Annotated in this window: 44 protein-coding genes (1 of these 44 running past the window's edge); 24 read left to right on the top strand and 20 right to left on the bottom strand. The window is 40.1% G+C overall.

What is annotated here, in order from left to right:
• On the bottom strand, positions 1 to 327 hold the beginning of the coding sequence (locus tag ACHWSC_RS01715) for a prolyl oligopeptidase family serine peptidase (protein WP_394675582.1). Its footprint begins 2,076 nt before the window's first position; only the first 327 of its 2,403 coding nucleotides appear in the window; its start codon is at positions 325 to 327; the stop codon falls past the left edge of the window.
• 461 nt (positions 328 to 788) lie between these two features.
• Between ACHWSC_RS01715 and ACHWSC_RS01710 the strand changes: the two genes are divergently transcribed.
• The 4 genes from ACHWSC_RS01710 to nrdF all read left to right on the top strand — a co-directional run bounded on the left by ACHWSC_RS01710 (position 789) and on the right by nrdF (position 4,648).
• Positions 789 to 1,022: a co-chaperone YbbN gene (locus ACHWSC_RS01710; RefSeq protein ID WP_046673718.1), complete on the top strand. Its 234-nt coding sequence runs from the start codon at positions 789 to 791 to the stop codon at positions 1,020 to 1,022.
• Positions 1,023 to 1,056: 34 nt separating this feature from the next.
• Complete coding sequence (gene nrdI / locus ACHWSC_RS01705; RefSeq protein ID WP_083296125.1) at positions 1,057 to 1,464, top strand: class Ib ribonucleoside-diphosphate reductase assembly flavoprotein NrdI; 408 nt, start codon at positions 1,057 to 1,059, stop codon at positions 1,462 to 1,464.
• Entirely contained in the window at positions 1,424 to 3,529 is a 2,106-nt protein-coding gene (nrdE, locus tag ACHWSC_RS01700; protein ID WP_070570178.1) for a class 1b ribonucleoside-diphosphate reductase subunit alpha, read from the top strand. The genes nrdI and nrdE overlap by 41 nt, the downstream gene beginning before the upstream one ends.
• A gap of 132 nt (positions 3,530 to 3,661) precedes the next feature.
• The gene (nrdF, locus tag ACHWSC_RS01695; RefSeq protein ID WP_070570180.1) at positions 3,662 to 4,648 is read left to right on the top strand and encodes a class 1b ribonucleoside-diphosphate reductase subunit beta; all 987 of its coding nucleotides are present in this window, start codon (positions 3,662 to 3,664) and stop codon (positions 4,646 to 4,648) included.
• Positions 4,649 to 4,717: 69 nt separating this feature from the next.
• On the opposite strand, the gene ACHWSC_RS01690 is transcribed toward nrdF, so the two are convergent.
• The 8 genes from ACHWSC_RS01690 to ACHWSC_RS01655 form a co-directional block, all read right to left on the bottom strand.
• On the bottom strand, positions 4,718 to 5,611 hold the full coding sequence (locus tag ACHWSC_RS01690) for an alkaline phosphatase (RefSeq protein WP_394675581.1): 894 nt from the start codon (positions 5,609 to 5,611) through the stop codon (positions 4,718 to 4,720).
• Between the two features lie 390 nt (positions 5,612 to 6,001).
• Positions 6,002 to 7,183, bottom strand: coding sequence for a glycoside hydrolase family 76 protein (locus ACHWSC_RS01685; RefSeq protein ID WP_394675580.1), 1,182 nt, complete (start codon positions 7,181 to 7,183; stop codon positions 6,002 to 6,004).
• Between the two features lie 135 nt (positions 7,184 to 7,318).
• On the bottom strand, positions 7,319 to 8,881 hold the full coding sequence (locus ACHWSC_RS01680; RefSeq protein WP_394675579.1) for a RagB/SusD family nutrient uptake outer membrane protein: 1,563 nt from the start codon (positions 8,879 to 8,881) through the stop codon (positions 7,319 to 7,321).
• An 18-nt stretch (positions 8,882 to 8,899) separates the two neighbouring features.
• Positions 8,900 to 12,046 (bottom strand): SusC/RagA family TonB-linked outer membrane protein, encoded by a 3,147-nt coding sequence (locus tag ACHWSC_RS01675; protein ID WP_394675578.1) that lies wholly within the window; start codon positions 12,044 to 12,046, stop codon positions 8,900 to 8,902.
• Positions 12,047 to 12,470: 424 nt separating this feature from the next.
• Positions 12,471 to 14,186, bottom strand: coding sequence for a GMC oxidoreductase (locus ACHWSC_RS01670; RefSeq protein WP_088163121.1), 1,716 nt, complete (start codon positions 14,184 to 14,186; stop codon positions 12,471 to 12,473).
• Positions 14,187 to 14,193: 7 nt separating this feature from the next.
• Positions 14,194 to 14,682 (bottom strand): gluconate 2-dehydrogenase subunit 3 family protein, encoded by a 489-nt coding sequence (locus ACHWSC_RS01665; protein WP_201667123.1) that lies wholly within the window; start codon positions 14,680 to 14,682, stop codon positions 14,194 to 14,196.
• A gap of 87 nt (positions 14,683 to 14,769) precedes the next feature.
• Positions 14,770 to 15,429: an HAD family phosphatase gene (locus ACHWSC_RS01660; RefSeq protein WP_288066501.1), complete on the bottom strand. Its 660-nt coding sequence runs from the start codon at positions 15,427 to 15,429 to the stop codon at positions 14,770 to 14,772.
• Positions 15,430 to 15,465: 36 nt separating this feature from the next.
• Complete coding sequence (locus tag ACHWSC_RS01655; protein ID WP_394675577.1) at positions 15,466 to 16,101, bottom strand: DUF6266 family protein; 636 nt, start codon at positions 16,099 to 16,101, stop codon at positions 15,466 to 15,468.
• A gap of 482 nt (positions 16,102 to 16,583) precedes the next feature.
• Between ACHWSC_RS01655 and ACHWSC_RS01650 the strand changes: the two genes are divergently transcribed.
• The 4 genes from ACHWSC_RS01650 (at position 16,584) to ACHWSC_RS01635 (ending at position 21,002) form a co-directional block, all read left to right on the top strand.
• Positions 16,584 to 17,195 carry a fumarylacetoacetate hydrolase family protein gene (locus ACHWSC_RS01650; protein WP_293901171.1) on the top strand — a complete coding sequence of 204 codons (612 nt, stop codon included), beginning with the start codon at positions 16,584 to 16,586 and terminating at the stop codon, positions 17,193 to 17,195.
• Between the two features lie 13 nt (positions 17,196 to 17,208).
• The gene (locus ACHWSC_RS01645; protein WP_394675576.1) at positions 17,209 to 18,933 is read left to right on the top strand and encodes a M23 family metallopeptidase; all 1,725 of its coding nucleotides are present in this window, start codon (positions 17,209 to 17,211) and stop codon (positions 18,931 to 18,933) included.
• A 74-nt stretch (positions 18,934 to 19,007) separates the two neighbouring features.
• Positions 19,008 to 19,469 carry a thioredoxin-dependent thiol peroxidase gene (gene bcp, locus ACHWSC_RS01640; RefSeq protein WP_145327507.1) on the top strand — a complete coding sequence of 154 codons (462 nt, stop codon included), beginning with the start codon at positions 19,008 to 19,010 and terminating at the stop codon, positions 19,467 to 19,469.
• Positions 19,470 to 19,532: 63 nt separating this feature from the next.
• Complete coding sequence (locus ACHWSC_RS01635; protein WP_075994392.1) at positions 19,533 to 21,002, top strand: glycine--tRNA ligase; 1,470 nt, start codon at positions 19,533 to 19,535, stop codon at positions 21,000 to 21,002.
• Between the two features lie 92 nt (positions 21,003 to 21,094).
• Here ACHWSC_RS01635 and ACHWSC_RS01630 read toward each other — a convergent pair whose 3' ends face one another.
• The 6 genes from ACHWSC_RS01630 to ACHWSC_RS01605 all read right to left on the bottom strand — a co-directional run bounded on the left by ACHWSC_RS01630 (position 21,095) and on the right by ACHWSC_RS01605 (position 30,873).
• Entirely contained in the window at positions 21,095 to 22,534 is a 1,440-nt protein-coding gene (locus ACHWSC_RS01630) for a hypothetical protein (protein ID WP_394675575.1), read from the bottom strand.
• Between the two features lie 76 nt (positions 22,535 to 22,610).
• Positions 22,611 to 24,329 (bottom strand): M64 family metallopeptidase, encoded by a 1,719-nt coding sequence (locus ACHWSC_RS01625; RefSeq protein WP_394675574.1) that lies wholly within the window; start codon positions 24,327 to 24,329, stop codon positions 22,611 to 22,613.
• Between the two features lie 216 nt (positions 24,330 to 24,545).
• Positions 24,546 to 25,406 (bottom strand): AraC family transcriptional regulator, encoded by an 861-nt coding sequence (locus ACHWSC_RS01620; protein WP_070570223.1) that lies wholly within the window; start codon positions 25,404 to 25,406, stop codon positions 24,546 to 24,548.
• A 65-nt stretch (positions 25,407 to 25,471) separates the two neighbouring features.
• The gene (locus ACHWSC_RS01615) at positions 25,472 to 26,674 is read right to left on the bottom strand and encodes a DUF4369 domain-containing protein (RefSeq protein WP_394675573.1); all 1,203 of its coding nucleotides are present in this window, start codon (positions 26,672 to 26,674) and stop codon (positions 25,472 to 25,474) included.
• Positions 26,661 to 29,000: a glycosyl hydrolase family 95 catalytic domain-containing protein gene (locus ACHWSC_RS01610; protein ID WP_394675572.1), complete on the bottom strand. Its 2,340-nt coding sequence runs from the start codon at positions 28,998 to 29,000 to the stop codon at positions 26,661 to 26,663. The genes ACHWSC_RS01615 and ACHWSC_RS01610 overlap by 14 nt, the downstream gene beginning before the upstream one ends.
• A complete protein-coding gene (locus tag ACHWSC_RS01605; RefSeq protein ID WP_394675571.1) occupies positions 28,990 to 30,873 on the bottom strand; it encodes an alpha-L-fucosidase in 1,884 nt (627 codons plus the stop codon). Before ACHWSC_RS01605 ends, ACHWSC_RS01610 begins: the two co-directional genes overlap by 11 nt.
• A 593-nt stretch (positions 30,874 to 31,466) precedes the next feature.
• On the opposite strand from ACHWSC_RS01605, the gene ACHWSC_RS01600 reads away from it, so the two are divergent.
• Positions 31,467 to 31,955 (top strand): META domain-containing protein, encoded by a 489-nt coding sequence (locus ACHWSC_RS01600; protein ID WP_394675570.1) that lies wholly within the window; start codon positions 31,467 to 31,469, stop codon positions 31,953 to 31,955.
• 134 nt (positions 31,956 to 32,089) lie between these two features.
• Here the strand turns inward: ACHWSC_RS01600 and ACHWSC_RS01595 are convergent, their stop codons facing one another.
• Positions 32,090 to 32,836, bottom strand: a complete 747-nt coding sequence (locus ACHWSC_RS01595; protein ID WP_394675569.1) for a hypothetical protein — start codon at positions 32,834 to 32,836, stop codon at positions 32,090 to 32,092.
• Positions 32,837 to 32,900: 64 nt separating this feature from the next.
• On the opposite strand from ACHWSC_RS01595, the gene ACHWSC_RS01590 reads away from it, so the two are divergent.
• Entirely contained in the window at positions 32,901 to 34,073 is a 1,173-nt protein-coding gene (locus ACHWSC_RS01590; RefSeq protein ID WP_394675568.1) for a trans-sulfuration enzyme family protein, read from the top strand.
• Between the two features lie 70 nt (positions 34,074 to 34,143).
• On the opposite strand, the gene tpx is transcribed toward ACHWSC_RS01590, so the two are convergent.
• Positions 34,144 to 34,644, bottom strand: a complete 501-nt coding sequence (gene tpx / locus ACHWSC_RS01585) for a thiol peroxidase (RefSeq protein WP_394675567.1) — start codon at positions 34,642 to 34,644, stop codon at positions 34,144 to 34,146.
• 148 nt (positions 34,645 to 34,792) lie between these two features.
• Between tpx and ACHWSC_RS01580 the strand changes: the two genes are divergently transcribed.
• The 3 genes from ACHWSC_RS01580 (at position 34,793) to ACHWSC_RS01570 (ending at position 37,930) form a co-directional block, all read left to right on the top strand.
• A complete protein-coding gene (locus ACHWSC_RS01580) occupies positions 34,793 to 36,016 on the top strand; it encodes an OmpP1/FadL family transporter (RefSeq protein ID WP_286734479.1) in 1,224 nt (407 codons plus the stop codon).
• 25 nt (positions 36,017 to 36,041) lie between these two features.
• A complete protein-coding gene (locus ACHWSC_RS01575) occupies positions 36,042 to 37,346 on the top strand; it encodes an SGNH/GDSL hydrolase family protein (RefSeq protein ID WP_394675566.1) in 1,305 nt (434 codons plus the stop codon).
• Between the two features lie 167 nt (positions 37,347 to 37,513).
• On the top strand, positions 37,514 to 37,930 hold the full coding sequence (locus tag ACHWSC_RS01570; RefSeq protein WP_070570243.1) for an OsmC family protein: 417 nt from the start codon (positions 37,514 to 37,516) through the stop codon (positions 37,928 to 37,930).
• Between the two features lie 153 nt (positions 37,931 to 38,083).
• Here the strand turns inward: ACHWSC_RS01570 and ACHWSC_RS01565 are convergent, their stop codons facing one another.
• On the bottom strand, positions 38,084 to 40,456 hold the full coding sequence (locus ACHWSC_RS01565; protein ID WP_394675565.1) for an outer membrane beta-barrel family protein: 2,373 nt from the start codon (positions 40,454 to 40,456) through the stop codon (positions 38,084 to 38,086).
• A gap of 239 nt (positions 40,457 to 40,695) precedes the next feature.
• Between ACHWSC_RS01565 and ACHWSC_RS01560 the strand changes: the two genes are divergently transcribed.
• Together ACHWSC_RS01560 and ACHWSC_RS01555 are read left to right on the top strand one after the other, a co-directional pair.
• Positions 40,696 to 42,039 carry a sensor histidine kinase gene (locus ACHWSC_RS01560; protein ID WP_394675564.1) on the top strand — a complete coding sequence of 448 codons (1,344 nt, stop codon included), beginning with the start codon at positions 40,696 to 40,698 and terminating at the stop codon, positions 42,037 to 42,039.
• A gap of 83 nt (positions 42,040 to 42,122) precedes the next feature.
• Positions 42,123 to 42,797 carry a response regulator transcription factor gene (locus ACHWSC_RS01555; RefSeq protein WP_394675563.1) on the top strand — a complete coding sequence of 225 codons (675 nt, stop codon included), beginning with the start codon at positions 42,123 to 42,125 and terminating at the stop codon, positions 42,795 to 42,797.
• Positions 42,798 to 42,800: 3 nt separating this feature from the next.
• On the opposite strand, the gene ACHWSC_RS01550 is transcribed toward ACHWSC_RS01555, so the two are convergent.
• Positions 42,801 to 43,856 carry a DUF2157 domain-containing protein gene (locus ACHWSC_RS01550; protein ID WP_394675562.1) on the bottom strand — a complete coding sequence of 352 codons (1,056 nt, stop codon included), beginning with the start codon at positions 43,854 to 43,856 and terminating at the stop codon, positions 42,801 to 42,803.
• 157 nt (positions 43,857 to 44,013) lie between these two features.
• Between ACHWSC_RS01550 and uvrA the strand changes: the two genes are divergently transcribed.
• The 5 genes from uvrA to ACHWSC_RS01525 all read left to right on the top strand — a co-directional run bounded on the left by uvrA (position 44,014) and on the right by ACHWSC_RS01525 (position 51,740).
• Positions 44,014 to 46,854, top strand: a complete 2,841-nt coding sequence (gene uvrA, locus ACHWSC_RS01545; protein WP_394675561.1) for an excinuclease ABC subunit UvrA — start codon at positions 44,014 to 44,016, stop codon at positions 46,852 to 46,854.
• Between the two features lie 302 nt (positions 46,855 to 47,156).
• Positions 47,157 to 49,043, top strand: a complete 1,887-nt coding sequence (gene mutL / locus ACHWSC_RS01540) for a DNA mismatch repair endonuclease MutL (RefSeq protein ID WP_394675560.1) — start codon at positions 47,157 to 47,159, stop codon at positions 49,041 to 49,043.
• 12 nt (positions 49,044 to 49,055) lie between these two features.
• A complete protein-coding gene (locus ACHWSC_RS01535; RefSeq protein ID WP_394675559.1) occupies positions 49,056 to 49,742 on the top strand; it encodes a rhomboid family intramembrane serine protease in 687 nt (228 codons plus the stop codon).
• Positions 49,743 to 49,753: 11 nt separating this feature from the next.
• Positions 49,754 to 50,632, top strand: coding sequence for a rhomboid family intramembrane serine protease (locus tag ACHWSC_RS01530; RefSeq protein ID WP_394675558.1), 879 nt, complete (start codon positions 49,754 to 49,756; stop codon positions 50,630 to 50,632).
• The gene (locus tag ACHWSC_RS01525; protein WP_394675557.1) at positions 50,577 to 51,740 is read left to right on the top strand and encodes an endonuclease/exonuclease/phosphatase family protein; all 1,164 of its coding nucleotides are present in this window, start codon (positions 50,577 to 50,579) and stop codon (positions 51,738 to 51,740) included. Before ACHWSC_RS01530 ends, ACHWSC_RS01525 begins: the two co-directional genes overlap by 56 nt.
• Here ACHWSC_RS01525 and ACHWSC_RS01520 read toward each other — a convergent pair.
• The gene (locus tag ACHWSC_RS01520) at positions 51,730 to 53,340 is read right to left on the bottom strand and encodes a S41 family peptidase (protein ID WP_075994410.1); all 1,611 of its coding nucleotides are present in this window, start codon (positions 53,338 to 53,340) and stop codon (positions 51,730 to 51,732) included. The genes ACHWSC_RS01525 and ACHWSC_RS01520 overlap by 11 nt on opposite strands.
• Before the next feature lie 311 nt (positions 53,341 to 53,651).
• Between ACHWSC_RS01520 and ACHWSC_RS01515 the strand changes: the two genes are divergently transcribed.
• From ACHWSC_RS01515 to ACHWSC_RS01500, 4 genes are all read left to right on the top strand, one after another.
• Positions 53,652 to 54,221: a hypothetical protein gene (locus ACHWSC_RS01515; protein WP_075994411.1), complete on the top strand. Its 570-nt coding sequence runs from the start codon at positions 53,652 to 53,654 to the stop codon at positions 54,219 to 54,221.
• A gap of 130 nt (positions 54,222 to 54,351) precedes the next feature.
• Complete coding sequence (gene fumC, locus ACHWSC_RS01510) at positions 54,352 to 55,749, top strand: class II fumarate hydratase (RefSeq protein ID WP_088163154.1); 1,398 nt, start codon at positions 54,352 to 54,354, stop codon at positions 55,747 to 55,749.
• A 48-nt stretch (positions 55,750 to 55,797) separates the two neighbouring features.
• Entirely contained in the window at positions 55,798 to 56,286 is a 489-nt protein-coding gene (locus tag ACHWSC_RS01505; RefSeq protein ID WP_220801574.1) for a fumarate hydratase, read from the top strand.
• Between the two features lie 63 nt (positions 56,287 to 56,349).
• Complete coding sequence (locus ACHWSC_RS01500; protein WP_120335055.1) at positions 56,350 to 57,504, top strand: MFS transporter; 1,155 nt, start codon at positions 56,350 to 56,352, stop codon at positions 57,502 to 57,504.
• The last annotated feature ends 167 nt before the right edge of the window (positions 57,505 to 57,671 follow it).

The raw sequence follows: 57,671 nt of genomic DNA, 5'->3' as shown, positions 1-57,671 counted from the left end.
CGTGAAGTCGGAAAATTCCATATTTTGCCCTATTTTTTTCAAGGCAATCTTATCGAAAAAGATTGTCGAACTTTCCATGTTCGTCTTCGGATTAATCCGCAATCCAGCCAGTTTCATTTCTTCCTGGCCTAAGTCTGCCAGGCTTTTATACGTAGGCCGGAACGTAAATAACATCCAATTTCTATCGCTTGAAATCTTTATCTGAGGTGGGCGCACATAATCGGCTAAGGCTAAAATTTCAGTAGAGGGTTTTTGAAAGGTAATGTTTTCCTGCGCTTGCGTCTGTAGCGACGCTAGAAGCAAGAGACCATAGAATAGTTTCTTCATAAATTTATTTTTCAAATTAGGGCAAAATAAGGTAATAAAATTTTCATAAAAAAGCAAGCTTTGTAGCTTTTTTATGACAGTAAAATTAAACTTAAATCATTTGTAAAATAGTGGTAAAATTTACTAATTTAAAGTTATCCACATTTACAAAATTAAGATAATCAACAACTTACAAACACTAACCTGCAGCAAACGCATTCTCTAACAAACTTTTACCCAAAATGTGGAAAAGTCAAACTACCGCATCGAAAGAAAATATAAGATATTTGTTAAGCTAATGAAAGAATTGGCAACTCAACGAAGTTTTTAAGTATCGAAACACAGACTTTTCTTTTTGATGAATTGTCTATTTTAAATGGCCAGATGCACCTTAAATCTGGTCTCCCCGATTAAAATTGATACCATTAACTCCGTACCGAGTTTTTCTATAAAGATTGGAATAAAAAAATAAACAAGTAAACATGGCAAGAATTATCAAATTTGAGAAAAACGATTGTGCTCCTTGTGCACAAGTATCGGCTTATTTGGATCAAAAAGGTATCCAATATGAAACGGTTAATCCTTTTGATGAACCAGACTTGGCCGCAAGATTCAAAATCCGCACAGTTCCTACGGTAATTGTGTTGGAAAATGAAGAGATTCAACACCGTATCATTGGCTTTAAACCAGAGGAATTGGCTGCCATTGCACTTTAATAAATTCAGCGTATCATTAAAATGAAACAGTGACATGATACACATTTATTATGATTCTAGAACGGGCAACGTACAACGTTTTATGGATAAAGTAGCTCAGATAACGGGTTGGCAAATCCATAAGATTACCGCCGATTTAACGGTAAAAGCCCCTGGTCATTTGGTCACTTTCACCACAAATTTTGGACAGGTGCCCGAAAACACAAAAGAATTCATGAAACGCGAAGCTAAAAATATCTATTCTGTTACTTCCAGTGGCAACCGCAACTGGGGACCGAATTTTGGTCTAGCAGCTGATCGCATTTCACAGGATTTCGACATTCCACTGGCGTTCAAATTTGAACTGTCCGGAACAATGGAAGATATTAATCAATTTATTGACATCTTAAAGAACTTTTGCGATGGTAGCAAACGAAGTAGCAAAAAACTGGATATTGCTTAATAATGAAATCATGATTAAGCATGATGACGAATTCAGCTTACATAAAGATAAGGAAGCGGTTCGTGCATATTTCTTGGAATATGTAAATAAGAACACAGTGTTCTTTTATACATTAAAAGAAAAAATAGACTATTTGGTAGAAAACAACTATTATATTGACTTTTACCAATGGTTTACATTTGAAGAAATGGAAACGGTATTCAACTATGTCTATGCGAAGAAATTTCGTTTCGAATCTTTTATGGCGGCATTCAAATTCTTCCAGAGCTACGCTTTACGTGATGACTCTGGCGAGAAATTTTTAGAGCGTTATGAAGACCGTGTAGTTGCTGTTTCCTTGTTCTTAGCAAGAGAAGAGGGTGTTCAAAAAGCAATTGAGTACGCAGAAATCATGATCAATCAAGAATATCAGCCAGCGACCCCTACATTCTTGAATGCAGGAAAGAAACGCTCGGGTGAATTGGTATCTTGTTTCTTGGATGAAATCGGCGACAACTTAAATGGTATCGGTTACGCTGTTGATTCCGCAATGAAGTTGTCTTCTATCGGCGGTGGTGTATCGTTCAATATCTCTAAAATCCGTGCTCGCGGAGAAGCGATCAAAGGTGTTGAAGGCCGTGCCGGCGGTGTACTTCCAATCATGAAGATTATGGAAGATACATTCTCATATGCGAACCAGTTGGGACAACGTCCGGGTGCTGGTGCAGTATATCTCAATATTTTCCACTCTGACATCGAAGAATTTTTAGATTGTAAAAAAATCAACGTTGACGAGAAAGTACGGATCAAATCATTGTCGATCGGTATCATCGTTCCCGATAAATTCATGGAATTGGCAGAAAAAGATGAACCATGCTATTTGATCTACCCACATACGGTGATGCAAGAGTATGGACAATTCTTGGATGAGATGGATATGGACAAGATGTACGACGAATTGATCACGAATCCAAACGTGAAAAAGAAAAAAATCAATGCTCGTCACCTTTTAGTTAAAATTGCTCAGACACAAAAAGAATCAGGATATCCTTATATTTTCTTCAAAGAGAACACCAACCGTGTCCATGCATTGAATGAAATCGGTCAAGTGAAATTCTCGAACTTGTGTACTGAAATCATGCAAGTATCTCAAGTATCCGATATTGAGATCTATGGCAAACAGGACACGATCCGTTATGGTATTTCCTGTAACTTAGGCTCCTTAAATATTGCTACTGTAATGGACAACAAACGTATCAAAGAAACCGTAAAAACGGCTATGCGTGCTTTGACTGTCGTTACAGACGTAACCAATATCGACATGGTTCCTTCTATTGCAAAAGCAAACCGTGAGTTGCATTCTGTAGGGCTAGGTGCAATGAACCTCCATGGTTACCTTGCAAAAAGCTTCATCATGTATGAATCTAACGAAGCACTGGATTTTGCCAATACTTTCTTTATGATGATGAACTATTATTCATTGGAAGCATCGATGGAAATTGCCAAAGAACGTGGTAAAACATTTGTTGGATTTGAAAAATCAGCCTATGCCGATGGTACGTATTTCAACAATTACATAAACCGCGATTACATGCCTAAAACAGCTAAGGTAACGGAGTTATTTGAAGGAATACATATTCCAACAGTCGAAGATTGGTTGGAATTAAAAGCGAAAATCAAAGAACATGGTATTTATCATGCTTACCGCTTGGCTATTGCTCCAAATCAATCGACTTCGTATATCATGAATGCAACTGCATCAGTTATGCCAATCGTAGATATCATTGAAGTACGTGAGTATGGAGATAGTACAACTTACTATCCAATGCCATACTTGACAAACGATAATTATTTCTATTTCAAATCGGCTTATGATATGGATCAATTCAAGGTCTTAAAATTGATCTCGGTTATCCAACGCCATATTGATCAGGGTGTATCTACAATTTTGCATACAAACTCAAAGGATTCGACAAGAGATTTGTCTAGATATTATATCTATGCACATAAATTGGGATTGAAATCCCTTTATTATACACGGACAAGAAAATCGACCATCGACGAATGTGTCTCTTGTTCAGCTTAATTTTGAGATTTTAGTATTTGGATATATAATGGGAGAAAGTCAAAAGTTGCCTACGCCATTGGCGGCTTTTGGCTTATCTAAAATCAACAATCCAAATACGTGATAATAAATGCCTAATACTTTAAACTAAAAATGAGTAAAACATATAAAGCTGTCAATTGGAATACCCCTGAGAACGATTATGTATTGATGTTCTGGGAACAAAATATCCGTCAATTCTGGATCGATACGGAATACATTCCTTCAAAAGATATCGATAGCTGGAAACGTATCAGCCCAGAAATGAAAGATGCGTATAAAAAAGCTTTAGGAGGATTAACCCTATTGGATACCCTTCAAAGCCATACTGGTATGCCTAAAATCATCGATCATATCGATACATTACAGAATAAAGCTGTATTGTCTTATATGTGTATGATGGAAGCTATCCACGCAAAATCGTATTCCACTATTTTCACGACAGTTTCTACAACCGCAGAAATAAACGACATTTTCGAATGGGTTCAACAAAATAAATATCTTCAATACAAAGCAGAAACGATTGATGGCTACTACCGCGCAATCGATAAAGAAGATGCTTCGGACGAGGAGATTTATATGGCGATGGCTGCCTCCGTATTATTGGAGTCATTCTTATTTTATTCTGGATTCTTCTTGCCATTATGGTTATGTGGACAAGGTGAAATGGTTGCTTCTGCCGATATCATTAAGAAAATTATCGCAGACGAATCCATTCACGGTGTATTCGTTGGATTAATAGCCCAAGATCAATTCAAAAAATTAAAAAATCAAGATCAGGTAAAAGCTCGTTTCTTGGCCTTGCTTTACAATTTGTATGAAAATGAGCTGAAATATACAGAAGAGATCTATACTGAAGTTGGCTTAACTGCAGAGGTAAAAGAATATGTTCGTTACAATGCCAACAAAGCATTGATGAATTTGGGCTTTGATCCGATCTTCGAAGTAAAACAAGTCAACCCAATCGTATTGAATGGTTTGAATACTGAAACGACACAACATGACTTCTTCTCCAAGAAATCAACTAACTACGAAAAAGCCACGGAAATTGTCCATCTAAAAGATGATGACTTCAAAATGGATGTGGTCGTAGATATATAATATTGACGATTCGTCAAACAAAAAGCCCCAAAGAAAATTCTTTGGGGCTTTTTGTTTGACGGGCAACAACTATTGTTGGAATGCTTTGATCGCCTGTCCACGCCAAGCGGCATCAAGCGGTGCACCAAGCAACCATGTTAATGTAGGTGCGATATCATAAATCATCAAAGTTTCCTTGATTTCTTTTCCTTTTGGCACACCTGGTCCGGTCATTACCCAGGGAATCTCCACCTCGGCCAGCGATTTACCACCGTGTCCTTTTCCTGTACCGCCGTGATCCGCAGCAATAACAAAAATTGTTTCATCTGCAATTCCCGCATCTTTTACAGCTTGCTGTAAGGTACCAATACGTCTGTCGACCTGTTTTAGTTCGGCATAGTATTCTGGTGTATTGTGCCCGATATTATGGCCTACACCATCAGGTTGGTCGAAATGCACAAAAGTAATCGTCGGTTTCTCCTTTTTTATGATATCCACGGTGGTATTCAAAGCCGCTTCATCATCATCCTTGGTGTTAATGACCTTTTGCACGACTTTGTTGTCGATCAAATAGCCTATACCCGGCCAACTATGTACCACAGCAAACTGTGCCTTGGGATTTTTGCTGGCAACAGCATTAAATAAAGAAGGAAACATTCCGTTTGCTGTTTTGGTTGTAGAAGGGATCTCGGGTGTCTTGCTATCCCATTCTGTATATCCATGCGCCGTAGGACCAGCGCCCATAATCATGGAAGCCCAGTTTACAGCACTAGAGGAAGGTAATACGGTACGTACATGTGTACTATATGTCCCCTCCTGCATCATCTTTTTAAGATATGGCATTTCCGCTTTTGGTAAAGCATACGCTCCAAAACCGTCAAAACCAACTAAAACAACGTGTTTGATCTTTTTGCTCTGTGCCGACACAGCACTTGTGGATAGCCCCAGTACGATCAATGGTAATAATAGATTTTTAATTTTCATCTGTATAAATTTGTTTTTCAATTGCGATGAAGCTATCAGATTTATTTATTCATTCCCTAATGTGATTGAATAACTCATGATGGTTTCATAATAAAATAACTTGGTATTCAATCAGTACGCAACCTCCTCAAGCTTTCTTGTATCCAGAATAGATAACCTTATGCCCCGCCTATCCAATGAATCGCTCACATGCTAGATCAAAGTTTATCGATCATATTTTACAAGTCACGCTTGTAATAAGTTGACCTATCTCAAAAATAGAAATTTTACAGCATTTATTATGTTAAGTAAACATTATTTAATCTCTCTAACCAATATGTTACAGAACAAAAAAAAAGACGCTGAAAAATTATTTTCAGCGTCTTAAACTTATACCGTTTTACATCGATTTTAATACCCCGCTTTTGCCAACCGTGCGTACATTTCGACAAAAGCACATTGATCGAGCAGCCATTTCGGTTTATGCTGATCTTTCAGGGTCCAGTCTGCACTAAATAATCCTTCTTTATCGCGCATATGCTGCCAGGCAAATTCAAGATTCTTTGCAAACACGGTGAGGTACTTTTGGTCGCCATTCACTACAGCGAGCTCTATGTAACCTCGCATCATAACAGCATGAAACCACAAATTGCTATTTTTCAATTTTGGAAAGTCCAATTTCTCCTTCGTTTCGAAAAAATAGCCGAAACATGCCTCAGCCAGCTGTTGTGCATCCGCGAGGTACCGTTTATTTTTCGTTAACTTATAAAGCAATGCAGCCGCCTGCAACATTTGTCCGGCGTTGTACGAAAACTTAGCTTTTCCAATCTTTCCATTGAGCTGCATATTGTCCCAATATAACTTATCTTCGGGATCCTGAAGATTTCTTTTTGTCCATTCATAAAGACGTTCCCCTTCTTCCAGATAGTACCTATCATTGGTTGCCATAAATAACTTAAGTGCAAATACACTTGCTGGTGCATTCGAACACGTATTTTTAGATTCCTTTTTCTGTTCACACCAATAAACGCCACCACCTAATTTATCATCCTCCCCACTCTTTACAAAATTCCAGATCTCTTTGGCCGAAGTCAGGTAGTTTATTTTTTTTGTATGGATATAGCTATCTGTAAAATCGATACCCAACCAGATATTATCGTCATAAAAACGATCCGAGGGAGGAGCTGTATTTAAATAAGAAGCATAGCCTATAGGCGACCTACTTTCATCTCTATATTCCTGTAACCCCATCAGGACTTTTTTGTCAAGTATGAACTGAAATGCCTTTTTTGTTTTTGGCAATTCCATCAAGGCATTTACAGCCGAGAAACTACCCGAGAAAGGCCATAGATAAGCATATTTCTTTTGCTGCGCTGCCTGTTGATTATTATCCAGATAATCAGCTTTGAAGTTTTCATCAAAGGGATATTTTTCAGCCAAGAGCTGATTCTTGTTATTTCCAAACTTGCTATAGATGCTATCTAAAGTTTGGATAGCATAGTTTTGAAAAGTGCTAAAACCCTGTGCATAAGCGACTGATACCGAAAAGTGCAAAACTGTTATCAACTTTAAAATAGCACTATATTTTTTCATAAGAAATCGATTTTTGTTTCATGAACAGGCTATCCCTAGGAATTTAACAAGTGTTCTGTAGGAAACCTTAGTGTATTGTCATACCATGATATGATAATGGCTATCAAATTGATAGCCATTATATGAAAGGAAGATCTATTGATATCCTGGATTCTGAGTCAGTTTGTTATTACGCTGTATCTCATCAGGAGAAATAGGCCATAATAAATCAGATTCTTTAAATATTGCTCCAGAGCCATTCTTTGCACCAATCAATGGAACAAAATCTACTTTTCCAGCTTCTGTTGTAGAAATAACAGGGAACATTTTAGTTCTAACAATATCGTCCCACATTTTAAATTCCAATGGGAACTCGCGGAGACGCTCTTTCCAGCATTCTTTCACAAAATCTTCTGCTGATAATGTTTGCAATTCGGCCGTATAAGCAGAAACTGATTTTCCTTCTGTATTAGCACGAGCTTTGACCTTCGCTAAATAACCCGCTGCTTCCGCACTTACACCCGTTGATTTAGCAATACTCTCAGCGGCAGTCAATAATGCCTCGGGATAGCGGTAAAAATTCCAGTCTTTTGTACCCCTCCCTGTTGTCAGCAATGCCTGTTCATCCACATAATACCATATTCCTGCATCTGTTGATGTCCATGTTTTACCGTTAATCGGATTTGTATATGACCAATGGTAGAACTGATTTGGTTTAATCCTCAAATCTTTTTTATCATAAACATTCAAAAACTGCTTAGTAGGGCCAAAAACACGCTCAAATATCGAATAAGTAGTAAATACAGAAACTGCCGAAGAACTAAAAGCAGTCGCTGTTCGCGCACCGCTATTATTAATAGTTTCATCAAACTCCTGTGCATATATAACCTCATCTAAGTCATCCGTCTTACGCAGTAAGTTATATGCACTACTCTGCTCAAGATCAATATTTTCAGTCATCTTATGCGGAGAATTCACCACAATTTTAGCTGCTGTTGCCGCATCTGCGTATTTTCCCTCTTGCAAATAAACATCAGCTAAGAGCATTGCTGCTGCATATTTAGTAATGCGATGCCCATTCTCTGCGAATTTTTTTGCAGGCAATACTTCAACAGCACTCTTCAAATCTTGCTCGATCAACTCATATATTTTCGCAGCATCTGTACGCTCAATGTAAAGTGGATCAGTCAAGTTTTCGTTAGGAAGTGTATACAACGGGAGTGCTCCGAATGTTTTGACAAGATAAAAATAGTTATAAGCTCTAAAGAATTTCGCCTCTGCCAACAACGTATTTTTCTTTGCCTCATTTGGCATACTTATTTCTGGAATGTACTTTATACCTGCATTGGCAATATTAATCGCTTTAAAACCTTCATCCCAGATCGTATTCATCGTTGGCGAGATGATATTTGTATTTTGTTGTCGCGTCAATTCACGAGCGAATAAACTAACACGTTCTTGTCCTTCGTAGCTATTTGTAAAATATCCAGTCAAAATAGTATTGATCGAGGCTGTAGATCCAAGATAAGAACCGGTAGAAGAATAGCGTATTGGCGCTCCACGACGGTAAAGTGAATTTACAGTTGCTTCGGCCTGTCCTTCATTTTGATAATAACTTATTAACGATAAGTTTGAACCCGGATTTTCTTCCAAAAATTTATTACAGGATGTTGTCAATGCCATTCCGGCTAATAACAACATGATTAATTTAGTCTTCATCTTTTTAAATTCTATGAATTAAAATGTAACATTAACACCTAAAGAGAAAGTCTTCGCTCTAGGATAAGAGAAAAAGGTCATATTTTGTCCAAATTTACTCTCCCCTTGTGAGGTACTTTCTGGATCATAACCTTTAAAATCTTTTGATGTGAACAAAAATGGATTATTTGCATTTGCATAAACACGTAATCTCGATAATCCTATTCGCTTCAACGCATCAGCTTTGAATGTATATCCCAATTGCATCAAGTTTACACGAAGATAAGATCCGTCCGCAACCCAAGCATCATCCACATTGGTATCCTGTCCCGCATGCCCACCATTGGTCAGATAGATGGCCTGTTGCATTGTATTCGGATTGGAACCATTGTATGCATCTGTCAAAATTTCCTTCAGACCATTAGTAATTCCAAAACGATCATAAGTAGAATGGAAAAATTGTTGCATGACATCCACTCCTTTGACAAATTGCAGATCTAGGGTGAAATCGAAATTCTTGTAACGGAGGTTGTTAATAAAACTACCTGTCCAATCAGGCAGTCCTTTTCCTATGATTTCCTTTTCTTTTGAACGTTTTGCACGTCCTATATCTTTTATTTCTGCATTTCCTGCGTCAACATCCGCCTGTGTATATACACCTAACCTTCTATATCCATAGAAACTATTTAGATTTTCACCGACACGAATAATGCTATTGGCCCCGCCGACCCAATCGTTTTGTAAGATATCAGCATTGTTCTCACCTAATTTCAAGACTTTATTCTTGTTATAGTTTCCGTTCAACGATGCTTTCCACTCAAAATTCTCATTGGTCACAATTGTACCTGTAATCATCATGTCTAAACCTTGATTCTGAACAGATCCTATATTCTTATAAACGGAATTGAAGCCGGTTGCCCTTGGAAGAGGAGCCTCCAACAAAAGATCTGTAGTTTTCCGACGATAATAAGAAATATCAAAGTTTAATCGATTTTGTAGTAATCCCAATTCCACCCCAAAATCAAACTGAGCCGTTTTTTCCCATTTTAAATCTGGGTTCGAAATCGTGTTCACAAATGAATATGGAGCCCTAGCATTATTCAGCAAGATTGTTCCAGCGTCGACGATTGACAACGACTTATAGGGGTCGATTTCGGAGTTACCTGTCAAACCGTAACTTGTATGTAATTTCAAATTACTGATTGTTTGGTTGCCCTGTAAAAATTCCTCATTGGACACATTCCATGCCAAACCTAGTGAAGGGAAAAATGCATATTTATTGTTCTTGCCAAATTTAGATGAACCATCATAACGGCTGGTTACCGTTGCTGAATAGCGATTATCATACGAGTAGGCAGCTCTTAAGAAATATGAATTCATCGCCCATTCATTGACATTAGACTCGAGTCCAGAAGGAGTGATGCCCAATCCCATGTTATTATACTCGTAAAAATCATCCGGAAATCCCTCTGATCTCATTTTATCGTAATCATACGTTTTCTTTTGCCAAGAGAGACCCGCCATTGCATTGATCCGATGTTTATCGAATTGCTTATTATAGGTTAGATAAGTTTCTTCCTGCCAATACAATGTATTTGTATGGGTACGTTCTGCCCAGCCATTCGGCCTAGAAATATTATTTAACAGCTTTGAAGAATATCCCTTATAATCTTTTCTATGGTGGTCAATTCCTAGTTGTGTTTTCAAATCCAAACCATCAGCTAGATGAAATGTTAATGCCGCATTTCCAAAAATTTGTGTATTGTAGCGCATTCGTTTTTGCAAATCTAGAATGGCGACGGGATTGGACATACCTTCAAAACCCAATTGTTCGGCCACAGTCGATGAGGACGAATTCGTATAGAGACCGTCCTTATCATAAACTGGATACCAAGGAATCATCTCAATCATGGTACGACGAGCTTCCTGTCCACCACCATCTTCTGGGGTATAACGTCCCCAAGTGTGATTAACGGTTAAATTAATTGCTGTAGATAACCAGGATGTAGGCTTTGCATCATAAGCCATTTTTGCATTTATCCGCTTGTTCCAGGTATTATTCATGATCCCTTGTTGGTCGGTATAATTCAAAAATGCACCAACAGAAGATTTTTCATCACCTTGCTGTACATTCAGTTGATGATTATGTGAGATAGCTGTACGTGTTGCCTCTTTCTGCCAATCCGTATCATAAAGTGGATTACCATTTCCATCAAAATAGTTTGCATCGTTAAACCAGGTCTTTTTATCCAAAGACCAAGATTTTCCTTGGTATTTATTTTCATTCTCCAATCCGATCATAAAGGCATCCACCCATTCCTGTGCATTCAGCACATCCATGTATCGTTGAGCAGAACTCACTCCAGCTGATCCTTGATAACTAATTGTTCTAGATCCGTCTTTATTTCCACGTTTTGTTGTTACCAAGATAACGCCATTTGCACCACGTGCACCATAAATAGCTGCAGAAGAAGCATCTTTTAAGACCTCAATATTTTCGATATCATTCGGATTCAACAAATTAAAATCTTCCATCACGACTCCGTCGACAACGTAAAGAGGATTGGAAGAAGAGTTGATCGTAGCCACACCACGGATAACGACTCTATTTCCATATGCTCCAGGTTGACTGGAATTAGAAAAGATATTCACCCCCGAAGCTTTCCCTCTCAAGGCATCTAAAGGGCTAAAACTCTGATCTTTGATCATGTCGGCTCCTTTGACCATGGCGATAGAACCTGTTACATCAGATTTACGCATTGTACCGTAACCAACAACGACAACCTCGTCCAATTGACTCTGATCATCGTCCAATTGTACAGAAACAGTTGCACCGGAAACAGTGACTTCTTTGGCTTTGTAACCAATGGAAGAAACCACCAATACATCCCCCGCTTTAGCATCCAATGTAAAGTTACCCAAGGCATCAGATTGTGTGCCCTTCGAAGTTCCTTTTACAGCGATGTTAACTCCTGAAATTGGTTTTCCAGCAGCATCCAATACTTTTCCTTTAACTTGCTGCTGCACATGGTGTACTTCTTTTACGAAGGATTTGCCATCGTAATTGGCTGAAGTTCCGACTGCGGCATTGACTTGTTGGAAAGTACCAGCAATGACAGCCAATGAGAAAAATAACTTTGATTTTTTCCCAAGCTGCGCAAGTGATTTTACGTCAACTTTGCTCATATTAATAGTGATTTGGTTTATAAAAACGTTTTAGCAAAAAGATACTTAAAACGCCTAGTTTAATTTAGTTTCCCTTAATTGATAATTTTAAAATCGATCAGCTTTCTTATAATTGCATGTTATACTCCCCTTACTTTCATTTAACAGAAAACATCAGGTCTCAAAATGTCTATGGGATTATTGCCACATAACACTTGCAATAAAATAAGCTAAATCGCTTTTGCATTTGTTGTAAAATTTTTTGGTTTCCCTATTTTGGTTTTTTAATTGTCTTTTTTTATTACTTATTGGTTCTTTAATTGTTTATTCGTTGTTATTTTCCCTTTTGGTTATTATTTCTTGGTTTAGGGTGCTATTAAGTTGGAAAGATAGCACTTTAATTTTACTGGGGAAAGATTTATTTTCAAAACCTTTCCCCAGCGCATTAGATATTTCCTTTCTTCATCTCGCTAATCGCATAATCGACAGATCGAGCCGAAAATGCCATATAGGTCAATGAAGGATTTTGTGTTGATGTCGAGGTCATACTTGCACCATCCGTGACAAAAACGTTTTTCACAGCATGCATCTGATTCCATTTATTCAATACCGAAGTTTTCGGATCGTGCCCCATACGCGCACCGCCCATTTCATGGATATCCAAACCTGGAGCCTGCCAGTGTGTATCCGGGCGAATATTTGTGAAGCCAGCATCCGTAAACATCTCCGTCATGACAGCAATGTAATCCTTTTTCATTTTTTCATCATTCTCATCATAATCGACAGCAATTTTTAGCAACGGAATACCCCAGTCATCTTTCTTACTGCTATCCAATGAAACCATTCCTGATTCTTTTGGTATCGTTTCACCCATCATGTGAGATCCAACCTGCCAAACACCTAATTTAGGATTCAACAAATTGTTTTTCAGATCTAGCCCTAAACCCGAACGATCAGACTCTTTGCTACGTGAAGCTCCGAAACCGGCGGCATAGCCTCTTAAAAAGTCCGTTTCCTGTTTGTGCAAGTTTCTGAAACGTGGAATATACCCTCCACCAGCGGGATTCCGCCCTTCGGCCGTAAAATCCAACATCCCTTCATACTCTGCATAAATGCGGGCACTATAGTTGTGAAAGGCCACATATTTTCCGAGCACACCGCTATCATTACCCAAACCATTTGGAAAACGGTTGGATTTAGAATTCAATAAGATTAAATTAGTATTGATTGCAGCCGCATTGACAAAAATCAGTTTGGCATAAAAATCAATTTCCTCTTTTGTATTGGTATCTATAACACGTACACCGACTGCTTTTCCTTTTTGTTCATCATAGAGAATCGAATGAACAACCGAAAATGGGCGTAGCGTCATATTTCCGGTTTTGGCCGCCCAAGGAATTGTCGTTGCATTGGAACTGAAATATCCACCAAAAGGACATCCTCGCTGACAAAGTACGCGATTCTGACACTGTACACGTCCTTGTTCGATGTGAATCTGATTTGGTTTTGATAGGTGTGCACAACGTGCTGAAATAACTTTGCGCTCCGGAAATTTCTTTTGGACGCTTTCTTTAAAATACTTCTCGACAATATTTAAGGGGTACCCTGGCAAAAACTCGCCGTCGGGCAATTCAGGAAGTCCATCGTGATTACCGGCAATACCGGCAAATTTTTCGACATAAGCGTACCAAGGCGCCAAATCAGCATAACGTATCGGCCAATCTACTGCAAAACCATCCCGCGCTGGCCCTTCGAAATCAAAGTCAGACCAACGTTGCGTCTGTCTCGCCCATAATAACGACTTGCCGCCAACTTGATAGCCTCTGATCCAGTCAAAAGGTTTCTCTTGAATATAAGGGTGTTCCTTGTCTTTTACAAAAAAATGGGCCGCATCTTCATGGAATGCATAACATTTGCTGACAATCGGATTTTCTTCTTTTACTTTGAAAGGCATTTCATTCCGATGTTCAAACTCCCAAGGCATCATATTGGTGGTTGGGTAATCCTTGATATGTTGTACATCACGTCCGCGTTCCAAAACCAATGTTTTCAAGCCCTTCTCGCACAACTCTTTTGCGGACCAACCGCCACTAATTCCCGAACCGATCACGATCGCATCGTAGGTTCTGTTTTTTTCACTGTCAATATTTAGATTTGCCATCTGCTATTTATGCCTTAACTTTTACCGCACCATTGTACGGACCCGGAATAAGTTTATAGATCACCTTATTCTTCATCACGTATTCTGAGTTCATATACCCCTGAATTGCACGCGATTTGAAGGTCTCAAAAAAAGCCTTCTCGTCGGTTTGGTCTTTTAACCCCGCCAAAGTGGTCTCAGTCTCTTTGCTATTTTTTAAATTCAACTGTTTTCGCAACTTGTTGAAACCAGCGACAAATTTAGCCTGACTCTCAGGCGACTCACAATCATCTACCATTTTAATAACGAAAAGATGCAGGTTCAGCTCCTTCCCTCCTGGTGTATCCGATTTCGGAATCAAGATGTTAGCCAGATCGCCCAAAAATTGCTCATCTTCCGCCGAAATCTTCAGCTTATTTAATACAATTGATGCACCTCCATCATTCAGACAGGATGACAAAATTGTCAGTCCGCCAGCTATAATGAAAAATTGCTTTATTGCGGTTCTACGGTTCATAATCAGAGTTCCCTTTACAATTCGGTAATATTACATATATCCGAATAAAAATACAAATGCTAAAACGATTAAATTATTCTACAACCCTCAAATCCATTGCGCCAACAGGGCTTTTGCCTCAGATAAGTTTTCCACAATGTTATCAACAGCTGTTAGTCTAGCACGTTCTACCTCCTGTTTCGTAACTGCAATCAACTGCGTCCCTGCTCCCAACGCTGATGTACTTCCTGTTGATGTATCCTCAATAGCCACACAGCGGTCGGCTGGTAGACCCAGATTTGTCAATGCCAAACGATAGGGTTCCGGATTGGGTTTTGGCAACTCCACACACTCACGCGTGACAAAAAACTCAAAATAATCCAAAAGCTCATGCTTGCCCAAAACAGTATCGACTGTGCTTCTATAACTCGAGGTCACAAGCCCAATACGGATATCTTCTGCTTTCAAAAAAGCTAAAATTTCTCGTGCTCCAGGCATCAATTCAATATCGCTCATGTTAGAATCGGCATAAGCCGCACGTGTACGCTTCCACATATGTTCTTCCGTCACGTCGTAGCCATAGTCCTCGGTAAGACGCTTGACATTATGTGCTAAAGTATGTCCAGCAAAATCGCGAATCCAATCTTCATAGTTGATCTGAAGGTTAAATTCCTGTTTTAATATAGGTGCCCAGTTTTTGAAATAGAAATATTCCGAATCAATTAACGTACCGTCCAGATCGAACAATACCGCCTGTATTTTATTCATAGTGTTAAAGATACACAAGTAGGTGGAAAAATCCTATTAAATGACACCACAATAGGTAGAATTTGAGAATGCACCATGATAGGTATCCCAAAAACCGATGTAGACATGATAATCAAATTTATCCTTTCTAAATGTCGCGATGTCAACCGTACATTCTCCCTGCGCCGCATCCGCGATGGCCATTTTGAGGTCGCCCTCCCGATCTAAACTGACTAAGGCCAGATTTAACTTAAACATGCTATCCCCGTATTTCGGATTCGGTATCCACGATAATTTCAACAGATCATCTTCCCAACGAGCCTGAACACCTTCGGGTGAGACGAGCTCCCCGACAAATACCTGCACTTTTTCCATATTAATAACTGGTTTATTTTCGACATCCACATCAAGCGCATTTTTGAAAATATGCTGCTGTGCAAGTTGAAATTTCCCTCGTCCGGAGTTTTTAGTTTCTTCAAATTGATACCCAAAGTTGACAATAGGCTTTATCCAGCCACAAAACTTACTTACCAATTTTATTTTCTGACGATGAGCCAATTGCGCGGCAGTTGGTGGTTTCGTACTTTTCTTTCTCGCCCCCCGTATAACACATTTTCCATTGAGATTGTAGCCATATACTGAACCTACTTTACCTCGAAAACCACCATTTGGACCATCTTCTAATATTGCCATTTTCTAACCTTTTTATTGTAATTGCGGGATCTATTTTACACCCTAACAAATAATAGTTATCAATGTTTGATTTAGTTTAGCAATAAATTAGAATTTAGCTAGGTTTAAGTTAGGGTTTATTTAGCTTATACCTAAACAAACCCTAACTAAACCCTAAGCTAACCCTAACTAAACCCTATGTAAATAGTTACTTTGATAGTATGTACAAAAGCAATTGTTCTCCTTCATTTTTGGATAAGCTTTGGACATTTATTAAGTTTGTTGTGGTAAACGAAAACTAATGTATACCGAGTATGAATGCACGACAAGCTTTTAGAAGATAGCCATTACGTTCGTTAGCATAGCGCATTCCGGCCAAGTGTAGGTAGTTCACAAATAGCATATAGTACTTTCTAATACCGCCTCAAACGTACACGCGATGAAAACCGAGCTCATGAGTTCGCAAGAAATCTGAAAGCTTCATTGCCTTAAAAATTTATATCATGAAAATAATTGCTATCGGTCGCAATTACATCGACCACGCGAAAGAGCTCAATAATCCAGTCCCAGAGAATCCCATTATATTTTTAAAACCTGATACTGCGGTATTAAAGGATAACAAAGATTTCTATTACCCGGAATTCTCCAAAAATATTCAGTTCGAAACCGAAGTTGTCCTCCGGATCTGTAAAGAAGGAAAACATGTCACCCCAAAATTTGCATCAACATACTTCGATGCTGTCGGTCTAGGAATTGACTTCACCGCAAGGGATGTACAGCAAGAACTAAAAGCAAAAAGCCTTCCCTGGGAATTGGCAAAAGCATTTGACCATTCTGCAGTGATCAGCAACTTGATTCCTAAAGAGGAGCTTGCAGACGTGAATTCGATTGATTTCTCCCTGCAGCAAAATGGGCAAACAGTCCAGCAGGGAAATACCAAGGACATGATTTTCTCCTACGAGGATCTGATTGTGTATACCTCCAAATTTATTACCCTCCGCAAAGGGGACCTCATTTACACGGGTACGCCTGTTGGTGTCGGTTCGGTAGCCATCGGCGATTTATTGGAAGGTTTCATCGGCGAACAGAAGATGTTCAGCTGTAAAATTAAATAAGCTGGGACATCTTATGACAAAAAAAAGAATAGCATTACTGGCCTTCCTCACTTGTACGGCAGGCCTAAGCCAAGGGCAAGATATTATCAAAAGTCGCAATTATCCACAAAACTATTTTGTACGGCCCATGGACATTGCGCCGCAGGCTTCAGGATCGTTCGGCGAATTGCGCGCAACGCATTTCCATGGTGGAGACGATTACCGGACACAACAACGCATCAATATTCCTGTGCATGCAGCGGCGGAAGGTTTTGTGTCCCGCGTCAGGGTACAGATAGGTGGTGGTGGTAATTATGTTTATATTGATCACCCCAATGGTTACACCTCGGTATACATGCACCTAGAAAGTTTCAATTCGGATCTTGCTAAAATCATCAAAGATGAGCAGTACAAGCAGAAACGTTTTGATGTCGATGTATTCCTCAAACCAAATCAGGTCCCGGTGAAAAAAGGCGAGTTTATTGCAAATTCGGGCAATACAGGTGGGTCTGCAGGTCCACATCTTCATTTTGAAATCCGTGACACAAAAGCGCAGCTACCACTCAATCCACAATTGTTCGGACTGCTCTTCCCGGATGGTGTAAAACCGATCATCCGCGGCATGACGGTCTATGATTTAGGCTCAGAACTGTTTGATGAAAATACGCCCCGTAGACATCAAACGATCAAATCCGTTGGTAGCGGCAATTATAGTTTAGCAACAAACGCCCCTATCTCTGTGAATGGCACCTTTGGGCTAGGCATTAATACGGTTGATAAACGCAGTGGTATCTCATTTACGTATGGTGTCTACTCGATCGAACTTTTTTTGGACAACAAAAACATCAGTACGGTGCTGTTTGAATCAATCCCTTTTGATCAGACCCGTGCAATCCAGTCTTACGTCGACTACCCCTACTTAAAAAAATCCGGTGTACGCGTTCAAAAAAGTTTTAAAGATCCAAACAATCCGATCAACATCTATAAACACCTGGACAACCTGGGAAAAATCGAATTGAAAGACAATGAGGTCCATGATGTCAAATATGTTGTCAAGGATGTTCAAGGGAATACGAGCGAATTGAATTTTAAGGTGCAGAATAACCCTTCACTTTCCATCAGTCGTACAGGTGCTACAGGCCTCAAAATGTTCCACTATGCTGACGAGAACAAATATGAAGCGGAGAATGCCCGGGTTTATATGAGCAAAAATATATTGTATGACGACCTTTACTTCAATTATTCGCAGGGAGCAAAACCTGCAAAGGGCTACTCGGCAATACACTATATCCACAACGCTTATACACCGGTCTTTGGATATTACAAGCTCATGATCAAACCAGACTACAGCTTGTCTGAAAATCTTTATGACAAGGCTTTGATTGTTTCTTCCGACGGTGGAGCACAGGGAGGTAAATATGAGAACGGTTGGGTCGTGGCCAATGTACGCGAGTTTGGCGGTTTTTATGTTGCTGTTGACACCATTGCACCGAATATTGTGGCACGTAACCTGACCGACGGAAAGAATGTGAGTGGACAGCAATCGATCGACTTTACAATCAGCGACAATCTCTCTGGAATAGATACTTTTGACGCTTATATTGATGGAAAATGGGCCTTGATGAAATATGACCCTAAAACGAGACATATCTGGCACGACTTCGAACCCGACTTAAGCAGTGGCCGACATGCGTTTAAACTCGAAGTGAAAGACAACAAAGGGAATTTAAAGACATACGAAGATTCTTTTATAAGGTAGACCCCTAATTTTTAGCAATAAATCAGGGGGTTCAAGAGATTAATCGTATCTTAATCGACTAAATACAATGTAATATGGCAACACTAGAAATAGGACAGAAAGCACCGGATTTCAGTGCAAAAAATCAACATGGTGAAACAGTCCATCTTTCAGATTTTAAAGGGAAAAAAGTTATTTTATATTTTTATCCAAAAGACAATACACCAGGTTGCACCACGGAAGCCTGTAATTTCAGAGACAATTATCAGTCTTTGAAAAAAGATGGTTTTGAAATCATAGGCGTAAGTGTGGACAGCGAAGCATCGCACCAAAAATTCATCAGCAAACATGAGCTTCCTTTTCAGCTGCTTGTAGATGAAGACAAGAGCCTTGTAGAGGCCTATGGTGTATGGGTCGAAAAGAACATGTATGGCAAAAAGTATATGGGCACAGCGCGTACTACTTTTGTGATTGATGCAGATGGCATTATCCAGCATATCATCAAAAAAGTAGATAACAAAAATGCGTCCCAGCAGATCCGTGATTTAGGCATTTAAAGAATACCTCTTATCAAGAATCTTATATCTAAAATCTAAAACTAATATCTATATTTGCCACTTATGAGCAAACAGACAGACGACTTTTTCAAAAGTGTAGTATCACACGCGAAGGAATACGGTTTTGTATTTCAATCGAGCGAAATATATGACGGATTAAGTGCCGTCTACGATTACGGTCAATTAGGTTCGGAATTAAAAAACAACCTAAAGACATATTGGTGGAAATCCATGGTGCAATTGCACGAAAACATTGTTGGTATTGATGCCGCAATTTTCATGCACCCTACGACATGGAAAGCCTCTGGTCACGTTGATGGCTTTAACGACCCGATGATCGACAATAAGGATTCAAAAAAACGTTACCGTGCTGATCAATTGATCGAAGATAAGATTGCACGGTATGAGGCAGATGGTAAGACAGCTGAAGCGGCTGCATTATTAGACGCTTTGAATACCGCATTGAATGCAGACGATTTAGCTGGGCTAAAAACCATCATTGAAGAACATAACATCGTATGTCCGGTTTCAGGCACCAAAAATTGGACTGAAGTACGTCAATTTAATTTGATGTTTGCAACTCAAATGGGTGCTATGGCCGATGGAGCAGATCAAGTTTATCTTCGCCCTGAAACTGCACAAGGTATTTTCGTCAACTTCCTGAACGTTCAAAAGACAGGACGTATGAAAATTCCTTTTGGTATTGCACAAATTGGTAAAGCTTTCCGTAACGAAGTAATTGCACGTCAGTTTATCATGCGTATGCGTGAATTCGAGCAAATGGAAATGCAATTTTTCTGCCGCCCGGGTACTGAATTGGAATGGTATAACAAATGGAAAGAGACACGCTTGAAATGGCACTTGGCACTGGGCTTCGATCCATCAAACTACCGTTACCACGACCACGATAAATTAGCGCATTACGCAAATGCTGCAGTTGATATTGAATTCAACTTCCCATTCGGATTCAAAGAAGTTGAAGGTATCCACTCGCGTACAGATTTTGACTTGAAACAACATCAGGAATTTTCTAAAAAGAAAATGCAATATTTTGATCCTGAAATCAATCAAAACTACATTCCATATGTAATTGAAACTTCAATTGGATTGGATCGCCTTTTCTTAACTGTATTATGTAACTCTTTGGTAACAGAAGATCTTTCTACAGCAGAAAAACAAGATTCTCGTGTTGTATTGAAATTTCCACCAGCATTGGCACCGGTAAAAGCTGCAATTTTACCATTGACCAAAAAAGATGGTTTACCAGAAAAAGCACGTGAGATCCTAAATACGTTAAAATTGGATTACAACGTTCAATATGACGAAAAAGATGCCATTGGAAAACGTTACCGTCGTCAAGATGCAATCGGAACACCAATCTGTATCACAGTCGATTACGATTCACTGGAAGACAATACCGTAACCATCCGTCACCGCGATACGATGGCACAGGAACGTGTTGCCATTGCCGATCTTGAAAAAATATTGAATGACTTGGCTGGTTGGAATACCTTGCTTAAAAAATTGATATAGCCAATCCGCTATCACAGAAAAGGTGTCCATTGCTGGACACCTTTTTGTTTTAATAGATGTAGGGCGGCTAGATGCTAAGTACAATAACTGTGCTAGTATTCTATCACAATATGATCGTCCCAATGTTCATTCTTCACGATCTGAAAACCCAAATTCCCATTGGCAGTCTCCAGCAATTTGCCCTTAAACTGTATTTGAACATTATTTCGAATTTCGCTTCCCAGTTCAAATGTACGCAGTAATTGGCCGTCTTTGAAAACTCGAAATTGATACCGAATAGCCTTGTTATCGAGATAATAGCCCATAAATTGGTTGAACGAAAAACTTTGATCAGCTACCGTAAAATGTGGGACAACCGTCAATACACTTTTATCGAACTGATCGCTACTTCGCGTCATAAAAGGATAATAATGAAATACAGGATGAAGTTGCTCCACCTGAATACTATCAATTGCGCTCAGATCTTCGCTGTCTGTAAAGGTCAACTTGACCTCACTGTAGATCCGGTTTAACTTCAGTACCCGCTCTAGCGCCCCCTTAACCTCAAAGGTATCCCGACCTGCAAACAACTCCGCAGATTGTTCAGAAAAAGCATTCGTAGCATAAAAGTGTTCAAAATCCACAGCCTCTGCCATAATCAGTGGCAATGTTGAATTTTTAGCAATCAGACTCAGGTAATAGGTTCCATTCGGCAATTCAACATCGAAAGTTTCCTGCGAATTAAGTACGCCCGATTTGATCATGGCCTTCGATTTTGCATCGAACACATGGTAGTAAAATTTGCTTGGTAAAGCGGCCGGGTTGACTTGTCCGTAAACCATCAAGTTATCCATCTTAAAGGTACCTGTCGTTGGACTGAAACCCGCTCCTCCATCCCTGCTACCCGCAAATAATGAAATTTTCAGCCAGAGCTCTTTGCTATTACCAAGAGGAATATTCGCCAACGATGCACTCACAGGGATTTTGGCTGAAAGTGACACATTCGATGGATACTTGATTGTGTCCGAGAGCGCCAAAAAACTATTCCCCATATCCAGGGAATAGCTCAACATGAGCGCTCTTGGTCCTGTACTCGAACTATTGCATTCAAAGGTCCAAGTACCCAGCGAGTGAATACCTGTGGTAGGGATTTTGACCAGGATTTCTTTACCACCTTTGAAACTAATGGCTTTTCCCGTTGCGGGCCAACCGCCTAAAAAATCATAGTCTGTCTTTTCATTGTTGTAATCGATCGAAACAGCGGCATCGAGTGCGACTTCTGGAACAGTGTTGCTATTATCAAACGTCCAGTGGTACAGCAATTCGTTTTCGGAAGCAGCTCCGCTCAGCGCAGCTCGTTTTGCCGTGGTTGATTGTTTTTTTAGAGGAGTAACAATCGCTTCAAAATCCTTGACTTTGAATTTTACCGCATGAATTGTTTCATTGTTTTCATCAGGAAGTTTTGCATGCTTTTTGCACGAAGGCATTGCGGCTAAAACCAGGATGAATACACATGAAAGAATTCCCCAAGTTGACTTGGATTTTCTTTTCATAAATATAAATGATTTATAAGTTAATTAACCGGCAGATTAAAATTAACTTATAAATCATTTCACTCCAATAGTATAACTAAAAAGTTACAATCGTTTTCTCACTTTTGCAAGTGGTCTCTTTATCTATTTTTTGAACGTATATCTTTCCAGAAGAGGTTGTTAATTTCATTTTGAGCACATTATTCACCCCTGTTGGACGTACATACTCACCATTAAATTCGTCCCATTCATAGATCGGATTCCCCTCTTCATTCAACCAGATATAGTTATAACGCGCATCGACTTTATCCTTTACTGTCAATTGTACTGTGTTTTTCTTCTTGTCGATTTTAACCTGAATATTCTTTGGCTTATCAATTTTGTCCAATGTGTTGATGTAAACTTTTGTTTTCCCGGAAACCCGGTCATTCCAAATACCACGGACGAGGTATACTTTTGACTCCACAATATTTTGTAAAAAAATATTATTGCCCGTCTCTTCCCAAAATCCTGTGGCGGCATCATACCAGCGATATTCAAGTCCGGCAATAGGATGCTTTACTGTAAGCACCTGAGCACCACCATAACAGGTTTCCAATGTATCGCCCCATGTGATCGATGCCTTCGCTAAATCAATCAATTTTACCTGATTAAATGTCCACACAACCGAGTCTCGATGGTTGACATAGGATGGATTACGTAATAGATTTGTCGTATCTTGAATCATCACCTTCAACGTATTCGCTCCAACGCTTAGCATTCCTGGATCAAGGTAAATCGAATCAATGTCGGTCGCAATTGTTTGATCATTCAACAACCAGGACATTTTAAAGGTGTTCGGGGAAGGTTTTGCCAGACGTAGCGAAAACTTCTGAACACTATCTAAGGTAATCGGCTTATCGAGGGCAGGTTTTACCTGAATAAATGGACTTGACTTCTTCTTGATGGAAGCAACAAATTGCTCTTGACAAACGGGACAAAATGGAGCTACCAGGTATTGCATTTTACAATATTCATGTGGTCTAAACCAGTTAGAGGGCGAACCTTTACCACCATAAGAGTAAATACCAACTCCGTCTTTTCCAAGCCAGTATTTCCAGGGGACCTGCTTTGCATCTGCCGATTGCGAGCGGTTTACAGACTCAATAGCATATTGATTACCAGCCCAATACTCATCCGCAAGCTGGGCAAAGGAATGTCCAATTTCGTGCACCGCGATGTCATTGCTCTTAAAATTAACAGTAGAAGTTGCCCATTTTCCTCCTGAACCACCATAAAATGGGGAATTGACCAGCACAACGACCTGTGTATAATTTGGGGTATGCATTTTCAATACCTCTTCAATACGATCATTTTTCTGCGGTACAACCAAACGATGCAAACCACCATTGTCAAAACTGCTTCCAAAAATCGTGTTCGGATGAGCAATCGGAACAGCATGATCCCGTGTAAACTTATTGTAACGTGGGGGATATTTACTCAGATCGGTTTCACCATGTACACAGTCACCGGCTTTGCAGTCGTGCACTGCACCAGATTCCTCGGAGATCGTACGAATAGCAAACACATTAAAAAAACTGCTGTATTGCTTGAAGGGTTCGATCGAGAAAAAATAGTTGGTAAACTGCTTGGCATCGGCAGCGTAGTCATCCAGCTGCGATTTGGTGTAACCGTCCCCCAAAATGACCAAATTGACAATATGCTTATCCGTTCCTTGGTATTGCAGCGTATCGATCTTAAAAAGAGAAGATTGGGCCCGGAGCTGCAGCGCAGATATACATAAAACTAGGAGTGCAATAAATAGATTTTTATTCATCGGAATGGTTATCGTTAGAACTCAAAAATACCATTTTAGCACCTGCTATTTTTAAATTTTATTGACGAGTCTTTCTCCGATATTGTCAACAAAACCATTCTTCCGATTTCCGTAGAGGGGAGCCTACCAAAAATCAACGGCATGAGGATCCAGCTATAGCTCGGAAATCCCCATAGACTATTCCATTAAACGGCATAGTAACATCCGCCAAACAGCCTAGTCGCGCATACGATGTTCCTGTACATATTCACTCGGCGAAAGTTTGGTTATTTTCTTGAACACCCGATTGAAATTGACAACATTGTTAAACCCTGTTTTAAAAGCGATATTAGAAACACTTTCCGAAGATTCGTCAATCAACATTTTACAGGCGCGTTCAATCCGGATTTCATTGAGGAAGGTAACATAGGTTTTCCGGGTATGTTTCTTAAAATACTTGCAAAATGCGTGTGGAGTCATGTGTGCTACCGCTGCTATATCTTCCAAGGAAATCTTGTCTCCAAAATGCTGGAAAGTATATTGGAATATTTCATTGATTCGCAATCCTTCGGCATCTGAGAACTTCTTTTGTGGAATACCCGTATACAGCGAAGTCCATTGATCTACTTTTTTACTTAAAAAATTAATCAGCTTCACAAATGAGAGGAGACGATCTATGCCTGCACTCACGTTAATCTGCACAAATTTCTCTTTCAACGCGACGGAATGCTCCGCATCCAATTTTTTACTGACGTTGATGTGTTCCAGGAAATACTTGACATCATCGAATTCAGGAAAATCCAGAAAGGGTTTAAAATGTTCGTAGTCGAAAAAAATATGGATGGCATGAATGCCATCCCTTATATCTTCCCCCGTTTTGAACATATGCGGTTCATCCGCATCAACGATATAGATCTCGTCCTCTTCAAAACTATGTGTAAAGTTGCCAATCATAAAGGTTCCCCGCCCTTTCAGGATGTAGGTCAGCTGGATTTCCTTGTGTCGGTGATAGTTGCTATAGAATGAAGGCAGAATGTCTTCCTGCACACAAATAGATCCTTGGTAAACAACCGGAACTGTAAATTGAACGACTTTCATTATGTATTGAAATAACAAATATTAAACAGTTAATTCAAATGTAAGATTTTTTAAGACAATAATCGTTAATTTTTAGCAAGAAATTCCTTTACCTTCCCTAAAAACTGTGGCATTGCTGGATCCTCACCACTCAAGGATAAAATTTGGAAGGTCTGCGGATTTATCCATAGATAACTTGGCGTACGATCTATACCAAAATCATTTTCCATCGTTGCCTGGTCATTATAATTCAAAAAGTAACTCTGCTTTCCTAGGGCCAGCTCCTTACTTGATTTGATCCATTTATCCAGATCCTTATCCAGCGAAAAATAGATAACCTTTACCCCCATCGCGTTCAATTGAGATTCTTTTTTCCATAACATCTCCATATCGGCCTTGCTATTTGTATTGGAAGTTCTCCAAAACGCGGCAATCAACATTTTAGCTTTTGAAATATCCTTTAAATTCAAACTATCCCGTTCTACATTCATCGGACTAATAGCAGGAAATACAGGCATATTTTCGTAGAAGTCTTTCACCCTATCGACCTTTTCGCGGGCAAATTTAAAATAAGGATGCTTCTGCAAATCCGTATTAAAACTCAGCAATGCGGCATCGAATTTTTTATAATTCGTCTGATCCAAGGAGATGTATTTAAAAAAATAAGGCAATACTAAGGATGAACGGTGGGTACTATCGAGAATAAAATCGGCATATAGTGTGCGTGGATTAAATGCGGCATTGCCGCTTAAGCGCTGTATTTCATCCACTGTTTTTTCATAGGAACCATCATTTCTTGCAGCCATCGAAGGCAACTGGCTCTCCAACTGCCTTACCCGTTGGCTTTTATTTGCCGTTTTATTTTTTTCCTCCTCTTCACGCTGTTTGTAGTTCGAATTGAACTGTATGAAATCCTTGGCATTCTGCGAAGAGGTTGTCAAGGTAAACTTACCCTGATTTTCACTCAGATCATAGTCACTCCCGCCTTCGACAAATAATGTATAGGCCTCCATACCCTTTATCTGAATATCATAAAAACCGGCCATGGCTAGTTCGCCTTCCAAAACAAATTGCCCATTAGCAACCTGTGTTTTTACAAATTGCTGCAGTTTATTGTCGTGATCGACGAGGCTCACCTGAGTCCCGTCCCCGGCAGTGGTTTTTCCAGTTATCTTATAGCTAAAGCTATTCAATAAGGCGGCTGTCTTCGCCGATTCGGACTTTTGGGTACAGGCTGTCGTCCCCAAGGCCAGCACAGAAATCAAGCAAAAATATTTAACGAACTTCATAATCTTTATAGTTTCCGTTTTCAAATAGACGAAGCTTTCCTTTTTTACCTTTAATCTGCAAGGCGGAAACCTTTCCATTTTCCCATTTGATGTCTACGGTATAGTTTCCACGGGTTTTAAGTCCCTTAACTTCACCCTTTGACCAGGCTTTAGGCAGAGCAGGTAATAGATGGATATAACCATTGTGGCTCTGTATCAACATCTCGGCAATCCCGGCTGCACCGCCAAAGTTTCCGTCTATCTGAAAAGGCGGATGCGCACAGAACAAATTAGGGTAGGTACCTGCCCCGACTCCCTGATAGGTTGTTTCATTGGTAAAAGCAGGCTTAAGCAACTGCCTTAGAATTTCGAGTGCATGATCACCATCCTGTAATCTCGCCCAAAACAATATTTTCCAGGCTCTAGACCAGCCCGTTCCTTCATCGCCACGTACAGCTAAAGTCTTACGTGCTGCGTCAGCCCATTCAGGTGTCGTCTGTGGCGAGATAAATGCCGCAGGATACAGACCATATAAATGTGATACATGCCGATGTTTAGGTTCAACTTCCTGGTAGTCCTCGAGCCATTCCATCACACGCCCCGATGGGCTAACAACTACCGGCGGAGGGATATCCTTCAGCTTCGATTTCAAGGCACTGGCAAAACTATCTTTTGTCGCAAGGATAGAATCGGCTTGAATCACTGCCTGGTATAATTCCCGTACGATCTGGTTATCAATGGTAGGTCCCATCACAACCGCAGCAACTTTTCCATTGGCCATTCGGAAAGCATTTTCTGGCGACACCGACGGCGAAGTGACCCACCATCCTGTTTTAGGGTCCTGAACCAATGTATGATCGTAAAACTCTGCCGCTCCTTTGAGTATCGGATAAATCTCTTTGAGGTAATTTTTATCCCCGGTAAACAGATAATGTTCCCAGAGATGGTTACATAGCCAGCCTGATGCCGTACTCGCTCCCCAGGAAGCCTGCTCACCCGGAGCAGAATACCCCCAGATATTCGTCATCATATAGACCACCCAACCCGGTGCGTTATAGTAAGCCTTTGCTGTCTGCTCGCCAGTTTTTGCAATCCGCTTTATCATTTCGATAAAAGGCTTATGATATTCGCTCAGGTTATTGACCTCCACGCCCCAATGATTCATCTGTGCATTGATGTTGAGATGATAGTCACCATTCCAAGGTGTATTGATCTGATTAGCCCATAGTCCCTGCAAATTTGGCGGCAGAGAATTTGTATTTTTAGGAGCAGCACTTGAAATATTCAAATACCTTCCATACTGATAATAAATTGTGGCCAGATCAGGGTCCTGAACTGGATTTTTATAGAAATTGGCAATCCGTTCATTGGTAGGGATAGCGTTATTCGCCGTATTTCCAAACAAATTAAGATTTACCCGATTAAAGATTTTTTGATAGGCAGCAAGATGGTTTTTATATATTTTCTGTTCGTCAGCAGTTTTTGCTGCTGCAACAGCCGCTCTGACAACAGGTAAAGGATCCTTTCCATAATAGGAAGTACTTGCTGAGAAATAGACCGTGAGACCACCTTTTGCAGACACCGCTAAGGTTTTATCCTTTTTGGTGATCCGCAGATTTTTACCTTTAACCTGAATTAATCCAACGAATTTCAGATTTTTACCTCCCTTTCCATCAGGCAAAGATCCCTCGATCAGAATCCCATCGTCCAACAAGGTATAACGGTCAATATTTTCCTGGCGCTGGAATGATATGCCTAACTGCTGTACCTCATCATTATGTTGACTCAATTGGATAATACCTACATTATTGTCAAAAGAAGTATAATAACGACGTTGGACCTGTTGTCCGTTGATCTTGAATGAAGTTTGTGCCGAGGCAGTCGCTAAGTCCAAGGAACGCTTGTAATCTTGGATCGTTCCCGCGGGCAATTTATAATCCAGTAAAAGGTCGCCGAATAACTGATAACAGCCATAGGGAACCTTTGCACCATTACCAAAACCAGACCCCCTGCCTTTGGTCACAAAAGTTTCATTGACCAGTTTTTCGGCTTCATCATTTTTACCAGCTTTAAGCAGTGCCTGAATAGCTTCAACATTTTTGTAGGCTTCATAATTATTGGGATCTTCTGGACTGCCCGACCACATACTGATCTCGTTGAGCACGATCTTTTCCTGACTAGGGTTTCCATCTGGCATCATGCCGATAAGTCCGTTTCCCAATGGCAAAGTTTCTTCCCAAACCTTCGCGGGCTTATTATACCAAAGTACGAGTGGATTTTGTTGGGCAAAAAGCAACGTGGTATGACATATACATACCACGATAAGCATTAAAAATTTATTTGCCATACAATTCAAGTTCCGCTATGGCTAATTCATTGCCGTCGATAAATTGTTTTGGTTCAAATTTGATAAACTTGGTTGCGCTGTTTGTATCAAAAAACACCTGTTGCAAAATTGGATTTGCCTTAATATTGGAAAACTCGCCCTCTTTAACAAGGGTCCATGTTTTTCCGTCGGTACTGGTTGATATTTTATAATGTGTTGGTGTCCCTATGTTCTTTCCATCCTGACGAGGAAGGAAGCCGATACCAGAAACAGGTTTTTCTGTAGCGACAACGATTACACCTTGATCGGCAACAGTCGCAAAAGTACTTGGTTTTCCGTCAGAAATATAAGCATTATTATTAGATCTACCTGTCGAAATCTTAAATCCAGTCAGCTTTTTCACCTCTTTGGTATTAAATGCAAAAGGCTCGTTATACTCCTTGAACAATCCAAAATCACTGAGCGTAATCGCTACAGGAGCATAAACATGAAGACGTAATTTACTTGCAGTTTGAGGTTGCTCGAGTTTGATGAGGCGGTTTGCGCCGATACTTGTTGCTTTGGCTAAAGGCTTCCAGCTGTTATTTTCCCAACGTTCAATCGAAACACTATCGATACGTTGTCCCAACTTAATATTCTCTCTCAACTGAATAAGGTCGAACTTAGCTGGGGATTTTAATTTTATTTCCAATGTAGCCGATGTTTTGGAATCGTCTGTTGCCCAATAGCTATAGCGGTCGTTATCGGTAATAAATGAAGTACCATAGGATTTTGAATCACCATTACGGACATTGGATGCAGTGATGGTTGCTCCCTTAGCCAGATTTGTACGGAAAGTTTCCTTCACTTTTTTCCCAAAAGCCTGCAGCGACTTCACATCATTCTCATGTAATGTACCAGAAGGCATCGGTGCTAAGCCAAGATTCATGCATGCTCCTCTTCCAACTGATTTTAAATAGATCTCAAAAAGCTGATTTGGTGTTTTTACACGGCTATCTTGTTCTTCATGATAAAACCATCCCGGACGTTGTGGCACGTCACATTCAGCAGGTATCCAATATTTACCATTACGGTCACCTGTTTCGGCATTATGTGATTCTGTCGCTCCGGGTACAGCGACTTTTCCGTTTAAGCCAATCGGCGTAAATGTTGCCCATGAAGTTTCAGCAGCAAATCCTTTTTCATTACCCACCCAACGCATATCCGGACCGATATCTGAGAAAATAACCGCTTCAGGCTGTAATTTTCGTACAATTGGCCAGGTTTTTTCATGCCACTCATAGTAAGTTGTTCGATCGATGATACGCTTTCCTTCATGGCCACCATAAAAGCCATCACCACCATTTGCTCCGTCATGCCAGGATGTAAACAAAGGGCCATAATTGCTCATCAATTCAGTCAGCTGCTGTCTGTAGGCTTCAGCATAGGCCGGAGTACCGTAACGTTCATCGTGACGATCCCAAGCAGAAAGATATACACCAAATTTCATCCCATTTCGATGGGTCGCTTGCATAAAATCTTTGACCATATCACCTTTTCCATTTTCCCATGGTGAAGAAGCGATACTGTAGGATGTTGTCTTGGTTGGCCACAAACAGAATCCATCATGGTGTTTTGCCACACTAATTAAGCCCCTGAAACCACCTGCTGCTGCTGCCTTAGCAATTTGATTTGCATCAAAAGCCGAAGGATTAAACAACGAGGGCTGTGCATCACCATACCCCCACTCCTTATTTTGGAAAGTTGTCGGTGTATAATGAATCAAACAATACGTTTCCATCTCTTGCCACTTTAATTGACGCTCGGTTGGCAGAGCCCCGTAAGCTTTTAAAGTATCTGATTTGGCTATAGGCCCGCTGGAAAGTAAAATGGAGGATAACAAGATTGTCAACATAGTCTATATTTATGTGCTAGAAAATTAGGTTGTAAAGCCCTAAGATAAGAAGTTTTGCAAAATACTGTATGTAACATTTGCGTACAAAACCGACCGATGCTCAGCTCCAATAGGATTTATCCCTAGGCCAAATCGTATTCTTTGTTCAAATCAATCGATTGATTAAAACAAGAATTCCAATTTATCAATGGTGCTATTTACAGCCAGTTATTTCACTTTTTGTATAGCTGCATAGCGATTTTTTATCTTCAACACCAAAGAAAAACATGCTTTACCTCGATTGATATGCTATATCAACCCAAAACTGTCCTTTTTTCACCCTAATTTCCCCAAAAAATCAGATTCTTTCGCTTGTCGGTCAAACAAAAATCATCCATCCGTTATTAATAGAGGATAAAGTAGTTAACAGCATTCAAATAGATGCTTCATTGGGCTATACTTGAGATTGGCATGATAATTATAAGTATAGGGCAGAAAAAGGAATGTTTTTTCTGAAAGTGTCTGTCTTTATTGATCAAAAAGAACCTTCAGGTTGTTTTCATGGTTTTTGATGCTGAAGAAATAATGAAAGTTTTATATTATTAAAAATGATTATGAGAGGTAATTTAATGATTTTAGCGGTTGCATTGGCGTTTTCAACAATCGCATGTAACACAACTGGAAAAAAAGCTGAGGCAACAGGTACTGGCGACACGGCTACTACCGTTCAAAAACCAAGCACAGTGGACAATACGTCTTTAGAAGGCACCTGGGAACTTAAATCCCTGACCACACCAGAAACTGCAGGAAAACAACTTAAGGATTTATTTAAGGATAAAATTCCAACATTGACTTTCAATACAAAAGACCACAAAGTAGATGGTAACAACGGTTGTAATGGTATTGGTGGAACCTACGAAAGTGAAAAAGGCAATTCGATCAAAATCGGTGATAAATTGGTTTCAACCATGATGCACTGTGAGAATGCAGCTTACAACGAATTTATGAATGGTTTAAAGTCTACGACAAACTTTGATGTACGGGATAATGAATTGACATTTATTTCCGGAGATATCGTCGTGATGCAATTCGTCAAAAAATAAGTTAATCTTCTGATAAAAGAGAGGCCGGTACATATACCGGCTTTTCTTCTTTAAGAAATTATTATCTTCGATCCTCTTAGTATTTCCAGTTTCTTTGTTTTACGAAAGTTTAAAAATTTTAAGATGATGGAACACTAATTGAAAAGCTTCGCATCCCAGCTCTTCTCGTCAAAAAAACTACGTTCGCCAATTACAGAAACAGATATTGTAGTTTTCCTTCGATAATTGTTTGTCGACAAGGCTCGGGGAAGAAACTCTTCCAGCACCATAAATCCTTTGATCTTATTAGGCTTGGTATCATAGTCACTAAATATCTGAACAGATTTAAAAGCTGAATTAGGATAACTTACAACGAGGCTATCTAGGTTCTTCGCCGAATTAAAATAGAATGTTTTTTGGGACCTGAGTTGCTCGTCGACGTAGCAGTACTCCCCTTTTAGCAAATCACCTATGTATTGATAAGAATATACTCGGGTAGGGGTACCTTCTTCAAAAATTTTACGTTCGACAATTTTCCCTCCCTCAAATAATAGCTCCTGCCTGTCTGAAAATATAAGTTCCTTATTAAAACTCTTTTTTTCAAGTATCATCCGATTTCCGTTTACACGAGCGTCCCAGTACACGTTATCTGTAAAAAAGGGGACAAATCCGTTCGTGGTAGGTATCTCTAAAAATCCCCCTATAATGCGATCCAATTGTTTTCTACGATAACTCAGTTTCATTTCGTTCACATTAGACATAAATGATTCAGCGGTAGATGACTGCAAATAAAGGATCGGAATTTCCTTTGGCCTTTGCTCAAAGATCATTTCCTCGTCCTTTGAACAGGAAAAGCAAAGCACTAGGAATATAGTACAAGGCAAAAGCCATATTTTTTTCATAAAATGGGTTATTTCATTGCTAATTATACAAATATAAAATTTTCATCTCGTACCTTTACACATCATGAAACAAGATCAATCTAAAATCATACGTGAACAGGTCGATCGTTCAGCACTTCGCGAACATTCGACTCCTTTATACCTTACATCAAGTTTTATCTTCGACAGCGCTGAACAAGGTCGGGCGGTCTTTGCTGGCGAAGAGGATGCAATGATTTATTCCCGCTATGCTAATCCAAATACTTCAGAATTCATCAACAAAGTTTGTATTCTTGAAGGTGTAGAAGCAGGATTGTCTTTTGCATCAGGTATGGCAGCAGTATTTGCCTCCTTTGCAGGAATTATCGAAAGTGGAGACCATATCGTCTCTTCACGTGCAATATTTGGCTCTACACATCAGTTATTTACGGAACTCTTCCCACGTTGGGGTGTTACAACAACTTACGTAGACGCAGCTAATCCGGAAGAATGGGAAAAAGCGATCCAGCCAAATACGAAAATCATCTTTTTAGAATCGCCATCCAACCCAGGTCTAGAATTGGTTGATTTGGAATGGTTGGGTAAATTCAAGGAGAAATATCCTCATATCATTCTGTCGATCGACAACTGCTTTGCCACACCTTATCTTCAGAAACCGATTCAATATGGATTTGACCTGGTTATCCATTCGGCGACCAAATATATGGATGGACAGGGTCGTGTTTTGGGTGGAATTGTTGTCGGAAAACAAGAGCTTATCGATAAATTGATGTTCTTTATCCGTCATACAGGCCCGGCATTATCGCCTTTCAATGCCTGGATCATATCAAAAAGTTTAGACACGTTGGGCATCCGTATGGACCGCCATTGTTCTAACGCATTGGCTTTGGCCGAGGCATTGGAAAATCATGCGGAAATTGAGGATGTAAAATATCCATTTTTACCAAGCCATCCACAATATGAGCTTGCCAAGAAACAGATGAAAGCTGGTGGCGGTATTGTAACCTTTGTTGTAAAAGGTGGTTTTGAGCGAGCAAAAGCCTTTGTAGATCATTTGGAAATGATTTTATATACCTCTAATTTAGGAGATTCAAGATCAATCGCAACGCATCCAGCCTCCACCACACACTCAAAATTGTCGGAAGATGAACGCCTGAACTTAGGCATCAAACCGGGCAGTATCCGCCTGTCTGTGGGTCTGGAAGATCAACAAGATATCATCCACGACATCTTGCAAGCATTAGAAAAAACAAAATAACAACAAGAAGACATATTAAATAAAAAAGCCTTTGCTTGTGCAAAGGCTTTTTTATTCATTCACATCCTTCTTAATTCAACGATGCTATAGCTGCGGCATAGTTTGGCTCGTCAGCGATTTCTGCAACTTGCTCTTCATACAACACTTTTCCAGTTTCATCTAATGTAATGACAACACGGCTCAACAAACCCGCCAAGGGGCCGTCCGCAATAGCCAATTGATAAGCATCAGAAAAGTTTGAATCTTTATACTCTGATAATGTCACTACATTATTTAGACCTTCTGCCGCACAAAAGCGACCTTGTGCAAAAGGTAGATCTTTCGATATACATAACACGACAGTATTATCCAACTGCGATGCTTCTTTATTAAATGCACGTACGGAAGCGGCACAAGTTCCGGTATCTACACTAGGAAAAATATTTAATACAATTTTCTTTCCTTTGAAGTCTAGTAGAGACTTATCGGAAAGATCGCCTGCAGTTAATTTAAAATCAGGAGCTTGCTCGCCAACCTGTGGTAAACTGCCTTTCGTGTTTACTGGATTGCCTTTAAAAGTGATTGTAGCCATATAATATGATCGTTTAATTTTTAGTATCCTTGCATTTAAAGGTACGAGCAAAAAAAATATTACACAACATTTATTAATTTTAGTCAAACATTTATTATGTTAGCATTGTATTTGAAAGAGGAATGTTAACCAAATAATAAACACTAGTATGAAGAAACTACTATTCTCAATACTTTGTGCAAGTCCGTCACTCTTGTTTGCACAAGGATCACAAGTGAATCTACAAAGTCCCAAGGCTGTTGGAATGGGGGGAGCAGGTTCTGCTTACTTTATAGACGAATCTTCCATTTTCTATAGTCCGGGAGCTTTAGCAAAAATGGACCATAATGCTATATCAGTTGCCGGCAATGCTGTGATGTACAAATCCGCATTTCAAGAGATTGGAAGCACAGTAGTTTATCATACAAAAAACCAAGTTACTCCTCCTTTTTCTGTATTTGCTGCTCTTGGACCCAAAAGCTCCTGGTGGAAAGCAGGTATTGGTATTTATACCCCTTACGGAGGAGCTGTCGATTGGGGGAAAGAATGGATTGGAAAATTCAGCCTAGTAAGTCTTTCTTTACGCGCCATCTATATCCAACCTACATTAAGTATTAAACTAACTGATAACTTCAGTATTGGGGGAGGGTTTGTCTATAATATTGGTACTGTTGATCTAGAAAACTCCGTTCCCGTATTCTATCCAGACGGTCATGCCGGACTAGCTACCCTCAAGGGAACTGGAACTGGCACAGGTTACAATGTAGGTATTCATTACAATCTAGATAATGATTTTGCCTTATCATTAAGTTATCGCTCTAAGGTAGTTACCAAACTTAAAGATGGAGATGCTATTTTCGAGGTACCTGGTGCCGTAGCAAGTAATTTTCCTGCAGGAAATAAGTTTAGTGCAGAATTGCCTTTACCTTCAACTTTTGCTGCGGGAATTGCATTCCCAATTTCGGAAAAATTGAAGATGGCAGTTGATGCCACTGTAATTGATTATGACATATACAAGGAATTAAACTTTGATTATAAAGAAAATACACCTGTACTACAAGATACACGATCACCCAAGAATTACACCAAAGCAGGCTCCATCAAGGCTGGGATTGAATATCTTGCTTCTGAAAAAGTACAATTGCGCGTAGGTGGTGGCTATATCGCAACTCCAGTCGCTAAAGATTATGTGTACCCGGAAACACCCGATAATAATAGATATTTAATTTCTGGTGGTTTTACGGTTAAACCATCGTCAAAATTTGATATAACGGGCTCTTTTGCATACCAACGCATCATTGCTCGTCAGGCAACTAATGTAGATAGTCATCTCTCAGGGACATATAAAACAAATATATTTGCTCCGGGTATTGGTGTAAGCTATAAATGGTAATTATTGACAGTCAAATTCAACTAAAATGAAAAAAAACAAACTTTATATAGCTGCGGCGTTAGCACTTTTAGCAATCGCCTCGTGCAAGCCTTCGTTGGACGAGTATACACCTTCTGCGGGATCGCTTAATTTTTCAAAATATGTTGCCATCGGAAATTCATTGACAGCAGGTTATGCCGATGGCGGACTCTACCTGGAGGGCCAAAAGGTGGCTTACCCCAATTTAATTGCGGAGCAATTAAAACAAGTGGGTGGTGGTGAGTTCAAATCGCCATTTTTCAGTGAAGATCAAGCCAATGGTTCTGGCTATATTACGCTTACAGCACTTGTCAATGGACAGCCTGTAACGGCACAGGTAACCGATAAATTAGCTTATCGCTCGGCTTCACCAAAATTGTTGACCAAATATACAGATCCGATCAACAACCTTGGTGTACCAGGCATGCGTATGGATATGGCTTTTGTAGCTGGGATAGGGTCACAGGCCGGAAATATGTACTTCGAACGTTTGTTACCCGATGCAGATGCGATGAAAACATATTTTGCCTATTCCACCACGCAAAACCATACCTTCTTTAGTTTTGCTTTAGGCAATAACGATGCTCTAGGCTGGGCCACAAACGGTGGTGTAGAAGATGGTCCAACATCAACATTGACCTCTACAGCGCTCTTCACGTCTTTATTGGGCAACTATGTAACGACATTAACTGCTGGTGGACAAAAAGGCGTACTGGCCACAATTCCAGATGTAACAGCAACACCTTATTTTACGACGGTAACCCGTGCTGCTTTATTGGCAGCCGTGAATGCAACAAATCCGCCGACACCGGTAACAAATATCTACATTGCCACAAAGTCAGGTCCTCGTGCTGCTACTGATCAAGATTATTTTGTGCTCCCTTTCTCATCAACAGGATTATTGGGAAAACCAAATGCAGCACAAATTCCTTATGGCTTGCATCCTTTGAACCCCGTGGAAGACAAATACGTACTTGATGTAAGCGAAACGGCAACAGTCGTACAACGCATCAATGAGTATAATGCGGCCATCAAAGCTGCTGCAAACTCAAAAGGTTTAGCATTAGCTGATGTGCACGATTTCTTGAACAATGTAAAAGGCGGTGTCCGCATCAATGGATTAGCCGTTAGTGCAAAATACATTACTGGAAATGCATTCTCGCTGGATGGAATACACCTTACACCAATTGGAAATGCGCTGATGGCCAATATTTTTATTACAGCTATCAATTCAAAATACGGCTCCAAGATTCCACAAGTGGACGTAGCGAAGTATCGCGGTGTTAAATTACCTGATACTGTTTCAAAATAAACAGTGATCAATATACTGACAAAAGGCAGACGAATAATCGTCTGCCTTTTTTGTATATTTGTTTAGTATAGATTGAACAGAAAAAACTCGTTTTAATTGTAGAAAGGGTGACTTCCTGTCTCACGTTCCACAGCCTAAATGAGCAAAAAAGAATAAAATAGAATAAGATGAAAATCAAATTAAACCGTGTCAACCAAGCTGTGCATTTCGAAGCCAGCAGTGAATTATCTCCTGTCAAAGTCAACATTGATGGCTCGGAAGCTATCGGCGGTGAAGGAAAAGGTGTTCGTCCAATGGAATTGGTTTTAATGGCACTAGGTTCTTGCAGCGTCTTTGACCTCCATAGCATATTGGTAAAACAACGCCAACAAATTGACGATATCCAGGTCGAAGTTGAAGGTAAACGCCGGGAAGAAATTCCACAAGTATTTACAGATATTCACATTAATTTTTTCCTAAAAGGTGAAATTGATGAGGTAAAAGCAGCCAAAGCGGCTGAATTAGCCGTTAAAAAGTATTGCTCAGTACACGATATGCTTGCCGCTGGTGGTATTAATATCACGTATTCGTTGAAAATAAACTAAGAAAATACTTTCTTAGCATCTGATAATCCTCCACATGCGATGTGGAGGATTATTGTTTTTAATGTATGCGACATCCATTTCCTTTACCAATGTATTATGAATAAAATTGGTACAGGGAATCGGAAGGATTTAACTTTACTAAGGTTAACTGATTTACAAACGATTCTGCTCTTCTGTTCTAGTGGGTTGATTACTGCTTTTGACTTTCTGATTTCCAAAATGATACCGCAGCGTCAGATTTACTTTTCTGGTATCCCGATAGTCCCTATAAAAATTATTTTGATCGCCGTACTTGGATGATATCGTCATTTTCTCTGTTTTGAAAATATCCATAAATGATAGATTTACTTCAAATTTCTTTTTAAAGAATTTTCGATTTGTCATCACATAGGTACTTGAATACCCTGTAATATTAAATGGCCCCTGTATCGTGGGCGATGTAAATGTATTACCCAGTTCAAGGTTCCAACCGGCATCCTTATTCAGCACATAGTTGGTGCTTACGTTTCCGTTGCCGATATACACATCATTCTTGTGCAACACGTCATCAGTACCCATAAAGTAATTCTGGTTATACATCCCCTCTAGCTGCAGATTCAATCCCCAGCGTCCGGTCAGCTGAAAACTCTTTCCTAAGTCTATCCCCGCCCCTTGTCCTTTCTTGATATTGGTATATTGGAAAATCAGTTGATGATTGTTGTTATCTTGGCGGGAAATTTCCATATTGGGCCACTTTTCAAATCGGTAGAAGAGATCAATATTCCAGTTGTTTTTTGTCCAGGTCAGATTGAGTTTATGAACGATCGTCGCCCTTAAACGTGGATCTCCCTGAAAATAAGAAAAACGATTGTAATAGGATTTTGCAGGATTAAGCCAAGAGTAAGAAGGTCGGCTGATACGCTTTCCATAGGAAAAACCAAACTGCTGATCGTCAGTCAAGGCATATTGCATGTAAAATGTCGGAAAGAGCACAAAATAATCAAGCTTATTGATATCAGCTGGTTCGGATACAATACCTTCCAAATCGGTATATTCTCCCCTTAGACCTGCTTTCCAGCTCCATTTTTTCCAGGCATAGTCCAATGAGCCATACAAAGCCACATTACGTTCTTTGTAATCAAACACACTACTCTTATCAGGCCTTTGCTCGAGCTCTCCTGATTCATCATCAAAGAAAGCAAGGGTACTCGTCGTTTTCACATCGCTAAATTTTCCACCAAGCTCCAGCCCCAGCTTCTTTATTTTTCCGGTGAAATCTATCTGGGAAGAAAAAAGCCGATTTTTATTTCCATTATTACTGATAAATCGGGTATCTGTGGGTTCCTTCCCCTTAAATCGCAGCGCTGTCAGTACATCCTGATCATTTGTCGAATGATTGTCAGTGAAGTAGGATGACCAATTTATGTTCCACCTGGAATTAAGCTTCTTTGTTACCTGAAGGTAGAGGTTATTCGTTTTTGTCGATCGTTGATGATCATTGGTGGTAAAATAACTGGACTCCTGTACATGATTTTTATCGTATATAATGGTGGGCACTTCATAAATCCCATAGGTTTTCGGTCCGTAATATCCATTTAGTCCAGCATTAACCGTCCAGGTTGTATCGGGTGTATAGTCTATCGAAAACACATAGCTGTTCTGACTGTTATTGGTATCAAATCGATCCATGACACCTTCCCATGAGGTTTGATCATTCGGATAATAAACATAATTCGTTTCATAGCGTGCGTAAGTCCCTCGTCCGAAATTATAAGTACCTCGAAGATTGAATTTTTCATTTCTATAATACTGGGTGAGTCCAAACAGTTGCTTCCAGGTACTGCTTTTTTCGGCCAATGCAACCACCGTGCCTCTATAGCCATATAGGTTGGATTTGGAAAGTTTAATATTGATAATCGTGCTTCCCTCAGCTTCATATTTTGCAGGTGGATTGGTAATAACCTCTATCGATTGCACGTCGCTACCTGCTGTATTCTCCAGATAGGTTTTCAGTTCGTCCCCCGTGAGCATTACTTTTCGGTCATTAATGAGGACAACAATATTTTTGTTCCCCCGAACCATTAAATCTGCACCATTCACCATCACCAATGGCGTACGCTTCAAAATATCCCAGCTATTGAGTGCTGAAAGATTGGAATTTTGAACGTTGAACTCTAGGCGATCCAACTTACGGATCAATCGGGGAGCTCGACCCACGACCTGTGCTTCTTCGAGCACCTTTGCTTCAGGAAGAAGCTCAAGTAACAAAGGGCGTGAAATGGTATCGCTGCGAAAAAAAAGTTCCTGAGACTTGAAGTTCAGATAGGTTGTCCGTAGATAGTATCCACTCGGATGATCCAGCGTAACTACAAATTTTCCAAAACGGTCAGTCTTTACTTCACGGATCTCTTGGTAGTTGCTATCCAATAGCATAACGGTCGCACCCGCCAGCAAAATTTTGTTTGCATCCTGTACTTGTCCCCCGATTTGTTTGGTCTGTGCCGAAAGCAACAGGGGGAAAGCCAGAAAAAATAGGATCAATTTCATGTACAAATAATTAGTCTTTTAATTCTAGTATAGCTTATCCGCATTATTCTATTTGTTAGAATTTATTTTTTGTAATACGTAGGCCAGTTTGTGGTCATTCATATTTGACAATCACGGCCATTTTATATGCTGATATTCTATGCTTCAAAAATGTCTATAGTGACGGCAAATAATGGTTAATAAAGGGTTAATACTGGGTTAAGGTATATTATCTTAGCCCTCAGCAGTTATATTTGTATATGGAATTGAAGCCCAAAAGTTATATCGTTCTCTTTACATTATTTTTTGCCGTTCTTATCGGCATACAGAGCTATCAATTACACAACACCTACCAGCTCAAACAACGCGATATTTTTGCCACTGTGAAAAATAAGCTGAGCAAGCTCCATGAAAATGATAGGCTTTTTGATGATGATTTAATGAGCAAAGACATTGCAAGAGATTACTACATCAAATTGGTTAAACATGAGATAACGGCCGAAAAACTAAAAGAGCTATACCGCGCAAACGCCCATAAAACATCCCAAAAGCTTACACGATACGTCGACAGCTTATTTAAACCCTTGGGAATGGATGTTATCCTGAAAAAGGAAATTTTGGGTATTTACTTCAAAAACCTAGAAAAACAGATCGCGGCTGGTCCAATCACGGTTTACATAACGAATGGGACATTTCGTCAGCCTGTAGAACTCTCTTCAAGCGAGTGGATAACAGAAAAAACGGAAACACAGAAAGTCAAAGACAGTATCCAAAGCCGGGAGATCTTATATACCTTTTTTGTTCACCGGAAGACTTCCTTTGAGGTGACAAATCTCAACTGGATATTGTTCAGGGAACTCACTTCGCTTCTACTGAGCACCCTATTTATTCTGGCCGCTTTTCTTTGGCTTTTTTATAGAACCATTCAGAATCTCCGAAAACAGCAGAAACAGATCACCGTACTGCACGATGTCGTCGACAATATTTCACATGAACTCAAAACACCTATTGCAACCCTGAAAATTGCTGCTAAAACACTTCGAAAATCAACAGACGAAAGCATTATAACAGTCATTGAACGACAAGTAAATCGCTTGGAACAAACCCTTGATCCACTTCACGAAAATCTTCAAACTATTGATCAGCCTCCTGTAACCAGTACAGAGCTACAAGCTATTTTCGACGATTTTCAATTGACCAACTCCACTATCGCATTCCAATTAAGTCCCTTGCCTGACGGCAAATTATGCCTGAGCACAAATGATGCGACAACACTATTTCAGAACCTGATGAACAATGCCGTAAAATATGGCGCAACTTGGCTTAATATCTATTTTGAGGATCAGAAAGGTCAACTCTCGGTTTATATACAGGATAACGGTTATGGCATGGCGGAGTCCGAGTTACCTTATATTTTCGACAAGTTTTACCGCATCCAAAAAGACAATATTCACGACACCAAAGGCTTGGGAATCGGTCTTTTCCTTGTAAAAAAAATCGTCGATCGTTATCACGGACAGCTTACTGTAACCAGCAAACCCAATGTAGGGACTACGTTTAAAATCCAGCTGCCGCATGCGCTTGTCTTATCATCGGAAATATGACCAAAAACAAGGACAAGCTGTGGAAAGAAAATAGACGGCCATAGACTAAAGCATTTATATTAGCTTAACTACTGAAAACAAAAATGAATAAAATATTACTCGTTGAAGATGATCCAGATTTTGGTTTTATGCTTAAGCAATACCTTGAGCTATCCACATTTGCCATAGACTGGATAGCACATCCCAATGATCTTACGGAAAATTTCCAGCAGCTAGCCGATTACGATCTGGTGATACTGGATGTTATGCTTCCTCAAATCAGTGGTTTTAGTCTAGCCAAAGAAATCAATGCACTATACCCTGCTTTACCCTTTATATTTTTAACAGCGAAGGAGCAAAAAATAGATAAGCTCACGGGACTAAAAATCGGTGCCGATGATTATGTCACTAAACCTTGTGATCCCGAGGAACTATTGCTTCGCATACAGAATATATTAAAGCGGAATCAGAAAAATAGTACTCCAAAATCGATCGCCATCGGGAGGTACCTATTTCATCCTGAACAATTATTATTAAGCCATACTTTGGAACAATTTAAGCTCACTGAACGTGAAGCACAACTTCTCCTTTTCCTGTGGCAACACAATGGTCAGCTTGTCACGCGTGAAGAAATCCTTGAAAAGGTATGGGGAAATGCAGACTTCTTTACAGGAAGGAGCATGGATGTCTTTATTACCCGAATCCGCAAATATTTAAGCCTGGATCCCAATCTGAGCATCAGTTCGAATAGAGGTGTCGGATTTACGATTCAATTTTAAGAGTTATCCAGCAATCTCTTCCTTCCGTTTGTTCCATAATTTCTCTGCCCAACGGCCGACAAACCAAAAGGACACGGCCAAAATCAAAAAGAACACTGCTCTATTGATATTATCCCAGAGATACTCGACATAGCGGGTATAGATATTGAGCACTAAAAATACAAAGCCTACCTCTCTGCTGACGTTATCTTTCGCCTTTAAGCCGTAGATAACCAGGAATACAGACACGGCAGTGGATAAAATACCCCAGTAGAACATATGGTATTGACGTACAGTCGTCCATTCATAGAAATCAGCATAATTTCCAAAAATAGAAAGGGTCCACAAGGATACCATCAGATAGATCAATCCCACAATATAACTAATGGGCTGAAAGATTTGTAGCCTTTCAAACCTCGGTTGAACCCAAACGGCTAAAGCGGTTATCAGTGCCCCAAAAATGGTAAAACGCAGCGGGTAGTTCATCCCCCAAAACTTAAATCCCCAATTGCTGTGGTAGGCGGTCTCGGTCGCAAACCATACTCCCAAGGCCAAAAGCATAAACGTCCAGATCAATTTACTGTCGAGCTTAACGGCAAGAAAGCCATAAATCGCCACGGAGAGTAAAAATAACAGGGAATAGTGCATCGTATCTTTATCCAATACTTTACCCATAAACCCGATACAGGCCGCAGTTCCGAAAACCCCAATCAGCATCATGGTTTCCGTGGATAGATTTTTATAAGGATAGCGTTTCTTATACCGAAAACCCAGCGTATAGAATAATACAGCCACGGCAGCGAAAAAGAAGCAAAATAGGATATTAGGTGCTTCGTAGAGTGTATCCACAAAGGCCAAGAATGATGCATCTGTAAACAACGAAAAAACAGCGAAGACCAGAGATGCCAAGGCAATCCAAAAGGCATATCTAGCCAGTTGTCCCCAATCAAAACTTTTCACGTCTAAACTATCCATCAGCTCGTTCGCTTTTTGTTCATCCAATAAGTTCTCTTTCTTCCAAAATTGGACAATATCGTCGATCGATTGTTTCTCTTGTTTGCTGACGTCGTATTTTCGCATAAATTTAGATTTACTGTGCAAGGTACATTATTTTTTTAAATCACTTGTATATCACATTTTGTTCCAAAAGTCAGATAGGCTCGCATAATTCCTTTAAAATCTGTAATTTTGCATGTTTTGCATTTAATCCCTCACACGGGGACCTTAAGGAGTTTTCATGGCAGTAAAAAGAAGCCCAGATTTGGGCGAACAAAGTGAAGTTCAGGTATTTGGAGCGCGTGCGCATAATCTAAAAAATATAGATGTTTCTTTTCCGAGAAATGAATTGGTTGTTATCACAGGTTTAAGTGGCAGCGGAAAGTCTTCCTTGGCTTTTGACACCATTTATGCTGAAGGACAACGTCGGTATATGGAGACATTCAGTGCCTACAGCCGTCAGTTTTTGGGTGGCATGGAACGTCCGGATGTGGACAAGATATCGGGCTTAAGTCCAGTGATCTCCATTGAACAGAAAACCACCAGCAAAAACCCGAGGTCCACTGTTGGAACCATTACTGAGGTGTATGATTTTATGCGTCTACTATTTGCCCGAGCAGGAGAAGCTTTCTCCTATGTGACTGGAAAGAAAATGGAGCGTATGTCGGACGATCAGGTTATCGAACGGATTTTGACTGAGTTTGAAGGACAGGCCCTGAACATCCTGGCTCCAGTGGTTAAGGGGCGTAAAGGCCACTACCGTGAGTTGTTTGAACAAATCCGTAAGCAAGGTTATGTGAAGGTACGTGTGGATGGAGAAATATTGGACCTTGTTCCAAAAATGCAGGTTGACCGCTACAAAATACACGATATTGAAATCGTCGTAGATCGTCTGAAAGTAGAGCGTGAAGATAAAAAGCGCTTACAGACTTCCGTGATGCAGGCGATGAAAACAGCGAAAGGTATCATCAAGGTCTCCACGAAAGATAATCAGGAGCAATTCTATAGCCGTTATCTCATGGATGCCGAATCGGGGATCTCTTATGATGAGCCACAGCCAAATACCTTCTCATTCAATTCCCCATACGGTGCGTGTCCTACATGTGATGGTTTGGGCTATATTTTTGAAATTGATAAGAATGCCGTTATCCCGGATAAAAAACTAAGTATTCAAAAAGGTGGTTTGGCACCTTTGGGACCTACCCGGGAAAATTGGACTTCGGAAGTCTTGAAAGCTGTCGCAAAAAAATTAGATTTTACCATTACAACACCGCTTGAAAAACTAACTGAAGAACAGATTGACCAGCTTTTATTTGGCAATAAAGAAGAGCCTATCGTTGTCTCGGTATCTTATGGAAGTTATGGCACACGTGAATATCGTGTTGAATTTGAAGGAATCTTTAAGATGCTTGAAGAGTTTTCGGGAAAATCATCGGATGAGGCGCCTTCTTTAGATGACTTCAGAACGAAAGTGACCTGTCCAACCTGTGCGGGAGCACGTCTGAAAAAAGAATCTTTACATTTTAAAATTGCGGATAAAAACATCCATGAGCTATCAACGATGGACATTGCATCCATCAAAGAATGGTTTGATCAGGTTGAAAGCAAACTTGATGAACGCCAGCTCATTATTGCAACGGAGATATTAAAGGAAATCCGCGCACGTTTAGGCTTCCTGCTGGATGTCGGCCTAAATTACTTGACCTTGGACCGTACAGCTAAAACACTTTCGGGGGGTGAAGCACAGCGGATCCGTCTGGCCACACAGATTGGTTCCCAACTGGTGAATGTACTTTATATTCTGGATGAACCGAGTATTGGGCTCCATCAGCGGGATAACGAACGTTTGATCAATGCGCTTAAAAACCTACGCGATATTGGCAATTCGGTCCTTGTTGTAGAACATGATAAAGACATGATCCTACATGCCGACCATGTTATCGACATGGGACCTGCTGCAGGCGTTCATGGTGGCACTGTGGTTGCCGAAGGTACACCAACAGAAATCCTAAAATCAAACTCTTTAACAGCAGCTTACCTCAACGGGACAAAAGAGGTTAAGATTCCTGAGAAACGCCGTGAGGGCAATGGAAAAACATTGTCATTACATGGAGCAACCGGACATAACTTAAAAAATCTGTCTGTCTCTTTTCCATTAGGAAAACTCATTGTTGTATCGGGTGTTTCAGGTTCGGGAAAATCAAGCCTAATCACAGGGACTCTATACCCGATTTTGAATAAACATTTTTTCAGAGCCAAAGCAACGCCACTGCCTTTCAAAAAAATTGAAGGGTTAGAACATATTGACAAAGTCATCGAGATCGACCAAAGTCCTATCGGCCGTACACCACGGTCCAACCCTTCGACATATACCGGTGTATTTTCAGACATCAGAACCTTGTTTGTTCAGCTTCCAGAAGCTAAGATCAGAGGCTATAAACCAGGAAGATTTTCCTTTAACGTCAAAGGTGGTCGTTGTGAAACCTGTCAGGGAGCCGGGCTGAAAGTCATCGAAATGAATTTCCTTCCCGATGTACAGGTTCCTTGTGAAACATGTCACGGAAAACGTTACAACCGAGAAACTTTAGAGGTACGCTATAAAGGAAAATCCATTTCCGATGTACTTGATATGAGCATCAACGATGCTGTGGATTTCTTCGAAAATGTACCGAGTATTTACCGAAAGATCAAAACACTGCAGGATGTAGGTTTGGGTTATATCACCTTAGGACAGTCCTCGACAACCTTATCGGGAGGTGAGGCACAACGGGTAAAATTGGCTACTGAACTTTCTAAAAAAGACACTGGAAATACATTCTATATCCTTGATGAACCGACAACAGGTCTTCACTTTGAAGATGTCAATGTCCTTATGGGGGTTATCAATCGCCTGGTCGGGCGCGGGAATACTATTTTGATCATCGAACATAACCTTGATGTCGTTAAATCGGCCGATTGGGTCATTGATATCGGGCCCGAAGGTGGCAAAGACGGTGGGCAGGTTCTATTTGAAGGAACACCTGAAAACTTAATTAAAAATAATAAAAGCGAAACAGCACGTTTCTTAAAATTAGAAATGTAATGCCTTTGAAACGGCAGCCGCGAAGTATTATATTTCGTGGCTGCTGTTTGCCCGGGATGGCTCGGTTATTGCGCAGGAATGTTTTCCAACTCCTTGAGCTTTGTCTTACAGGGGGCAATAGATATCGCACTGACTTTGACGGCCGAGGAATAGGGCGCAACTATTTATCAATGCCATCTATTTTCATTTGTATAAATGAACACATTAAAGGTTTTTGCTTTTAAAGAACATACGGAATGTCCAGTTGATTTTCATCAGTGTTTATACGCTGTAAATATGGATATTTCTTAACTTTGTATTATATGTCGGATATTATTCAATTACTTCCAGATAATGTTGCTAATCAGATTGCGGCGGGAGAAGTGGTGCAGCGACCAGCGTCTGCCATTAAAGAATTGATTGAGAATGCTATTGATGCTGGAGCTGACAAAATAAAACTTATTGTTAAAGATGCAGGCAAGTCATTGATCCAGGTCATTGACAATGGCTGTGGCATGAGCGTAACTGATGCTCGTCTTTGTTTTGAACGTCACGCAACGTCGAAAATTCGTAAGGCTGAAGACTTATTCGCTATCCGCACAATGGGTTTCCGTGGTGAAGCAATGGCTTCCATTGCTGCGATTGCACAGGTAGAGCTCAAAACACGCCGCATTGAAGATGAACTGGGTACAGTTGTTGAGATAGAGGGATCAAAAGTTGTCAACCAATATCCGGAAGCTGTTGCTGCCGGAACAAATATTTTAGTTAAAAATCTTTTTTACAATATTCCTGCGCGAAGGAACTTTCTAAAGAGTAACTCCGTAGAAATGCGGCATATTATTGATGAATTTCAACGTATTGCCTTATCGAATCCACAGATTTTCCTATCCTTGCATAGCGACGGAAATGAGATCTACCATTTGCCGGCTGAAACACTCAAACAACGTATTGTCCATATTTTTGGCAACAATTACAATCAGCGACTTGTCCCTGTGGAAGAAGATACGTCGATCATCAAGGTAGAAGGTTTTGTTGGGAAACCTGAATTTGCAAAAAAAACACGTGGTGAACAGTTTTTCTTTGTCAACAAACGCTTTGTACGTGATCCATACCTGCACCATGCAGTCATGAATGCTTATGAAGATATTTTACAGGCCGAAACATTCCCTTTCTATGTCTTATTTATCGACATAGATCCTGCACGTATCGATATCAACGTACACCCTACCAAGACAGAAATTAAGTATGAAGACGATAAGGCTATTTACGCCATTATCCGTTCAGCCGTAAAAAGATCGTTGGGACGGTACAATATCATGCCATCTCTGGATTTTGAACAGGAAACGAGCTTCACCAATCTCATTACAAAAAAGGCATTGGATGAAATTATCGTTCCAACGGTAACTTTTAATCCGGACTTCAATCCATTTGATACAGACAAATCAAAATCTGGATCGAGCTACACGCGTTCAGAAAGTTACGCTGAAGGACTCAGTAAGAAAACAGGTGGGATACCAAGCAATTGGGATTCCTTGTACCAAATCGTCGAAAAGGAGGAATCTGTTCAGCTGCCATTGCATGCGGAACCGGAATTGCATACGGATAGCTCACAGGCCATTCAGGTCGAAGATAAGTCATCCTCAAAGCTCTTTTTTCAGCTCCATAATAAATATATTGTTTCTCAGATTCACTCTGGATTTATTTTAATTGATCAACAGGCTGCACATGAACGTATTCTCTTTGAGCAATTTCTTGCGCAACTGGACCAACATAAAGGTCTGAGTCAACAAAGTTTGTTTCCACAGACTTTGGACCTGAATGCTGCAGATAATGAATTAATGAAAGACCTCCTGGAGGACATCAATGGCTTAGGCTTTCAAATTCGTGAATTTGGAAAAAATTCCTATATTATTGACGGAATTCCTGCAGACTTAGGGACAGGATTCGACGAAATAAAGATGATTGAGAAAATATTGGAGGATTACAAAAACAATCAATCTGAGTATAAGCTCGCTAAGCGCGAAAATCTTGCAAAAAGCCTTGCCCGTAATGCGGCCATTAAACCTGGTACCGCGTTGGACAATACAGCAATGGCAGAGCTTGTGGACAGACTATTTGCCTGTCACTCACCCAATATCTCCATCTATGGCAACCCTGTAATTGTAACATTTACATTGCAAGAATTAGCGGAAAAATTTGGCAAAAATTAGAAGATAAAATATATGTTTCCACAACTGACACCTGTTATCAAGAATTTATTGATCATCAATATCATATTTTATATTGGATCACAACTTGTACCTGTAGCATATGATTATCTTGCGGTCTATTATCCGGACTCCCCTTATTTTAAAATCTGGCAGGTGATCACGCATATGTTTATGCACGACAAGAAAGATATTAGCCATATCTTCTTCAATATGTTTTCATTGGTTATGTTCGGTCCTATGATTGAGCAGGTACTTGGTTCAAAACGTTTTTTAAATTTCTACCTGGTTTCGGGAATCGGTGCCTGGTTTCTTTATACAGCGGTGAATGGTATACAACTCTATAATGCGACAGGTTCTTTCGCTCCACTTCACGGCGTAAGTGGAAACGAACTTATTGCCATGGCCAATACCGGAAATAATGAAGCACTAACTTACCTCATTCCGATGTTAGGGGCCTCAGGAGCTATTTATGGTGTTCTATTGGCATTTGCCTATCTTTTTCCAAACATACCGCTTCAATTTTTGTTTATTCCTGTACCAGTAAAAGCGAAGTATATGATCGGTGGATTTATCCTCATCGAAATTTATATGAGTTTGTCTAGACCAGGGGATTCTGTGGCTCACCTGGCTCATGTCGGTGGTGCACTATTTGGCTATCTACTGCTTAAACTGTGGAAGATTAGAAAAGGAATTTATTAATATCGTGCGCAATGAATAACATCGGTTTAAAAGATTTTTGGAGACAAACCTATAAAACTGGCTCGCCTGTACCTTTGGTGATCAGTATTCAGGTCTGTTTATTTGTCCTCATTTATTTTTTAGATCTACTCTTCGAATTAAAAATTGTACCACAAAGCTTTTTGGAGCCTATTGTACGTCGTTTAAGTTTACCGAGTAATTTCTCAGCATTTATTGCACAACCTTGGTCATTAATCACATCAAATTTCGTTTACGTCAAGCTTCTGACCATACTTTTTGATAGTCTTTGGCTCTATTGGGTCGGTCAGATCTTTTTTACCTTCTTAAACAAGCGGCAATTTCTATTTGTTTATATTGCTTCTTGGTTGCTCGGCAGCCTTCTTTATGTGGGCTTTGGATCACTTATTCCCGTTTCTGATAGCGTTCAGCTCATGGGCGGCTCTCTCCCGTTGGCAGCAGTATTAGCCGCAATTGTTACTTTGGTTCCCAAGTACGAATTACGCTTCCTGCTGATTGGCACTGTTAAGCTAAAATTAGTGGCTATTATTTATTTTGGGCTAGAATTTCTTGCCCTTACGATGACCAATCGACCTGCTGCCATTTCGTATTTTGCAGTTATACTTTTTGGAATGGGATTCACTTATGCACTAAAATCGGGAATGGACTGGTCTACGATTTTTCAGAAAAAACAACAGAAGCCTGCAAAAATGAAAGTCGTTGTAGGTAACAATATTCCGACAAATCGGAAACATCGTTATGACTTACCCAATCAGGACGAAATCGATGCTATCTTAGATAAAATTTCCGTTTCTGGCTACGACAGTCTAACGAACCATGAAAAAGAAACGCTCTTTAGGGCAAGCAATAGTGGTGACAAGGTTGATGGATAGAAGGACATTTTTAAGAAGAAAACTAGGCTTTATAAGTAAAACAATGTTCCTGGCAAATATGCTTGCGATCGTTGCATTACTTATGAGCTATTCGGCTACCTTCATTAATCCCAAGTCCTTTTGGCCAATTGCATTTATGGGCCTGGGCTACCTTCCGATCCTCCTCATTAATATTGGATTTATCTTTTACTGGGTACTCCGCAAACGGAAAATTGCACTTTATTCACTCGTTACAATCCTCATTGGATGGCCTTTTTTGACTAAACATTGGAACATTCGCAAAGAGAATGCCCCTGTTTCTTCCGAGACTCGTACCCTTCGCATCATGACCTTCAATGCTCATTTGTTCAAAAAAGTAAACGATGAGAAAAAAAACTTTAAAGCCGACGTTGTCCGAATTATTGACAGCATATCTCCCGATGTGATCTGCTTTCAGGAATATATTAGCAAGATTAAAGGAAAACATGTGTTCTCCGAGGAATTCAAAGATAAACTGGGCTATGATTATTTTTTCTTTGAGCCTAGTTCTAAAAACGATTACGAGGCTTATGGAATGGCTGTCCTGTCCCGCTTCCCAATCTATGATTCAGGTACCATCAGAGACAACGATTACGGAATCAACCGGATTAGTTATGTAGATATCAAAAAACAGGATACACTGATTCGCATCTATAATATACATCTCCGTTCTTTTGCGCTTCAAAATGAAGACAAGGAATTTATCCAAAATCTGTCCAATAATAATGAATCGGATAATTCGAGGACACGTAAATTGAGCCGCAAACTTAAGAATGCCTTCGAGCTTCGTAGCGAACAGGCGCATTCGTTAAAGAAACACATGAATGAATGTCAATATCCTTATATTGCGGTAGGTGATTTCAATGATACTCCAATGAGTTACTCGGTCAATCTAATTGGAGACGGGCTGTACAATGCATTTAAGGAGAAAGGTAACGGCTGGGGAGTAACCCATCATGCCCTCCTTCCGATATTCCAGATCGATTATATTTTTGCCAGTCCGAAATTTCAGGTGATGAACTATCAGATTGTCAAACAGAAATTGTCGGATCATTATCCTGTATGGTCTGATCTTAGACTTAAACCTTAGGCATCTGATACCCCAACGTTTTAAGACCTATTTCAATAAATTTATCTCTTCGGTTTTTGATTTTGTAATACGCTTCACGACCAAAATAATATCGACCTACCAAGGCCTCGATATCGGATTGAATTAAATCATGTAAGTTTTTTGCTTCTTTGGCTGTGACCGCGATCCGCTTTTGGCTATTAAGATATGAAATGAATAGATCAAATTCTGTTGCTGGCAAGTGATAGCCACTAATGAAATTCTCGATAGAATATGCCGGCAGATGTTTCGTGAAACGATCATAAACAAACTCTTCGATTGCATTGGAATGAAATATCTCGCGGTACTTGGCACTGGTTTCATTGGTGTCAATCGGGATAGTCACGTCCGGAAGAATACCGCCACCACCGAATACAAGCTTTCCTTTGCTGGTTGTAAACATTTCTTTTTGGCTGAATTCGGTATCCATTGTCCATAGATCGAAGCCTGTCATGTATTTTGCTGCATCAAAATTTGCCCGTGCATATTTTCGCTGAATACATCTTCCAAGCGGTGTATAGTAGCGAGCCACAGTCAGATTGATTGCAGAACCGTCTGAAAAATCAAATTGCTCTTGCACCAAACCTTTGCCATAGGATCTGCGGCCGACAATAGTTGCCCGGTCCAAATCCTGAAGAGCACCGCTCAGTATTTCGCTCGCTGATGCTGTGCTTTCATTGATCAGTACAATGACCCGGCCATCACCAAAATCACCCGCCTTCTCAGAATAGAAATCCTGGCGCAGTTCATTCGCACCCTCGGTATACATCAACAGTCTCTTTTCTTTGAAAAATTGACCTGCCAGATCAATTGCCGTATGTACAAATCCGCCACCATTATTACGTAGGTCTAAAATAAGATCTTGAGCCCCGCTTTTTCGTAAGTCAATGAGTGACTGCCGGAATTCATCTGCTGTCTTATGTCCAAATCTTCGAATTTTCACATAAGCTGTTTTCGGAGCGATCATATACGATGCATCTAAACTCGAAACATTTACCTGATCACGAATGACTTTTATTGGATTGCCCAATACTACTCCATTGCGTTGAATGGAGATCAATACAGCTGTCCCCTTCTTTCCGCGGATCAGTTTTTCAATTTCGGATTCGGCAACCTTTCTTCCGACAAGATCCTTATTTCCGATCTTTAAAATGCGGTCGCCAATACGCATACCTGCTTTTTCAGCGGGACCAGCTGCAACCATCCCAACAACAAGTAGCGTATCTTTCAGGCGAAAGTACTCTACTCCGATACCATCAAATGTTCCCTCAAGAGTTTCCTGCTTTGCTAGCACTTGATTGGGTTTCAAAAAGGTGGAAAAAGGATCCAGGCGGGAAACAACATGCTCAATGGCTTCATCCTGCACGGTGTCTATACTGACATTGTCGACGTAATTCTCGGAAATTAACTGAATGAGATATTGTAATTTATCCGAATTGCCATTGGAGCGCAAACTTGAAAAGGTGGTTTTCTGGTTACTTCCCTGCTCCTCGGCATAATTTTGTCCCAACAGCAAGCCGAGAAGCAATACTGCAGCATATGTAGCGGCTACAAAAATATTTCGTTTAATACTTTTCTGCATGGGAAATCTTCATGAATTACCGAAGATGAGACAAACTATTCAACAATTAATTATTTTATCAAAAATAGCAAGTTTATTCGGTTAAACGAGTTTTTGAACCCATATTTTTACATTAAAAACAAAAAGTCCACGTCCTTGTTTTGGTCAAGGAACAAAGCTGTCCATGATTAAAAGTCTTTATCAAAAATCATAACCAAACAGTTCGTAGGAGTGCCAAACATTTAATTTCAATAGATGACAATGATCTCTATAATTTAACTTGCAAATTCGCGTAAATTTATCTTAGTTTGAATTGAAAAAGATTCCACTTTATGCACGAAATCGAACCTTATTACAATTGGCGGGACTATTACATTGCCGCTGAAGATGAACAATCCCCATTTTATGGTACAGTCTACAGCGAATTCGATTTTGACAAACAGATCTATAATTTTCTTTTGCACCCACAATGGGATGAATTCGGTTCGCTTACCTTATATCTGAAAATACTGTTTGTAGACTATGAGAAACAGTACTGTATTATCGAACTGATTGGTGAATGGAATGATGCAATCTACAATGACATCATGTTGCTCAAGCGAGAGATTATCGATGTATTGATCAGTCAAGGGATCAAGTATTTTATTCTCATCGGAGAGAATGTACTGAATTTTCATGCTTCAGACGACTCTTACTACGAGGAATGGTTTCAGGATATCGAGGACGGTTGGATTGCGGGTATTGGTTTCCGAGAGCATGTTATTGAAGAATTCCAACAGCAAAATATAGATTATTACATTAATTTCGGCGGTACATTGAACGTAATTCCCTGGCGGACGTTAAAACCGAAACAGGTTTTCCACCATGTGAATGATTCCTTGACAAAACGTCTTGGTTTTTAAAACCTGCTTATTGTCTCTTTATGCTTTAATCCTTGTTCTTTACTGTATTATCCTGTAACTTTGTGAGTGATGTATAATGTGCTTTGCACATATGCTTTTAATTTTTACGTTTTACTTATACTTACATACTATGTCATTCAGAATTGAAAAAGACACAATGGGTGAAGTTCAAGTACCTGCAGACAAATACTGGGGTGCACAAACAGAGCGTTCACGCAACAACTTTAAAATCGGACCGGCAGCTTCAATGCCACACGAAATCGTCGCAGGCTTTGCTTATTTGAAAAAAGCAGCTGCTTATGCTAACCACGAGTTGGGGGTATTACCTGTAGAGAAACGTGATGCGATCGCTACAGTATGTGATGAGATCTTGGCAGGTAAATTGGATGATCAATTTCCATTGGTTATTTGGCAAACGGGCTCGGGTACACAATCCAATATGAATGTGAACGAGGTTGTCGCAAACCGTGCACAAGTATTGGCTGGACATAAAATTGGTGAAGGTGAACCTGTATTAAAAGCAAATGATGATGTAAACAAATCACAATCATCTAACGATACTTTCCCTACAGGAATGCATATTGCGGCTTACAAAGCTGTTGCTGAAGTTACCATTCCAGGTGTAGAAAAATTGCGTGACACATTGGCGAAAAAAGCTGAGGAGTTTAAAAGCGTGGTTAAAATTGGCCGTACACACTTAATGGATGCTACCCCATTGACTTTAGGTCAAGAGATTTCAGGTTATGTTGCTCAATTGAACCATGGTCTGAAAGCTTTAAGAAATACACTTTCGCATTTGTCAGAACTTGCATTGGGTGGTACTGCTGTAGGTACAGGATTAAATACACCAAACGGCTATGACGTTGTCGTTGCTAAATATATCGCTGAATTTACTGGCTTACCTTTCGTAACCGCTGAAAATAAATTTGAGGCATTGGCTGCTCACGACGCAATCGTTGAAACACACGGTGCATTGAAGCAATTGGCTGTTTCATTAAATAAAATTGCAAATGATATCCGTATGTTGGCTTCTGGCCCACGTTCAGGTATCGGTGAAATCTTGATCCCTGAGAACGAACCAGGATCATCGATTATGCCAGGTAAAGTTAATCCAACGCAATGTGAAGCATTGACAATGGTTGCGGCGCAAGTGATGGGTAATGATGTGGCTATTACAATTGGTGGAACGCAAGGTCACTATGAACTGAACGTGTTCAAACCATTGATGGCCGCAAACTTCTTACAGTCTGCTCGCCTATTGGGTGATGCTTGTGTTTCATTTGAGGAGCACTGTGCAGCTGGTATTGAACCGAACTACAAACGCATCAAAGAATTGGTAGACAACTCATTGATGTTAGTAACGGCACTGAACACAAAAATTGGTTACTACAAATCAGCAGAAATCGCGCAAACAGCACATAAAAATGGCACTACGCTTAAAGAAGAAGCCGTACGCTTAGGTTATGTGACTCCTGAAGATTTCGATGCCTGGGTAAAACCAGAAGATATGGTTGGAAGTTTAAAATAAGCTGTGACTTTTATTTCAATAAAAAATATACGAACAAAAACATACCTATTGGCACTTGCCATAGGTATGTTTTTCTTTTTTACTGCCTGCAAATTCAATTCGGATATGCAGAACGAAGGCGCACCCTTTTTACAGGGAGAATGGGTCCAAGACAGTATTCCAGGACAACAGCAGATGATGCAATATACTTTGACCGATTTCAAGTTTACCTGTGATTCTGTTTACGCGACCATGCACGTCAACAATAAGGTACAAACAATCCCGGATAGCTGTTACAAAAATGGATCCTGGACAGAACATGCAAAGGGTATTTATGTTTTGCGTGGAGACTCCATCATTGTCGATGGTATTTATACCAAAGAGAATGGCAAGCAGAAAATTTCAGGCTGCTATCTTTCCGGACAGTATATCCCCCGCTTTAAAGTTGTTTATCATGCTGCGGATTCGGTGGTACTGGAAAGCAGATTAGATCAACGTCAGATCATCTTAAGAAAGACTAAAAATATTACTTGTGTCCCTCAAAAAAGATATCAATAATTTTTAGTACAATCTATTTATTATCTTCGTACCATTATCGTACAACCTCAACCTTAAAATACAATGAACAAAGGAATTATCGCTTTGGCATTTGGCGGACTTGCCATCGGAATGACCGAATTCACGATGATGGGTATCCTGCCTGATATTGCCAAAGATCTTCATATCGAGATCCCTACTGCTGCGCACCTGATTGCTCTATACGCACTGGGTGTTGTTGTAGGTGCCCCAACATTAGTCCTATTTACGGGAAAATATCCGCCAAAGAAGGTATTACTTTTTTTAATGTTGCTCTTCTTTATTTTCAACGGCCTATTTAGTATTGCTCCAGGTCAATTTTTGATCAGCCTCTCCCGCTTTATGGCGGGGCTTCCGCATGGTGCATTTTTTGGTGTTGGATCTGTTGTTGCTGCTCGGTTGGCACCAAAGGGAAAAGAAGCCCAGGCTATATCTATCATGTTTACAGGAATGACCATTGCCAATTTGGCTGGAGTACCGCTAGGAACCTACCTCGGCCATCATTATTCATGGCGTTTGACGTATGGTATCATCAGTATATTGGGATTAATCACTTTTGCAGCAATTTATGCTTGGATGCCAAAAATTGAAGCTTCCAAAGGGAATAACATCTTTAGCCAGCTCAACTTCTTCAACAAAAAAATTGCCTGGCTATTAATGGCTATTATCGCCATCGGTACCGGTGGACTTTTTGCATGGATCAGTTACATCGCGCCTTTAGTGACCAATGTGTCGGGCATCGCTGCTGATCGCGTACCGTTGATTATGGTCCTGATCGGTGTTGGTATGTTTTTCGGGAATCTTATCGGCGGAAAATTGGCCGATACAATCTCCCCAACCAAAGCTGCGATCGCTAGTTTTTCCGCCATGGCGCTATGCCTTGTGATGGTTTACTTTATATCGCCTTTGGGCTGGACAGCCTACCCTTTGGCATTTATTACTGGACTGGTATCCTTCACCATTGGCTCGCCGACACAACTGATGTTAATTCGCGCTTCAAAAGAAGCTGCAACATTGGCTGCGGCAGGTGGCCAGGCTGCCTTTAACCTGGGCAATACCTTAGGTGCATTTTTAGGTGGAATTCCAATAACCTGGGGTTTAGCTTATAACACACCTTCGCTTGTTGGCGTGGGCATGGCGAGCATTGGCGCACTCCTAACGCTGCTGTATTTGAAAGCCTACGACAGTAAAAGTCAATAAAAATAGCATAATCAAATGGCGCGAACCAGTTATATCAGTGTACTACGTATTGTTGCGATATTCCTCGTTATCTTGATTCATTCCTCTTCGGGCTACCTAAACAGCAATGAATTTGAGTCATTCGACTGGAGTTATGCCAATTGGATCAATAGCTTCTCGCGCTTTGC

The organism is uncultured Sphingobacterium sp. (assembly GCF_964277905.1).
Lineage (GTDB): Bacteria > Bacteroidota > Bacteroidia > Sphingobacteriales > Sphingobacteriaceae > Sphingobacterium > Sphingobacterium siyangense.
Note: the sequence above shows the minus strand (reverse complement) of the source record. Positions and strands in the feature narration are given on the sequence as shown.

Bases quoted from the DNA above. Each gene is read 5' to 3' on its own strand.
- ACHWSC_RS01710 (WP_046673718.1), top strand. From the start codon at position 789: ATGGCAAGAATTATCAAATTTGAGAAAAACGATTGTGCTCCTTGTGCA.
- ACHWSC_RS01615 (WP_394675573.1), bottom strand. From the start codon at position 26,674: ATGAAGTTCGTTAAATATTTTTGCTTGATTTCTGTGCTGGCCTTGGGG.
- ACHWSC_RS01580 (WP_286734479.1), top strand. From the start codon at position 34,793: ATGAAGAAACTACTATTCTCAATACTTTGTGCAAGTCCGTCACTCTTG.
- ACHWSC_RS01560 (WP_394675564.1), top strand. From the start codon at position 40,696: ATGGAATTGAAGCCCAAAAGTTATATCGTTCTCTTTACATTATTTTTT.
- ACHWSC_RS01590 (WP_394675568.1), top strand. From the start codon at position 32,901: ATGAAACAAGATCAATCTAAAATCATACGTGAACAGGTCGATCGTTCA.
- nrdI (WP_083296125.1), top strand. From the start codon at position 1,057: ATGATACACATTTATTATGATTCTAGAACGGGCAACGTACAACGTTTT.
- ACHWSC_RS01530 (WP_394675558.1), top strand. From the start codon at position 49,754: ATGAATAACATCGGTTTAAAAGATTTTTGGAGACAAACCTATAAAACT.
- ACHWSC_RS01500 (WP_120335055.1), top strand. From the start codon at position 56,350: ATGAACAAAGGAATTATCGCTTTGGCATTTGGCGGACTTGCCATCGGA.
- ACHWSC_RS01610 (WP_394675572.1), bottom strand. From the start codon at position 29,000: ATGGCAAATAAATTTTTAATGCTTATCGTGGTATGTATATGTCATACC.
- tpx (WP_394675567.1), bottom strand. From the start codon at position 34,644: ATGGCTACAATCACTTTTAAAGGCAATCCAGTAAACACGAAAGGCAGT.
- fumC (WP_088163154.1), top strand. From the start codon at position 54,352: ATGTCATTCAGAATTGAAAAAGACACAATGGGTGAAGTTCAAGTACCT.
- ACHWSC_RS01620 (WP_070570223.1), bottom strand. From the start codon at position 25,406: ATGAAAGTCGTTCAATTTACAGTTCCGGTTGTTTACCAAGGATCTATT.
- ACHWSC_RS01655 (WP_394675577.1), bottom strand. From the start codon at position 16,101: ATGGCAATATTAGAAGATGGTCCAAATGGTGGTTTTCGAGGTAAAGTA.
- ACHWSC_RS01685 (WP_394675580.1), bottom strand. From the start codon at position 7,183: ATGAAAAAATATAGTGCTATTTTAAAGTTGATAACAGTTTTGCACTTT.
- nrdE (WP_070570178.1), top strand. From the start codon at position 1,424: ATGGTAGCAAACGAAGTAGCAAAAAACTGGATATTGCTTAATAATGAA.
- ACHWSC_RS01650 (WP_293901171.1), top strand. From the start codon at position 16,584: ATGAAAATAATTGCTATCGGTCGCAATTACATCGACCACGCGAAAGAG.
- ACHWSC_RS01670 (WP_088163121.1), bottom strand. From the start codon at position 14,186: ATGGCAAATCTAAATATTGACAGTGAAAAAAACAGAACCTACGATGCG.
- ACHWSC_RS01690 (WP_394675581.1), bottom strand. From the start codon at position 5,611: ATGAAAATTAAAAATCTATTATTACCATTGATCGTACTGGGGCTATCC.
- ACHWSC_RS01565 (WP_394675565.1), bottom strand. From the start codon at position 40,456: ATGAAATTGATCCTATTTTTTCTGGCTTTCCCCCTGTTGCTTTCGGCA.
- ACHWSC_RS01575 (WP_394675566.1), top strand. From the start codon at position 36,042: ATGAAAAAAAACAAACTTTATATAGCTGCGGCGTTAGCACTTTTAGCA.
- nrdF (WP_070570180.1), top strand. From the start codon at position 3,662: ATGAGTAAAACATATAAAGCTGTCAATTGGAATACCCCTGAGAACGAT.
- ACHWSC_RS01595 (WP_394675569.1), bottom strand. From the start codon at position 32,836: ATGAAAAAAATATGGCTTTTGCCTTGTACTATATTCCTAGTGCTTTGC.
- ACHWSC_RS01630 (WP_394675575.1), bottom strand. From the start codon at position 22,534: ATGAAAAGAAAATCCAAGTCAACTTGGGGAATTCTTTCATGTGTATTC.
- ACHWSC_RS01645 (WP_394675576.1), top strand. From the start codon at position 17,209: ATGACAAAAAAAAGAATAGCATTACTGGCCTTCCTCACTTGTACGGCA.
- ACHWSC_RS01660 (WP_288066501.1), bottom strand. From the start codon at position 15,429: ATGAATAAAATACAGGCGGTATTGTTCGATCTGGACGGTACGTTAATT.
- mutL (WP_394675560.1), top strand. From the start codon at position 47,157: ATGTCGGATATTATTCAATTACTTCCAGATAATGTTGCTAATCAGATT.
- ACHWSC_RS01535 (WP_394675559.1), top strand. From the start codon at position 49,056: ATGTTTCCACAACTGACACCTGTTATCAAGAATTTATTGATCATCAAT.
- ACHWSC_RS01600 (WP_394675570.1), top strand. From the start codon at position 31,467: ATGAGAGGTAATTTAATGATTTTAGCGGTTGCATTGGCGTTTTCAACA.
- ACHWSC_RS01525 (WP_394675557.1), top strand. From the start codon at position 50,577: ATGAAAAAGAAACGCTCTTTAGGGCAAGCAATAGTGGTGACAAGGTTG.
- bcp (WP_145327507.1), top strand. From the start codon at position 19,008: ATGGCAACACTAGAAATAGGACAGAAAGCACCGGATTTCAGTGCAAAA.
- ACHWSC_RS01675 (WP_394675578.1), bottom strand. From the start codon at position 12,046: ATGAGCAAAGTTGACGTAAAATCACTTGCGCAGCTTGGGAAAAAATCA.
- ACHWSC_RS01680 (WP_394675579.1), bottom strand. From the start codon at position 8,881: ATGAAGACTAAATTAATCATGTTGTTATTAGCCGGAATGGCATTGACA.
- ACHWSC_RS01520 (WP_075994410.1), bottom strand. From the start codon at position 53,340: ATGCAGAAAAGTATTAAACGAAATATTTTTGTAGCCGCTACATATGCT.
- ACHWSC_RS01665 (WP_201667123.1), bottom strand. From the start codon at position 14,682: ATGAACCGTAGAACCGCAATAAAGCAATTTTTCATTATAGCTGGCGGA.
- ACHWSC_RS01605 (WP_394675571.1), bottom strand. From the start codon at position 30,873: ATGTTGACAATCTTGTTATCCTCCATTTTACTTTCCAGCGGGCCTATA.
- ACHWSC_RS01570 (WP_070570243.1), top strand. From the start codon at position 37,514: ATGAAAATCAAATTAAACCGTGTCAACCAAGCTGTGCATTTCGAAGCC.
- ACHWSC_RS01555 (WP_394675563.1), top strand. From the start codon at position 42,123: ATGAATAAAATATTACTCGTTGAAGATGATCCAGATTTTGGTTTTATG.
- ACHWSC_RS01625 (WP_394675574.1), bottom strand. From the start codon at position 24,329: ATGAATAAAAATCTATTTATTGCACTCCTAGTTTTATGTATATCTGCG.
- ACHWSC_RS01515 (WP_075994411.1), top strand. From the start codon at position 53,652: ATGCACGAAATCGAACCTTATTACAATTGGCGGGACTATTACATTGCC.
- ACHWSC_RS01635 (WP_075994392.1), top strand. From the start codon at position 19,533: ATGAGCAAACAGACAGACGACTTTTTCAAAAGTGTAGTATCACACGCG.
- ACHWSC_RS01550 (WP_394675562.1), bottom strand. From the start codon at position 43,856: ATGCGAAAATACGACGTCAGCAAACAAGAGAAACAATCGATCGACGAT.
- uvrA (WP_394675561.1), top strand. From the start codon at position 44,014: ATGGCAGTAAAAAGAAGCCCAGATTTGGGCGAACAAAGTGAAGTTCAG.